The organism is Cutibacterium sp. KBN10P07758 (assembly GCF_050286205.1).
GTDB lineage: Bacteria > Actinomycetota > Actinomycetes > Propionibacteriales > Propionibacteriaceae > Cutibacterium > Cutibacterium acnes.
Genome location: NZ_JBNNQV010000001.1, coordinates 1666667 through 1722455, shown reverse-complemented (window position 1 = coordinate 1722455; position 55789 = coordinate 1666667). Strand labels below are relative to the sequence as shown.

The 55789-nt window shown below is 59.5% G+C and carries 59 protein-coding genes, 1 tRNA gene, 1 rRNA gene and 1 pseudogene (2 of these 62 cut by a window edge); 45 read left to right on the top strand and 17 right to left on the bottom strand.

Annotated features, from left to right (window positions below):
- Positions 1-991: the 3' portion of a beta-N-acetylhexosaminidase gene (locus ACOYO3_RS08555; RefSeq protein WP_002524763.1), read on the top strand. 620 nt of this gene lie to the left of the window's left edge; the window shows 991 of its 1611 coding nt (coding positions 621-1611); its start codon lies off the left edge, out of view; it ends in the stop codon at positions 989-991.
- Here ACOYO3_RS08555 and ACOYO3_RS08550 read toward each other — a convergent pair.
- Positions 951-2177: a glycoside hydrolase 5 family protein gene (locus tag ACOYO3_RS08550; RefSeq protein WP_002518408.1), complete on the bottom strand. Its 1227-nt coding sequence runs from the start codon at positions 2175-2177 to the stop codon at positions 951-953. The two genes, ACOYO3_RS08555 and ACOYO3_RS08550, sit on opposite strands and share 41 nt — an antisense overlap.
- Positions 2174-5257: an alpha-mannosidase gene (locus ACOYO3_RS08545; protein ID WP_002524762.1), complete on the bottom strand. Its 3084-nt coding sequence runs from the start codon at positions 5255-5257 to the stop codon at positions 2174-2176. Before ACOYO3_RS08545 ends, ACOYO3_RS08550 begins: the two co-directional genes overlap by 4 nt.
- 648 nt (positions 5258-5905) lie before the next feature.
- On the opposite strand from ACOYO3_RS08545, the gene ACOYO3_RS08540 reads away from it, so the two are divergent.
- Complete coding sequence (locus ACOYO3_RS08540) at positions 5906-6916, top strand: LacI family DNA-binding transcriptional regulator (RefSeq protein ID WP_002518407.1); 1011 nt, start codon at positions 5906-5908, stop codon at positions 6914-6916.
- A gap of 20 nt (positions 6917-6936) precedes the next feature.
- On the opposite strand, the gene ACOYO3_RS08535 is transcribed toward ACOYO3_RS08540, so the two are convergent.
- The 3 genes from ACOYO3_RS08535 to ACOYO3_RS08525 form a co-directional block, all read right to left on the bottom strand.
- The gene (locus tag ACOYO3_RS08535; RefSeq protein ID WP_002516892.1) at positions 6937-7833 is read right to left on the bottom strand and encodes a carbohydrate ABC transporter permease; all 897 of its coding nucleotides are present in this window, start codon (positions 7831-7833) and stop codon (positions 6937-6939) included.
- Positions 7830-8786 (bottom strand): carbohydrate ABC transporter permease, encoded by a 957-nt coding sequence (locus ACOYO3_RS08530; RefSeq protein WP_002518365.1) that lies wholly within the window; start codon positions 8784-8786, stop codon positions 7830-7832. Before ACOYO3_RS08530 ends, ACOYO3_RS08535 begins: the two co-directional genes overlap by 4 nt.
- Positions 8787-8865: 79 nt before the next feature.
- Positions 8866-10176 carry an ABC transporter substrate-binding protein gene (locus ACOYO3_RS08525; RefSeq protein WP_002525584.1) on the bottom strand — a complete coding sequence of 437 codons (1311 nt, stop codon included), beginning with the start codon at positions 10174-10176 and terminating at the stop codon, positions 8866-8868.
- A gap of 262 nt (positions 10177-10438) precedes the next feature.
- Here ACOYO3_RS08525 and ACOYO3_RS08520 point away from each other — a divergent pair, with 262 nt between their 5' ends.
- The 4 genes and pseudogenes from ACOYO3_RS08520 to mutM all read left to right on the top strand — a co-directional run bounded on the left by ACOYO3_RS08520 (position 10439) and on the right by mutM (position 12841).
- On the top strand, positions 10439-10999 hold the full coding sequence (locus ACOYO3_RS08520; protein ID WP_002518442.1) for a YceD family protein: 561 nt from the start codon (positions 10439-10441) through the stop codon (positions 10997-10999).
- Between the two features lie 63 nt (positions 11000-11062).
- Positions 11063-11254: a 50S ribosomal protein L32 gene (gene rpmF / locus ACOYO3_RS08515; protein ID WP_002514262.1), complete on the top strand. Its 192-nt coding sequence runs from the start codon at positions 11063-11065 to the stop codon at positions 11252-11254.
- Entirely contained in the window at positions 11208-12005 is a 798-nt protein-coding gene (gene rnc / locus ACOYO3_RS08510; protein WP_002520215.1) for a ribonuclease III, read from the top strand. The genes rpmF and rnc overlap by 47 nt, the downstream gene beginning before the upstream one ends.
- Positions 11998-12841, top strand: a pseudogene (gene mutM / locus ACOYO3_RS08505) (bifunctional DNA-formamidopyrimidine glycosylase/DNA-(apurinic or apyrimidinic site) lyase). The gene rnc and the pseudogene mutM overlap by 8 nt, the downstream one beginning before the upstream one ends.
- On the opposite strand, the gene ACOYO3_RS08500 reads toward mutM, so the two are convergent.
- From ACOYO3_RS08500 to ACOYO3_RS08490, 3 genes are all read right to left on the bottom strand, one after another.
- Entirely contained in the window at positions 12792-13043 is a 252-nt protein-coding gene (locus ACOYO3_RS08500) for a hypothetical protein (protein WP_002519322.1), read from the bottom strand. The pseudogene mutM and the gene ACOYO3_RS08500 overlap by 50 nt on opposite strands.
- A 121-nt stretch (positions 13044-13164) precedes the next feature.
- Positions 13165-13506 carry a type II toxin-antitoxin system HicB family antitoxin gene (locus ACOYO3_RS08495; RefSeq protein ID WP_002516987.1) on the bottom strand — a complete coding sequence of 114 codons (342 nt, stop codon included), beginning with the start codon at positions 13504-13506 and terminating at the stop codon, positions 13165-13167.
- Complete coding sequence (locus tag ACOYO3_RS08490; RefSeq protein ID WP_002519323.1) at positions 13506-13694, bottom strand: toxin; 189 nt, start codon at positions 13692-13694, stop codon at positions 13506-13508. Before ACOYO3_RS08490 ends, ACOYO3_RS08495 begins: the two co-directional genes overlap by 1 nt.
- A gap of 417 nt (positions 13695-14111) precedes the next feature.
- Here ACOYO3_RS08490 and ACOYO3_RS08485 point away from each other — a divergent pair, with 417 nt between their 5' ends.
- The 13 genes from ACOYO3_RS08485 (at position 14112) to ACOYO3_RS08425 (ending at position 26275) form a co-directional block, all read left to right on the top strand.
- Complete coding sequence (locus tag ACOYO3_RS08485; protein ID WP_002519324.1) at positions 14112-14771, top strand: GtrA family protein; 660 nt, start codon at positions 14112-14114, stop codon at positions 14769-14771.
- Positions 14772-14830: 59 nt separating this feature from the next.
- Positions 14831-14998, top strand: coding sequence for a hypothetical protein (locus ACOYO3_RS08480; RefSeq protein WP_002524760.1), 168 nt, complete (start codon positions 14831-14833; stop codon positions 14996-14998).
- A gap of 50 nt (positions 14999-15048) precedes the next feature.
- Positions 15049-16239, top strand: coding sequence for a signal recognition particle-docking protein FtsY (ftsY, locus tag ACOYO3_RS08475; RefSeq protein ID WP_002516124.1), 1191 nt, complete (start codon positions 15049-15051; stop codon positions 16237-16239).
- A gap of 49 nt (positions 16240-16288) precedes the next feature.
- Positions 16289-17431: an alpha/beta hydrolase-fold protein gene (locus ACOYO3_RS08470; protein ID WP_002519325.1), complete on the top strand. Its 1143-nt coding sequence runs from the start codon at positions 16289-16291 to the stop codon at positions 17429-17431.
- A 75-nt stretch (positions 17432-17506) separates the two neighbouring features.
- On the top strand, positions 17507-19093 hold the full coding sequence (gene ffh, locus ACOYO3_RS08465) for a signal recognition particle protein (RefSeq protein ID WP_002518430.1): 1587 nt from the start codon (positions 17507-17509) through the stop codon (positions 19091-19093).
- Between the two features lie 76 nt (positions 19094-19169).
- Positions 19170-20333 carry an amidohydrolase family protein gene (locus ACOYO3_RS08460; protein WP_002516093.1) on the top strand — a complete coding sequence of 388 codons (1164 nt, stop codon included), beginning with the start codon at positions 19170-19172 and terminating at the stop codon, positions 20331-20333.
- Positions 20334-20523: 190 nt separating this feature from the next.
- Complete coding sequence (rpsP, locus tag ACOYO3_RS08455) at positions 20524-20967, top strand: 30S ribosomal protein S16 (RefSeq protein WP_002516115.1); 444 nt, start codon at positions 20524-20526, stop codon at positions 20965-20967.
- Between the two features lie 2 nt (positions 20968-20969).
- Positions 20970-21248: an RNA-binding protein gene (locus ACOYO3_RS08450; RefSeq protein ID WP_002514249.1), complete on the top strand. Its 279-nt coding sequence runs from the start codon at positions 20970-20972 to the stop codon at positions 21246-21248.
- A 107-nt stretch (positions 21249-21355) separates the two neighbouring features.
- Positions 21356-21895, top strand: a complete 540-nt coding sequence (gene rimM / locus ACOYO3_RS08445) for a ribosome maturation factor RimM (protein ID WP_002524759.1) — start codon at positions 21356-21358, stop codon at positions 21893-21895.
- 2 nt (positions 21896-21897) lie between these two features.
- Entirely contained in the window at positions 21898-22617 is a 720-nt protein-coding gene (gene trmD / locus ACOYO3_RS08440) for a tRNA (guanosine(37)-N1)-methyltransferase TrmD (protein ID WP_002519327.1), read from the top strand.
- 180 nt (positions 22618-22797) lie between these two features.
- On the top strand, positions 22798-23478 hold the full coding sequence (locus ACOYO3_RS08435; protein ID WP_002516098.1) for a succinate dehydrogenase cytochrome b subunit: 681 nt from the start codon (positions 22798-22800) through the stop codon (positions 23476-23478).
- Complete coding sequence (locus ACOYO3_RS08430) at positions 23478-25505, top strand: fumarate reductase/succinate dehydrogenase flavoprotein subunit (RefSeq protein WP_002524758.1); 2028 nt, start codon at positions 23478-23480, stop codon at positions 25503-25505. Before ACOYO3_RS08435 ends, ACOYO3_RS08430 begins: the two co-directional genes overlap by 1 nt.
- Entirely contained in the window at positions 25502-26275 is a 774-nt protein-coding gene (locus tag ACOYO3_RS08425) for a succinate dehydrogenase/fumarate reductase iron-sulfur subunit (RefSeq protein WP_002518371.1), read from the top strand. The genes ACOYO3_RS08430 and ACOYO3_RS08425 overlap by 4 nt, the downstream gene beginning before the upstream one ends.
- 20 nt (positions 26276-26295) lie before the next feature.
- On the opposite strand, the gene ACOYO3_RS08420 is transcribed toward ACOYO3_RS08425, so the two are convergent.
- The gene (locus ACOYO3_RS08420; RefSeq protein ID WP_002514243.1) at positions 26296-26493 is read right to left on the bottom strand and encodes a hypothetical protein; all 198 of its coding nucleotides are present in this window, start codon (positions 26491-26493) and stop codon (positions 26296-26298) included.
- A 32-nt stretch (positions 26494-26525) separates the two neighbouring features.
- Between ACOYO3_RS08420 and rplS the strand changes: the two genes are divergently transcribed.
- The 7 genes from rplS to dprA all read left to right on the top strand — a co-directional run bounded on the left by rplS (position 26526) and on the right by dprA (position 32169).
- Positions 26526-26879 carry a 50S ribosomal protein L19 gene (gene rplS, locus ACOYO3_RS08415; RefSeq protein WP_002514242.1) on the top strand — a complete coding sequence of 118 codons (354 nt, stop codon included), beginning with the start codon at positions 26526-26528 and terminating at the stop codon, positions 26877-26879.
- A gap of 170 nt (positions 26880-27049) precedes the next feature.
- Entirely contained in the window at positions 27050-27874 is an 825-nt protein-coding gene (gene lepB / locus ACOYO3_RS08410; protein ID WP_002524757.1) for a signal peptidase I, read from the top strand.
- A gap of 8 nt (positions 27875-27882) precedes the next feature.
- A complete protein-coding gene (locus ACOYO3_RS08405) occupies positions 27883-28524 on the top strand; it encodes a ribonuclease HII (RefSeq protein WP_002550847.1) in 642 nt (213 codons plus the stop codon).
- A complete protein-coding gene (locus ACOYO3_RS08400; protein WP_002516103.1) occupies positions 28521-28832 on the top strand; it encodes a DUF2469 domain-containing protein in 312 nt (103 codons plus the stop codon). The genes ACOYO3_RS08405 and ACOYO3_RS08400 overlap by 4 nt, the downstream gene beginning before the upstream one ends.
- A gap of 264 nt (positions 28833-29096) precedes the next feature.
- Entirely contained in the window at positions 29097-29519 is a 423-nt protein-coding gene (locus tag ACOYO3_RS08395) for a YraN family protein (RefSeq protein WP_002518423.1), read from the top strand.
- A 35-nt stretch (positions 29520-29554) separates the two neighbouring features.
- Positions 29555-31039 carry a YifB family Mg chelatase-like AAA ATPase gene (locus ACOYO3_RS08390; protein WP_002524756.1) on the top strand — a complete coding sequence of 495 codons (1485 nt, stop codon included), beginning with the start codon at positions 29555-29557 and terminating at the stop codon, positions 31037-31039.
- Positions 31036-32169: a DNA-processing protein DprA gene (dprA, locus tag ACOYO3_RS08385; RefSeq protein ID WP_002516129.1), complete on the top strand. Its 1134-nt coding sequence runs from the start codon at positions 31036-31038 to the stop codon at positions 32167-32169. The genes ACOYO3_RS08390 and dprA overlap by 4 nt, the downstream gene beginning before the upstream one ends.
- On the opposite strand, the gene ACOYO3_RS08380 is transcribed toward dprA, so the two are convergent.
- The 5 genes from ACOYO3_RS08380 to ACOYO3_RS08360 form a co-directional block, all read right to left on the bottom strand.
- Entirely contained in the window at positions 32144-32671 is a 528-nt protein-coding gene (locus tag ACOYO3_RS08380; RefSeq protein WP_002526413.1) for a methylated-DNA--[protein]-cysteine S-methyltransferase, read from the bottom strand. The genes dprA and ACOYO3_RS08380 overlap by 26 nt on opposite strands.
- Before the next feature lie 21 nt (positions 32672-32692).
- Positions 32693-32896, bottom strand: coding sequence for a CsbD family protein (locus ACOYO3_RS08375; protein WP_427305848.1), 204 nt, complete (start codon positions 32894-32896; stop codon positions 32693-32695).
- A gap of 216 nt (positions 32897-33112) precedes the next feature.
- Positions 33113-33727 (bottom strand): serine aminopeptidase domain-containing protein, encoded by a 615-nt coding sequence (locus ACOYO3_RS08370; protein ID WP_002519332.1) that lies wholly within the window; start codon positions 33725-33727, stop codon positions 33113-33115.
- Positions 33708-34250 (bottom strand): alpha/beta hydrolase, encoded by a 543-nt coding sequence (locus ACOYO3_RS08365; protein WP_002518388.1) that lies wholly within the window; start codon positions 34248-34250, stop codon positions 33708-33710. Before ACOYO3_RS08365 ends, ACOYO3_RS08370 begins: the two co-directional genes overlap by 20 nt.
- Positions 34251-34826: 576 nt before the next feature.
- Positions 34827-34912 (bottom strand) — tRNA-Leu (locus ACOYO3_RS08360).
- Between the two features lie 139 nt (positions 34913-35051).
- Between ACOYO3_RS08360 and ACOYO3_RS08355 the strand changes: the two genes are divergently transcribed.
- Together ACOYO3_RS08355 and ACOYO3_RS08350 are read left to right on the top strand one after the other, a co-directional pair.
- Positions 35052-36416 (top strand): M20/M25/M40 family metallo-hydrolase, encoded by a 1365-nt coding sequence (locus ACOYO3_RS08355; RefSeq protein WP_002520206.1) that lies wholly within the window; start codon positions 35052-35054, stop codon positions 36414-36416.
- Positions 36416-37726, top strand: coding sequence for a citrate synthase (locus ACOYO3_RS08350; protein ID WP_002516118.1), 1311 nt, complete (start codon positions 36416-36418; stop codon positions 37724-37726). Before ACOYO3_RS08355 ends, ACOYO3_RS08350 begins: the two co-directional genes overlap by 1 nt.
- Before the next feature lie 11 nt (positions 37727-37737).
- Here ACOYO3_RS08350 and ACOYO3_RS08345 read toward each other — a convergent pair whose 3' ends face one another.
- Positions 37738-38712, bottom strand: coding sequence for an aldo/keto reductase (locus ACOYO3_RS08345; protein WP_002519334.1), 975 nt, complete (start codon positions 38710-38712; stop codon positions 37738-37740).
- Between the two features lie 202 nt (positions 38713-38914).
- Here ACOYO3_RS08345 and ACOYO3_RS08340 point away from each other — a divergent pair, with 202 nt between their 5' ends.
- The 5 genes from ACOYO3_RS08340 (at position 38915) to hisG (ending at position 42278) form a co-directional block, all read left to right on the top strand.
- A complete protein-coding gene (locus ACOYO3_RS08340; RefSeq protein WP_002516128.1) occupies positions 38915-39496 on the top strand; it encodes a DUF3090 domain-containing protein in 582 nt (193 codons plus the stop codon).
- Positions 39497-39498: 2 nt separating this feature from the next.
- Positions 39499-40293: an SCO1664 family protein gene (locus ACOYO3_RS08335; protein ID WP_002516094.1), complete on the top strand. Its 795-nt coding sequence runs from the start codon at positions 39499-39501 to the stop codon at positions 40291-40293.
- A gap of 68 nt (positions 40294-40361) precedes the next feature.
- Positions 40362-41033 (top strand): nicotinamide riboside transporter PnuC, encoded by a 672-nt coding sequence (gene pnuC, locus ACOYO3_RS08330; RefSeq protein ID WP_002514228.1) that lies wholly within the window; start codon positions 40362-40364, stop codon positions 41031-41033.
- Between the two features lie 66 nt (positions 41034-41099).
- Positions 41100-41366 (top strand): phosphoribosyl-ATP diphosphatase, encoded by a 267-nt coding sequence (locus ACOYO3_RS08325; protein ID WP_002516119.1) that lies wholly within the window; start codon positions 41100-41102, stop codon positions 41364-41366.
- 57 nt (positions 41367-41423) lie between these two features.
- On the top strand, positions 41424-42278 hold the full coding sequence (hisG, locus tag ACOYO3_RS08320; RefSeq protein ID WP_002518420.1) for an ATP phosphoribosyltransferase: 855 nt from the start codon (positions 41424-41426) through the stop codon (positions 42276-42278).
- A 61-nt stretch (positions 42279-42339) separates the two neighbouring features.
- Here the strand turns inward: hisG and ACOYO3_RS08315 are convergent, their stop codons facing one another.
- The gene (locus ACOYO3_RS08315; protein ID WP_002518443.1) at positions 42340-42939 is read right to left on the bottom strand and encodes a hypothetical protein; all 600 of its coding nucleotides are present in this window, start codon (positions 42937-42939) and stop codon (positions 42340-42342) included.
- Between the two features lie 117 nt (positions 42940-43056).
- Between ACOYO3_RS08315 and ACOYO3_RS08310 the strand changes: the two genes are divergently transcribed.
- The 7 genes from ACOYO3_RS08310 to pheT all read left to right on the top strand — a co-directional run bounded on the left by ACOYO3_RS08310 (position 43057) and on the right by pheT (position 49845).
- Positions 43057-43497, top strand: coding sequence for an SseB family protein (locus ACOYO3_RS08310; protein WP_002520205.1), 441 nt, complete (start codon positions 43057-43059; stop codon positions 43495-43497).
- Between the two features lie 353 nt (positions 43498-43850).
- Entirely contained in the window at positions 43851-44492 is a 642-nt protein-coding gene (gene infC / locus ACOYO3_RS08305; protein WP_002514223.1) for a translation initiation factor IF-3, read from the top strand.
- A gap of 100 nt (positions 44493-44592) precedes the next feature.
- Positions 44593-44799 carry a 50S ribosomal protein L35 gene (gene rpmI, locus ACOYO3_RS08300; protein ID WP_002514222.1) on the top strand — a complete coding sequence of 69 codons (207 nt, stop codon included), beginning with the start codon at positions 44593-44595 and terminating at the stop codon, positions 44797-44799.
- Between the two features lie 103 nt (positions 44800-44902).
- Complete coding sequence (rplT, locus tag ACOYO3_RS08295; RefSeq protein ID WP_002518468.1) at positions 44903-45274, top strand: 50S ribosomal protein L20; 372 nt, start codon at positions 44903-44905, stop codon at positions 45272-45274.
- Position 45275: 1 nt separating this feature from the next.
- Positions 45276-46097: a TrmH family RNA methyltransferase gene (locus tag ACOYO3_RS08290; protein ID WP_002518404.1), complete on the top strand. Its 822-nt coding sequence runs from the start codon at positions 45276-45278 to the stop codon at positions 46095-46097.
- A gap of 122 nt (positions 46098-46219) precedes the next feature.
- On the top strand, positions 46220-47329 hold the full coding sequence (gene pheS, locus ACOYO3_RS08285; protein ID WP_002514219.1) for a phenylalanine--tRNA ligase subunit alpha: 1110 nt from the start codon (positions 46220-46222) through the stop codon (positions 47327-47329).
- Positions 47326-49845 (top strand): phenylalanine--tRNA ligase subunit beta, encoded by a 2520-nt coding sequence (pheT, locus tag ACOYO3_RS08280; protein WP_002520204.1) that lies wholly within the window; start codon positions 47326-47328, stop codon positions 49843-49845. Before pheS ends, pheT begins: the two co-directional genes overlap by 4 nt.
- A gap of 241 nt (positions 49846-50086) precedes the next feature.
- On the opposite strand, the gene bioB is transcribed toward pheT, so the two are convergent.
- Positions 50087-51253, bottom strand: a complete 1167-nt coding sequence (gene bioB, locus ACOYO3_RS08275) for a biotin synthase BioB (protein ID WP_002519341.1) — start codon at positions 51251-51253, stop codon at positions 50087-50089.
- Between the two features lie 12 nt (positions 51254-51265).
- On the opposite strand from bioB, the gene ACOYO3_RS08270 reads away from it, so the two are divergent.
- The 5 genes from ACOYO3_RS08270 to ACOYO3_RS08250 form a co-directional block, all read left to right on the top strand.
- Positions 51266-51877: a TetR family transcriptional regulator gene (locus ACOYO3_RS08270; protein ID WP_002516110.1), complete on the top strand. Its 612-nt coding sequence runs from the start codon at positions 51266-51268 to the stop codon at positions 51875-51877.
- Between the two features lie 95 nt (positions 51878-51972).
- A complete protein-coding gene (locus ACOYO3_RS08265; RefSeq protein WP_002516127.1) occupies positions 51973-52521 on the top strand; it encodes an arginine repressor in 549 nt (182 codons plus the stop codon).
- Positions 52522-52604: 83 nt separating this feature from the next.
- On the top strand, positions 52605-53861 hold the full coding sequence (gene tyrS / locus ACOYO3_RS08260; protein ID WP_032500059.1) for a tyrosine--tRNA ligase: 1257 nt from the start codon (positions 52605-52607) through the stop codon (positions 53859-53861).
- A gap of 198 nt (positions 53862-54059) precedes the next feature.
- On the top strand, positions 54060-54191 hold the full coding sequence (locus ACOYO3_RS08255; protein WP_002530598.1) for a hypothetical protein: 132 nt from the start codon (positions 54060-54062) through the stop codon (positions 54189-54191).
- A 281-nt stretch (positions 54192-54472) separates the two neighbouring features.
- Positions 54473-55789: ribosomal RNA gene (locus ACOYO3_RS08250) — 16S ribosomal RNA — on the top strand; it runs 208 nt beyond the window's last position.

Here is a 55789-nt window from a genome sequence, read left to right as displayed (position 1 = left end):
CGCGAAATGGGCGCGCGACGTCGTCACCCCATGGCTCGACAGGGGCTGGCGGGTTGCCATGTGGGCTGACATCGTCAATTCCCATCCTGAAGCACTCGACATCATTCCCGATGAGGTCCTGCTCATCCCGTGGACTTATGAGTCCCCCGCGATGGAAGCCAAGTTCGCTGGCACGGAAGGTTACGAGATTCGTTCTGATGCCGGATTCGCGTCCACCGCCCGTCTCGTTGCCAATGCTGGTCGGCCGTTCGTGAATGCTCCCGGAACTGGAGCGTGGAACACTTTCACCGGACGTCTGAGCAACGCCGTCGGCAATATCGTCGACGCCGTCATCACCGATCACTCCCTGGGTGGCAAGGGGGTCTTGCTCACGGGTTGGGGAGACAGCGGACATCATGCGGGACTCGTCTTCTCTCTCGTTCCTCTTGTCGTCACTGGCGTCGCGATAGCGGATCCGGACCATGCCGAAGGACTGAACTCGGCTAAATCCCTTGTCAACGCGGTGTCGCAGGCGCTGTTCGACGTCGATGATCACCCTGGTGCGCACCTGCTCGTCGGAGCAGGTCTGCTGGAGGACAAGCTCGGTGTCATACGACGTAACCATTCACTGCCGGCTCGGTGCCTGCTGGAAGGGGACCCAGGCGATGACCTGGGAGCTGACGGGATCGCTGCCACCCGTGCAGAAATTGCTCGACTCCACGACCGCGCGAACGAGACTGAGGCTGCCCTCGGTGGCGGCCCGATCGGGTGGGTGGAAGACGTGCGTATCGGTCTGGACCTTGTCTGCCACAGCCTCGACGTCCTGACCGGGGGAGAACTGACGGTGTCCCCGGCTCTCCTGGATCGTTTTGCCACTGCGTGGTTACGAACCAGCCGACCCAGAGGCCTGGCACGATCCATGGCCAGGCTCCCGGGAGGGGCTGATTATGAGGAGGTTGCAGCCAAGCCGGTCAGTGGGCTCGAGCACTGGCGAGGGCTTCTCGGTCTGTGAGCCCAGGGGTGGGACGAAGCGCGAGCCTGGGCGCTCGGCCGGTTTGTTCCGCCTGGTCAACCCATTGAGCGAAGAGATCACCCATCGGGGAGCACACTGAGCGCCCCGCTCCGGTATCCCAGTTGGCGCTGAACTCGAGTGGTTCGTCGAGTTGGTGCTGGGGTTGGGCGTTGTGCAGATCGGGCAGCATGTCCGACAGGGCCAGAGCTTCCGGCTTTGGCTTGCCGTCGTTGGTAAAGAGGCCTAACGAATACTCCAGTTCTGGAAAATCGAGTAAGTCACGGGAGACGTCGTGGGAGCACCACCAGGTGATGGCTTCCAAGCCTGGCGTTGAGGTTAGTGACGCCATCGTTGTCGTCATAAAGGCGGCCGAGCTGGAGTCGGGCACATGGGTTCGAGGTGCTCCTACCTCCTGCAGCCAGAGTGGACGCTCGGGATCATGGCTCCAGGCCCGCGCTAGTTCGAGCAGATAGCGCGGGAACCACGTCAGGGCGGGATGTCCCTCTCCGAACCGCGGCCCGACCTGCGCGAACACCCAAGAATGGACGGTCGTAGCAGATCCCTGAGTCACGGCGTGACGCGGGGTGAACGGATGGTCGTCGACGAACCAGAGGTCGTCGTCGAATCCGAACCAGAACCGTCCGTCTGGCCACTGGTCCCGCATGGTCCCGAGCATCGTTTCCAACCACGTCTGGGCGTCATCGACGGTGCACTCGCTGCGCGTCGGATGATGATGGCCCGGGGCCAGAGCTGCGTACTGCGGGAACTCGTTGCCCACCGTCATGCCGGTGGCGTTCGGCTCCTCCCGCAGGCGAGTTGCCAGTTGGCTGATGAGGTCGGTCTGGCCAGCCTTGACGAGCGGATCGGTGAAGAGATTTGACGTGTGCCATGTGATCACCCAGGAGGGCAGAAAGTCGTAACTCGACAGATGTCCATTGAGGGCATCGACGGTAACCTCAAGGTCGAATTCGCCGGCCGCGCGTACGACGGAGACGACGTCATCGAGGGCCCGTGGGCGGACCAGACCGCGGTTAGGCTGTAACAACGGCCAGAGCGGAAATAGGCGCACATGATCGAGGCCGAGCTGGGCGATGCCTTCAAAGTCACGGCGGGTGGCGTCGATATCGAGGTCAAGCCAGCTGTGAAACCACCCTTGGGACGGGGTGTAATTGGCGCCAATCTTCATCGGTTGCGTCCCAACCTGAGGGTCGCGACCTGGAAGGGGCGCATGGACAAACCGATGGTGCCGTCAGCAAGGTCAGCGGTGACGACCGACGGCGCTACCTGGGCGTGCGGGTTGCCGTCGAGGGGGTCCTCGAGCAGGTCGACTTCGACGGCCGAGGTGGCCTCAAACCCCAGAGTCATTGTGGTGTGAACGTGACGTCCGTAGGGCTCGTACAGCCGGACGATGACGTCACCAGAGCCGTCTTCGGCCAGTTTGACGGCTTCGACTGCAACCCCCTCAACACTCACCAACGGCTCGACCGGAGAACCCTGACGACGACGTACACACAGGTTGGCGGCGTACCCGTCGCGAATAGCGTCGGCCAGATCTGCGCCGACATGCAGAGTGTGGAAGAAATCGTGCTCACCCTCGTCAGCACGAGGATCGGGGAAGCGGGCCCCTTTAAGGAGAGATGCGCGAGCAACCGACCAGGTGCCGCCGTTGTCTTTGGGGTGACGAGACACATTCCATCCGTAGGTGCCAGAGTTGGCGATGGCAACACCGAAACCGGGTTCGGACACGTAAACCCACCGATGAGCATTGACTTCGAGCCGGAAAGCATCCCACGACGTATTGGTGTGGGTGGGGCGAGTAATGTGGCCCATCTCGATCTCATAATCGGCATGATCCGTGTGGACGTCCACCGGCCAGGCCAGTTTCAAGAGGCTGTCCTGCTCATGCCAGTCGACATGGGTGTGCACCTTGACACGCGGATCTCCCGGATTGACAGTCAGAGACTGGGTTGCGCTGGAGTGGCCAAAAGTCCTCGTGACGCTGATGGTCACTGACCCGTCCTTGCGGCTCATGGTGGCTTGGCCGTCGTCGAGGTCGGTGACGGTGTTGGCGTAGAAGGGGTCGATGTCCCAGGCATCCCACATGTTCGGGAAGTCTGGGTGTATTTGGAGTAGGTTGCCGCGCTGACCCGCAGGAATGGCGTCTCGGCCACTGGCGGTGTCGACGAGGTACGTGATGAGTCCGTGCGCGTCAACAGTCATGCGTAGCAGACCGTTATCAACGATGAAGTCTTCCTCGTTTTCTTCGGCGTGGACGCCCTCCGTGATGGACGGAGCTTTGCTGCCGCCCATGGCGACCGTGGAGGCCCATGGGCGGGCCATGGGTGCGGAGTCAAAGACGATCTCTTCGTCCCCCTCCCCAGCCAGTAGCTCTTGGGCGTGGTGAATGAGTTCGGTTAATTCGTCGGAGATGCGACGGTGATCGGCGACGACCTCGCGGTACACCCACGCGATGGCTGACCCGGGCAAGATGTCGTGGAACTGATACAGGCAGATCGTCCGCCAGATCTCGGCCAGGCGCTCCCCGGGATAATCCATGAGCTCGCGTACGGCTGCAGTGGCGCACCACAGCTCGGCGTCACGCAACAGGTGTTCGTTGCGACGGTTCCCCTTTTTGACCTCGTATTGGCTGGTGAAGGTGCCACGGTGCAGCTCGAGGTAGAGCTCTCCGACCCATGTTCCGGGGTCTTCATGCTCGGACTCCGCCCGAGAGAAGAAGGTGGCCGGAGGCTCGATAGCTAGCTTGGGGGATCCGTCAAGATCAGCAACTCGGCGGGCTTGGGCGAGCATTTCGCGAGTGGGGCCGCCACCGCCGTCACCGTAGCCAAAGGGCACCAAGGAGGAATTGGAGCGACCTTTGTCCTGGAAATTGGCTCGGGCATGCTCGAGATCGTGAGCCGACAAGTCGGAGCCATAGGTATCGGCTGGCGGGAAGTGAGTGAAGATGCGGGTCCCGTCGATTCCTTCCCACCAGAACGAATGGTGAGGGAACTTATCGACCTGGTTCCAAGAAATCTTTTGGGTTAAAAACCAGTGGGCACCGGCCAATTTGGCGAGCTGGGGTAATGCGCCGGAGTAGCCAAAAGAGTCGGGCAACCACACTTCGGGACAATGGTGGCCGAATTTCGCCATGAAATAGCGCTGTCCGTACAACAGCTGCCGGCACATCGACTCACCCCCGGGAAGGTTGGCATCGGACTCCACCCACATACCGCCGACCGGGATGATGCGACCATCCTTGACAGCCTTCTGCAACCTGGCGAAGAGATCAGGATGATCCTCTTCGAGCCAGGCCGAATGCTGAGCGGCTGGGAAGGCAAAGATGTGGGCCGGGTCGGTGTCGATGAGGTTGAGCTGATTGGAGATTGTTCGAGCGACCTTGCGTCGGGTTTCGCGCAGTGGCCACAGCCAGGCGGAGTCAATGTGGGCGTGGCCGATGGCAGTCATCGTCTGGGCCGAGTCATGCGCGGGGCGGGTCAAGGCAGGGGCTAACTCGCTGCGAGCTGCTGATGCAGAAGAGACGACGTCGAATAGGTCAAGGCGATCCATAGCGCGGTCCAGGGCGCGACGAACGTCCCAGCGACGCTCGGAGTCCTCCGGCAACTGGGCGGCCAAACCAGACAAGGTGACAATGTCGGCAATGAGTTCGCGTACCTCGTCATTGACGACGACGAGGTCGGCTCGCTTGAGCGAGTAATAGGTGTCGGTAGAGGCGGTGAGCTTGTCACCGTCCTCGGTAGGTTGGAAGGGCGGCTGGGCTAGCAAGATGGGGTTCGAGGCGGCTTCGACGTAGACGTCAATGTGACCTTCAGTGTCAGTCTCGACAGGAATCCAGGTATTGCGCGGGTTGAGGGCCTTGATGATGGATCCGTCCGGACGCACGACTAGCCCCTCGGACTGGAATCCGGGGGAGTCCCAGACTCCACCGAGGTCGACGATCATCTCAAGGTGGTCGTCGCGGTGCTTTGGCGGTACAGTCGCGGTGAGGTGAAACCACGTTGTTCCCCATGGCGGTCCCCATGTGTCGCCTATCCGGAAGGGCTCATATGCCAGGGCTAGGCCCGCACTGATCGAGATGGGTTCACCCTGGCCGACGACCCCGGGCCGGCTGTTCAACCCCTCGACGGTGTCGGTGACGGGGGCCCACTCGACGTTTAGGTGGCACACCGTGGTGGTCTCGGCGGGGCGAATCTTCTCAGCGAGATGGCGATGCACCCTGTCGTCAAGAATGGGGGCGTGATCATGCATTGGAGTCCCTGGCGGTTGCGACATTGACAACGGATAGTTTCAGTGTGAAGTGTAGTGACTAATACGGTTTAGTCAACCTGTTGAGTTAGGAATTGACCACACGATCTCCAAGAGCGCATTTCGGAGCGACTCGGGGCCCCTCGTCGAGGAGGATCGTGGTGTGGTCTAGGGGCGATCGTCGTGGACCGGGCTAGCAAGCCAGTGGCGATCAGGGTAATAACCACCATCCGTGATGGGTCGTCGCCCCGCCATACTGCGTAGTAGTTACAGACGCTCGTGATCGAGGCATACCGACTTTCGGGTGATAATGAACCACCATCGTCATGAAGCTCATATGTATGGGTTGCGGATAATGACACGTCGGCTAGTCCGCTTGATAGTGCTCATGACCTGGTGTGCCATCCGGTCGGCAACGACCTGGCTTGGGCGAACCTCGAAGGCTCGTCTGGGGCATGACATCTCCCAGCATAGGGAACTAGTGACGGATATGGAATTGGCAAGACCAATTCGACAGGGTGCTGAAGCGTTTTACCTATCGCTGCAGATAGCCTTAAAATGATGCCGCGCGGGGTCGAGGCAATGAGCCTCGGGCGATGACGCCCCTAGGCCCCGACAGGGCATTCATGCTTCGAGAAGGACCGTGACTTCATGGACAGGACGACGATCAAGGACATCGCCAGGGTTGCCGGTGTGTCCCCCGGCGCAGTCTCCTTCGCCCTTAATGACAAGCCGGGCGTCTCCGATTCCACGAGAGCCCGGGTTAAGGCAGTGGCCAAGGACCTGGGGTGGCGTCCCAATGTGGCTGCGAGAGCGCTATCGGCCAATCGGGCTGGAGCCGTCGGGCTCGTCATCGCGCGCGACGATCGCAGTTTTGCTGGTGAAGGCTTCTTCCTCCACCTTATTGCCGGCATGGAGGAGATCCTCACTCCCGCACGTACTGCCTTGGTGTTGCAGTTGGTCGCATCACGTGAGGAGGAATGCGAGGTCCATCGTCAATGGTGGGCGCAGCGACGGGTTGACGGTGTGGTCCTAGTCGATCCGGCCCGCAATGATCCACGGTGGCCGCTCATGGCAGACATCAAGATGCCGTGCACGGTTGTTGGCGCTATGAGTGACACACCGTTGCCTGGTGTCCATATCGATGACGCAGCTGCTGCCGGAAACATCGTTACTCACTTGATTAATCAAGGTCATCGTCGTATTGCCCACATCGGTGGCGACCCCACTCTCGAACACAGCATGGTGCGGCGACGAGCCTTTGCTCAGGAAGCCGAGAGGTTAGGAGCTGTTGTTATCGAGGCAGCAGCAACGGATTATTCGGAACAGTCCGGGCTGCGAGAGACCAGCGCGTTGCTGAAGATCGGGGATCGTCCTACCGCGATCGTCTATGACAATGAGGTGCTGACGCTGGGCGGTTTGGCTGCCGTTGCCGAGCACCGGTTACAGGTTCCCACTGACATTTCGGTGGTGTCGTTTGAGGACTCACCAGCATGTCGGGTGATGTCGCCAGGGATTACCGCTTTGCGACGAGATCCGTCGGTTCTGGGCCGGGATGCTATCACCATGCTGATGGGAATCCTTGGCGGTGACGACGTCGAGGATGTCACCGAGCAACCTCCTGAACTCATCGTGAGAGGATCCACTGGTCAGGCCCAGTAAGGGGCGACGCGGCGGTGGTGTCAACCCTTGACCCCGCCACTCTCAACACCGCGGAAGAACACCTTCTGCATCGACGCGAAGATGATAATGATCGGGATAAGGGCGATCACCGTACCGGCTGCGACCTCACGTGGATCGGTGGACATCGTCGAGCTGAGGTACTGCATGCCAACTGTCAGCGTGTACTTGTCTGGATCGTTGAGGACAACCAGTGGCCACAGAAAGTCGTCCCAGGCCCCGATGAACGAGAACACCGCGACCACGGAGGCCATGCCCTTGATGTTGGGCCATACGATGTGGCGAATCTTCGACCACGTGTTCGCGCCGTCAACGGTTGCCGCATCTAAAACCGATGGAGGGACGGCTCGACAGGCGGTCGCCATGAGCAGAACGTTGATGGCACCGACGACGCCCGGAATGGCCACGCCGGTTAGCGTATTCGCAAGGCCCATACCCTTGATGACGAGGTACTGGCTGGTCAGTGTCACTTCACCCGGCAGCAGGAGAACCGACAGCAGGATACCCATCACGACCTTCTTACCGCGGAACTTCATGCAGGTCAGTGCATAACCGGCCAGCGACGCTAGCACGACATTACCGACGACGCAGACTGCGGCGACGATCACGGAATGCCAGGCGTACCGGAGAATTGGCACCACATGGGCAACGCGTCGGTATGCGTCAATAGTGAATTCCTGGGGGATGAGGTGGGGCGGAAAGGAGTAGATGTTCTCATTGACACTCTTGAGGGAGGTCGAGAGCTGCCACAGGAATGGTCCGATCGAGATGATGACGACGAAGATCAGGAGAAGGTAACGCCCGATGAGCCCGGCGAGGGTGGGACGGGTTGGGTCGAAGGCGTGTCGGCTACGCCACGGCTTCTGCTTGGCTGGACGGGTTGCCTGTGCAGTGCTCATGCCATCGTCTCCTTGGTGGCGCTTTGGATAGCGGCGGCGCGGCGAGCGCGACCTTCTCCTCGTCTGGTCTGACGTCCTGATCGGAGGTCCTTGTTGTTGGCCCAACCAATGACCGTCAATGGAATGAGGGTGAGGAAGAACAACACGACTGATAGGGCTGAGGCGTATCCGAGCTGTCCGGACAGTCCGGTTCCGACTTGCTTAATGACCATGACCAGACTGGAGTCCTCACCGCCTGGGCCACCCGTGCCGTTGGTGAGGACGTACAGCTCGGAGAAAATCCTCATGCCGGACACCGCGATGAGGGCAATGATGAGGACCATTGCGGGGCGGATACCGGGAATGGTGACGTTGCGGAATCTCTGGAAGGTGCCCGCACCGTCGAGGGCAGCTGCTTCGTGGAGATCATGGTCAACGTTTCCCAGCGCCGCGAGGTAGACGATCATGTAGTAACCGAGGCCTTTCCAAACCGTCAGGAGGATCGCGCAGCCGAGCAGCTTCCAGCGATCGACGAGGAAAGGGATGGGGCTGCTGGTAGCGCCCATCCATTGCAGGGACTGGTTAATAAGGCCGCGAGAATCGAACATCCAGCTCCAGATGAGGGCGACTACGACGACCGATGCGATGACGGGGAAATACGCCACCGTGCGGAAGAACGAGATGCCCGGAATCTTCTTCTCGACCAGGAGGGCCAGCAGCAATGGCAGGATCGTCAACAGCGGGATGCAGATGATGACATAGATGAATGTCGTCACCATGGCATTCCAGAACATGTCGTCGTGCCACAGTTCGGCGTAGTTCGCGAAACCGATGAACTCCCCGCCGACGAGGGGTCGGGTGTTCGTGAAGGACAGGATGATCGTGTTGATGAAGGGGTAGAGGGCGAACACGACGGTCCACACGACTGCCGGGGCCACCAACAACCACGGTGTGTACCAGCGGTGGGAGTTCATGGAGCGCAATCCTTGGGCGAGGTAGGTGAGCGGACGACTATTCTGCTGGTCCCGCAGCAGGGCGGAGCCAGCAGGAAGATCACTTGGTGACGTGGTCGTTGCAGTACTTGACGGCCCTGTCGAGTGCGTCCTTAGCGGAGATATCACCTCGCATTGCCGAGGAGATCTGCTGACCGACGTACGCCTTCATGGCGTCGGTATAGGCCATAGGCTCACCGATCTTGGCGGACTTCATCTCGCCGGCAAGGGCCTCGGCGGCCTTCTTCATCTGCGGATCGGAGATGACGGAGGTAAAGGAGTCTGTGTTCTCGTTGGCTTCCTTAGTTCCCGGCAGGAAGCCCTGGGCAAGGTTGACGAAGTCAACCTGGTTGGCGTTATTGGTGACATATTGGGCGAATGCTAGGGCCAGATTAGGGTTCTTCGAGTCTGCGGAGACGCAGATGCCCTGCACAAACAGGGGAGGAACGCCGATGCGTGTGGTCATGGCGACGTGGGGGAAGAGCTTCGGTGCGCTCTTCTTGAGGTCGACAGGGAAGGAGGCCGAGCCAGTGGTCCACGCAACCTTGCCCTGGAGGAACAGCTTCGAGTTACCGAGGTAATTGTTCTGCAACACCTCCGGCGGCATAGCCTTCTTGGCGTAAAGCTCGACATACTTCTGAATGATCTCGACGGCCTGGTCGGTGTTGAAAGTGAATTTTCCGTCCTTGTAGACCTTGACGCCCTGGGCGGCAAGATCACCGAGAGCTGGTGCGATGGAGATGAGGGGCATTGTGCCGTGGGATTTCTCGGCCATCGTAATTGCTTGGGCATAAAGCTCATCAAGTGTGGTCGGCAACTTCTTGGGATCGAGACCGTACTTCTCGAAGGCTTCGGTGTTCCACCAGTTCAGGTCGGTGCCGAGGTACCACGGGTACCCGTAGACGCCGTCGTAACCGTCGTAGGTGTAGGCGTCAATGCCGCCCTTGATATATGTGTTGATGGCTGCCGCGTCAGCCTTCTTGAGGTCCATGACCTTGTTGGCTTTGAGGAGCTGCCACGCGAAGTTCGGCGGTATGTTAATGACATCGGGCAGCTGTCCAGCGGTGGCTTGCTGCTGGACTTTCTCCTCATAGCCCTCGCCTGGCTGGTCAACCCACTTGATCGTTGTTCCGGGATGTTCCTTCTCAAAGGACTTGACGAGCTTCTTGAAGTAGGGCGTGAACTTTTCGTTCTTGAGCGACCAGGTTTGGAACTGGATGCTGCCTTCGAGCTTGGCGGACGGGTTAACAGATGCCTGACTCGACGGTTTGTCGCCTGAACCACTCATGCCACATGCGCTCGCAGCGAGCACTGTCGCGAGTGCGGCGGTGCCGCCAAGCAGTTGACGTCGACCGATGGTGAAGTTTCCCATGATCTTGCTTCTTCCTTGAGAGGTGAGGCCTGAGCAGGTTCTGGGCCACCATTGACGCCGGTTCCTGCTGAACTAATACGATTTAGTACAGCATCGCCCGAACAGGAGTCGATAGTCAAGATGTCGATTGGTCTCGTTGCCCCATGGCTTGGAAGCCAAAGCGTGGGAGAATCCCAGGTTTTGGTTCCGGTGGCAGTGGCCGTGTAGAATTACTGGCCGGTCATGACCTCGTCGTGTTCCACTGGTCGAAGGGATCTTTGCGATGAACACCACCCATCGCCACTCCGACGCGCTTTCGGGTCTCGTTCTCGAGACCCATTCGCTGCGTCGGCAAGTGGGTCAGATGATCCGGGTTCAACGGACGGTACCCGCTCCAGCGGATCTCGATGTCGACATGATTGGCGTTCCCGAGGACTCTCCACTCGAACTTGATCTCCGCTTGGAGTCGGTTGGAGAGGGGGTCCTCGCGACCGGGACCGTCGAGGCCACCCTGGAGGGGGAGTGCTCTCGCTGCCTGGACCCCATCAAGGAGGAACTTCTCCTTGACGTCCAAGAGCTGTACTTCTACCCCGACAAGGAGGCCGACGAGGATGCCAGTCGGGTTAGTGCCGAGGAGACTATCGACCTTGACCCCGTGGTGCGTGCCGCGGTCGTGCTGAACCTTCCGTTCAGCCCGCTGTGTCGCGATGACTGCGGTGGGCTGTGCCCAGACTGTGGTGCCAACCTCAATGACGACCCGGATCATGACCATCCGGATCGGATCGACCCACGCTGGTCGGCCCTCGAGGGCCTCGTCGGCGGGGATGACTCGGATCGGTCCTGAACGTCGCCATGGGCAACCGTCGCGTGCGGATGCCGACCCTTCAAGCACACCAAGGAGAAAATCGTGGCCGTCCCGAAGCGGAAGATGTCCCGCAGCAATACCCGGCACCGTCGTTCGCAGTGGAAGACGGTTGCTACCAAGCTCGTCACCTGCGCCAACCCGGCCTGCGGTGAGAAGCACCTGCCCCACACCGCCTGCCCGTCTTGCGGTGGGTACGGGCCGCGCGGCGACCGTCGTCAGGTTGTCGAGGCCTGAGATCGACACTGTGCACGCAAGCAGGGATCAGAATATCGGTCGCCCCGACGTCGAGGATTGGCCTTTTCTCGCCCTTCTCGAGGAGTTGGGAATCCGGTGTGATCCTCAGCTCCTCGATCTTGCGCTGACGCACCGCTCGTATGCGTTCGAAAACGGTGGTATTCCCACCAACGAGAGGCTGGAGTTTTTAGGTGACGCCATCCTTGAAGTTGGTGTCACCGACTATTTGTACCGGGCGTTTCCGGATAAGCCTGAAGGCCAGCTAGCCAAGTTACGGTCGGCTGTTGTGAGTACCGTCTCGCTAGGACAGCTGGCACGTCAACTCGGCATTGGTCCTCGGATCAAATTGGGCAAGGGAGAGGAACGTACTGGCGGCCACGACAAGACGTCGATCCTGGCCGACACTACCGAGGCACTGCTGGGCGCGGTCGAGCTGTCAGCTGGGCTTCCGGACGTACTGCGTCTAGTCCACCACCTTTTCGATCCTCTCGTTGATGAGGCAGACCGCTCTGGGGCGGGCACAGACTGGAAGACTGTCCTGCAAGAGTACTGCGCTGAGCATGGCTTCGATGCCCCCCGATACGAAATCGTCGGGTCTGGCCCAGACCACAATCGTCGATACTGTGCCAGAGCGAATGTGGACGGCAGGCTGCATGCCGCCTACACCGGCCACAACAAGAAAGAAGCGGAGCAAGGTGCGGCCCGCCGTGCTGTCTCCGCGCTGATGCCAAGCTCTCACACAGGTGCCTGAGCTCCCCGAGGTCGAGACCGTTCGAGCCGGACTCGAACAGTTCGTTGTTCCGGTTGTCGTCGACAGCGTCGACGTTGTCGATACTCGCGGGCTTCGCCCCAGCGGTGGACTCGAGGACGCTGCGCTTTTCGAGACGACCTTGTCGGGTCGTCAATTTACTGCCGTAAATCGCCGGGGTAAGTACCTGTGGTTCATCCTTGACGATGGCACCGCGATGTTGGCTCATCTAGGTATGAGCGGACAATTCCGTGTTAGCACCCAACATGCCCCGCAGCATCGCCATACCCGTATAGTCATCACCCTCGACGATGGTCGTGACCTGCGCTTCCTCGACCAGCGCACCTTCGGCGGATTGACCCTAGCCCCGCTCGTTGATGGTATTCCCGGTCCGGTGACCCACATCGCCCCTGATCCGTTCGAGGAGTGTTTCGACGTTGACGAGGTAGTGCGACGGTTGTGCGCACGCAGGTCCGCCATTAAGAGGAGTTTGCTCGATCAAACCCTTGTTTCCGGGATTGGCAATATCTATGCCGACGAAACTCTTTGGCGGGTCCGTTGTCACCCCGAGACACCATGCTCTCGCCTGAGTCAATCCGAAGCGGTGGAATTGTTGCAGACGGCCTGCGATGTTATGGCAGAGGCCATGTCTCAGGGCGGTACCTCTTTCGACTCTCTTTATGTCAACGTCAACGGGGAATCGGGGTGGTTTTCCCGTGTTTTGGATGCCTACGGCCGTGAGGATGAGCCCCTGCCACCGATGTGAGACGCCGATCATACGCGAGTCTTTCATGAACCGGAGCTCGTTCCGATGCCCGAAGTGTCAGAGACCACGGTGATCCTGCCGTCATCTGGCATGGCTAGCGCAGCTGTGGCCCCGTTGCCTTGGGTCGGTGGGTTAATGCTGCGTCGGTCAACATCGGTGGGTGAAAACGCGAAGAGCGAGCTCTCGATCAGGCGTTCGCTGGCACTTTCAAGGCTGCCGAGTTGTAGTTCCATGCCCATGAAGGCGGGAAAGTTGTCGCCCCCTGTCGTGGTCACCGATCTGTGAAGTTGAATCGTGGATAGTAGGTGGGGTCTCCGTCCTGCCTGCGGAGCCAGCGGCTGAAGTGACTGCGACTTGCCCGGGAATTGCGCTCGGGGCGAGTGACACTTCTGATGTTCAGGAGACGGCCAGTTTGCGCGTGACGTACTGGTTCAAGCTGAGGTGCTGCTCCGCAGCCTCGATCACGAGTCGTCGATGCAGGTCCTCGCCAAGTCGGAGTTGGAACTTCCCGGAGTAGTGCCGGGTGGACAGGGGCTCGGGTACAGGTTCGTCATTGGCGCGCATGTCATCAACGACCTCATCGACGACGATCCGGAGCCCAGTGAGCGCTTTCTCGGGAGTACCGGCCAGCCACGACAGCGAAGGAAACTCGACGCACGTGGCGATGAACTCGGCGTCCTCGGGGGACCAGGTCACGTGGAAGCTGTAGCGTGCGGTGTCGGTGATCGTCTGGCTCATCACTGTTCCTTCAACTTCTCGATTGCTTGGAGCACCTGTCGGACTTGGTATGTCTTGGCCTTGCCGTGGTCGTTCTGGATGTTGACCCGCAGGTCGCCGAGCCATGGGGTCTTGAAGACGGCGTGCGAGCCGCCAGTAGTTCCTGGCTGCTCCGAAGAACTCCTCGCACACGCGGAACAAGTCTGCATAGTCGTGCGTGGATTGGCTCGCATGGAAGCGAGGATCTTGGCAACGCTCAGTATGGCTTAGTGGTACTACATGTGGTACCGGGGAGAAGTGACTGGCGTCCTAGAGGCGGGGCTGCTGGGGATGGTTGCTGGCCCGATCTGATGTTCACGTCGCCGAAGAGGAGAAGGTAAGACTCGTGTGGCTGTATCAACGTGCATTGCTGATGTAGCTGGGTTACCTCGATCGGTCGCTTGATGCCTATAGGTGAGAGGATAAGCCTTGCAAGCGTTGTGGCACCGTCATGAGCCGTATCCAGTTCATGAACCGGAGCTCGACGCGGTGCCTGAGGTGGCCCGCTATCCCGGTCCGAGGCCATATCTCACCATTGGCTGCTTTCGCAGCGTGACGACTCGTCCCGGCGCGCCATATTAATCTTGATGGGCGGTTTCAGATCTCTTGGCATTAGGCCTATTATATCGCGAGTGATCACTGAACCGACTGCACCTACGAGGAGACGCATCAAGAAGCGTCACTTGATTGAATTCATCAAGTTCGGGGTCGTCGGTGGATCAGGGTTTCTGGTCAACATCATCGTCGCCATCATCATGAATAAGGCGAATGGCGGTACTGAGCATGCCCAGGACATCTTGTTCAATCTTGCGGGTACCCGGTGGAATTTCCGCTTCACGAGCCTGGTGTGGCTCGTCGGTTTCGTGGTAGCCAACATTACAAACTTCCAGCTCAATCGTTCGTGGACGTTCAAGCGCGAATACCGTCGGGGATGGTGGCGTGAATTCTGGCCTTTTTTTGCCGTAGGGTCGATAGCCGCCATCATCGGTATGTTTATTAAGATCTTCTTTACCAACCCAACGTCCCCGATTTACTTACCCGAGCCGTGGTTTAACGAGGGAAGGGGGATTCAGTCACGCGAGTACTGGTCCCAGATCTTCGCCATCATCGTGACGATGCCTATCAACTTCGTCGTCAATAAGTTGTGGACCTTCCGAGCAGTGAAGCACTCAGGAGAGCTTCCTATGGTTGCCTCTGCAGTTGTTCCCGAAAGTTATGATGACGGCGATGCAGCCGAATCGCGTTAGGGAGCCTGGCGTCTCGGGTAATCTGCATGTGCGTACCCTGACGGAAAGGTCGGTCTCGGATGGTCGTTTTCATCATCGCGATGGTCCTGATTCTCGCGGTCGCCTTGGGCGTTTGCGCCGTGGTGATGCTGGGTCTACGTCATCCTGGTGCCGATCCCGATGCTAGTTTTTGGCGTTACACCGCCACCCGTGTGGGTGAAGATCTCAGCGGTGTTCGACATCGCTGAGGCGGTCTGCCCTCGTGGTTTTGTGAATTGACCGACTAATATCGGCCGACGTGAACCCCATAACCCTGATCTGGATTATCCTCGGCATACTCGTCCTGGTGACGGTGGTTGCTGCCGTCACTGCTGGAGTTTCGCGGCGTAAGGCTCTGCGTGAGGGGTCTAAGCCTGCCCAGGTGTCCCCGGCTCCCACGGAAAGTGGGAAAACAGTTCCCGAAGCGGAGACTCCAGCGGGCGGCGAGTCTGCTGTCGGGCGCCCCGAGTCAGAAGCGTCACAGGTCGCTGAACCAGCGGTCGAGGCGCCCGAGGCGCCAGGCTCGCGGATGGCCCGATTGCGGCGTCGTCTGGCTAACAGCAACAATGCGCTTGCTCGTGGTTTGGCTGAGTTGCTGAGCGCTGACAAGCTCGACGATGACGCCTGGGATGACTTCGAGACCACCCTTATCACCTCCGATCTGGGTGTTGGTCCGACGACGGAGCTCGTCGAGAAGCTGCGCTCGGAACTGGCTATTGATGGGATCTCTGACCCGGCCCATGCTCGCGAGGTTCTGCACCATGAGCTTGTCGAACTCGTCGGATCGGATATGGATCGTTCCATCAACCTAGACCGCCTGGAAGGCAAGCCGGCTGTCGTCCTCATGGTGGGCGTCAATGGCACGGGTAAGACGACGACCTGCGGCAAGCTGGCGCGCGTTCTCGTCGCCGAGGGAAAGACGGTCCTCCTCGGTGCAGCAGACACCTTCCGCGCCGCCGCTGGCGAGCAGCTGGAGACGTGGGGAGAACGCGTCGGTGTGCGTACCGTCCGCAAGGACGCGGGCGCCGATCCTGCCTCCGTCGCTTACGAGGCCGTTCAGACTGGCATTGATGAAGGTGTTGATGTCGTGCTCGTTGACACTGCTGGGCGACTTCACACCAAGGCCGGTCTCATGGATGAACTGGGTAAGGTCAAGCGTGTCATCGAGAAGCTTGCACCGGTGAGCGAGGTGTTGCTTGTTTTGGACGCCACCACCGGGCAGAATGGCCTAGCTCAAGCCCGCGTCTTCTCGGAGGTCGTCGACGTGACTGGCATCGTGTTGTCAAAGCTTGACGGTTCCGCGAAGGGCGGCATCGTTGTCCAAGTGCAGCGTGAGCTAGGTGTGCCCGTCAAGCTCATCGGTCTCGGCGAGGGAGCCGACGATCTGGCCCCCTTTGATGCTGATAACTTTGTCACCGGTCTCATGGGTGACGATTCTGCCGAGTGCTGAGGTCCGATAAGTGACAGATATCGCGTGGTTTGCCCCGACTGGTGGGGTCATGATGGTCAGTATCCTCAGCCATAAGCTGTGCGTAGCGGTGCTTATTGCGGCCTTCGCTTTGCCTCTAGCTTTCGTCGTGTGGCGGGCTATAGCGGGTACGGGAAGCTGGTGGCGCAAGATCCTGCGCGGTCTCGGCCATCTCGTGGTGATTTTGCTCGCGCAGGCCTTACTGATTACCGGCGTCTTTCTCTATATCAACCGTGAGTATGGGTTTTTCACGTCATGGTCTGACCTGTTGGGAGAGGTCCAACCAGAGGCTCCGACCCATGATCTAGTCCCGATCCGACGCACCAAGGTCAAAGATATTCCGATCAGTAAGTCCAACCCCCATCCCAACGGTCAGGTGAGCGCAATAACGGTGCCTGGCGCGGATGCCCAATATGCGCGCGTTCCAGTCTGGCTGCCACCCCAGTACTTTGAAAAGTCGGAGCGTCGCACTCGATTTCCGGTGTTGTTCTACATCGGGGGCGTCAATGACACTGGTCAGCGTGACAACAAGTCGATCGACTTCATCGGTCCAGCAACCGAACTCATCAAGGGCAGGAAGGTCAATCCCTTCGTCATCGTGTTCTTGCCGGGCAAGATTCGTGACGGTGTCGACAGCGAGTGCGTTGACGTTGGTCCCTACCGGCATGAGACATGGATCATGAAGATTGTTATCCCGCGGCTTGAGTCGCACTACCGGGTCGGTCACGAGCGCGGGTCACGTTTCATCGGTGGATGGAGCACCGGTGGCTACTGCGCTGCCAATTTGTCGACTAAATATCCCAGGGCTTTCAATGCCGGGTTCTCTTTGGGTGGGTACTACCATCCCATGTTCGAGAATCCGCGCATCGCCAACATGGCCCGACCCCTTATGGCCAACAGCTCGGTGGTGCGTAGGGTCCAGGAACGCAAGATTGAGCGCAGCGTGCGGTTTCTGTCCGTGCTCAACCCCAATGATTTGCAGAGCTGGGGGCCCGGTCGTGTACCGGTGGTTTCGAACGGGCAAGTCGGCCCGGACGGAGGCCAGTTTTACCATGTCGCCAAAGGCATGAAGCAGTTCACCTTTATCTTGCTCACGGGTGGCGGACACCGCGTCAGTGTGTACACACCGTATATCGAGCAGTCATTACAGTGGCTTGGCCAGTTCGGGCTGTAATTGCCGCCGGGAGTCATGATCGAGTCTGGGACGGTAGTCTGTCCTGGTAAGGAACTAGCGCGCTGAAGGACAACCGTGTTCGACACTCTCCAAGACCGCCTCGCATCAACCTTCAAGGGATTGCGTGGTAAGGGGCGTCTCACTGATGCCGATATCGATGCCACGACTCGCCAGATTCGCATCGCCCTGCTTGAGGCTGACGTCAACTTGTCGGTCGTCAAGGAATTCGTGGCGGCCATTAAAGAGCGTTGCCACGGCGAGGAGCTTTCTAAAGCGCTCAATCCGACCCAACAGATCGTCAAGATTGTCAACGAGGAACTCGTCGAGATCCTCGGAGGGCAGACCCGTACGGTTCGGTTTGCGAAGACTCCCCCGACGATCGTCATGCTTGCCGGCTTGCAAGGTGCTGGCAAGACGACCCTGGCTGGGAAGTTGGCTCGGTGGTTCAAGGAAGAGGGCCACTCCCCGTTGTTGGCCGCCTGCGACCTCCAGCGGCCCAATGCCGTCACTCAGTTGCAGGTGGTCGGAGAACGTGCCGGGGTGCACGTCTTCGCTCCTGAACCTGGCAACGGAGTTGGGGATCCCGTCCAGGTAGCCCGTGATGCCGTCGCAGAGGCCGAGCACAAGCTGTACGACGTCGTCATCATCGACACCGCTGGTCGTCTGGGCGTCGACGCCGAGATGATGGCTCAAGCGGCTGACATCAAGACTGCTACCGACCCTGACGAGACCCTCTTCGTCGTTGACGCCATGATTGGTCAGGACGCGGTCAACACTGCGGTGGCCTTCCAGGAGGGAGTCGGATTCGACGGCGTTGTCCTGACCAAACTTGACGGCGACGCTCGCGGCGGCGCAGCTCTGTCCATTGCTCGTGTGGTCGGCAAGCCGATCATGTTTGCTTCCTCGGGTGAGGGTCTCAAGGACTTCGACGTTTTCCATCCCGACCGGATGGCCTCGCGCATCCTCGATATGGGTGACATGCTCACCCTTATCGAGCAAGCCGAGAAAGCTTTCGATCAGGAGCAATCTCAGGCGGCTGCGGCCAAGCTCATGGCAGGCAAGGGGGAGTTCGGTCTCGATGACTTCCTCGGTCTCATGCGTCAAATGCGTCGCATGGGCCCGATGTCCAAGATCATGGGCATGCTCCCCGGCGTCGGCCAGATGAAAGGCCAGATTGAGAACATCGACGAGCGGGAGATTGACCGCATTGAGGCCATCATCTGCGCGATGACTCCGGCCGAGCGTGCTGACGTGTCGATCCTCAACGGGTCACGTCGTGCCCGTATTGCTAACGGGTCTGGCGTGGAAGTTCGTGACGTCAACAACCTGGTCAATCGATTTGTTGACGCTCGGAAGATGATGAGCCAGATGGGCCAGATGATGGGTCCTGGTGCTGGCCGCATGATGGGGTCCATGGCTAAGCGCGGTTCCAAACAGTCGAAGAAGAAGCAGAAGAACCGTAAGGGCTCTGGTAATCCCGCCAAGCGTGCTGCTCAGGCTCGTCAAGCTGCAAAGAAACCGCAGCGGAGCAGCGGTGAGGCGTTCGGGTTGCAGGGCCAGCAGCAACCCAGTCAGGAAGATCTGCAGAAGGCAATGAGTGAATTCAAGATGCCGCCGTCAATGCAGCAGATGTTCAACCAAACGAACAAGAGACCGCGTTGAACCAGCGTCGGTGATGTGTGAAGAGATCGCGAGTTTGACATTACTTCTCCCCGCGACTTCGTGACACGATGGGGCCATGACCGAGGACACCCAGCCGTTGTTCCACACTCACACCCACGACGGATGGACTCATACCCATATGGCCCGTGAGGCCCAAACCGCTCCTGATGAAGACTTGCGTATCCGGGGCGTCGTGCTACCTGACGGGGAAGAACGTGAACTATGGGTTCACGACGGAGTCCTCGTGGAAGGGCCGCTCTCGGGGGCTCGAACTTTGGCTGACGGCTGTTGGATCATTCCCGGTCTAGTTGACGCCCATAACCACATTGGCCTCGATGCTCATGGTGCCGTTGGCACGGAGACTGCCGACGAGCAGGCCCGGACCGAGGCGAAGACGGGCACCCTTCTCATCCGCGATGCTGGATCGCCGAGTGATACCCATTGGATCGACGACCGCGACGACCTTCCGCGGGTCATTCGTGCCGGACGCCACATCGCCCGCCCTAAGCGTTACATCCGTAACTACGCAGCTGAGGTAGATCCGGAAAATCTCGTTGCCGAGGTCGATCGTCAGGCTCGATCCGGTGATGGTTGGGTCAAGCTTGTCGGTGACTGGATTGATCGCGACGAGGGGGATCTCGCTCCGTTGTGGCCCGCAGATATCGCCCAGGCCGCCATCGATCGTGCTCATGAGCTTGGTGCCCGTGTTACTGCGCACTGTTTTTCCGAGGAAGCTCCCGCACAGCTCGTTGATGCCGGTATTGACTGTATTGAGCACGGCACTGGGCTTACCGACGAGACAATCGCCACTATGGCTGAGCGCGAGGTCGGGCTTGTCCCGACTTTGATCAATATCGAGACCTTCCCGTCCATCGCCGCTCAGGCCGACGGCAAGTTCCCAAAATATGCCGCACATATGCGTCACCTCCATACTCACCGTCATGAAACGATCGCCAAGGCTTGGGATGCCGGAGTGCCGATTTATGCCGGTACCGACGCTGGCGGCACTATCAAGCACGGCCTCATTGCCTCCGAGGTTCGGTTGTTGGCTGCCGTAGGGGGAGCGGAGATGGCATTGGGAGCAGCGTCCTGGCGGGCTCGCGCGTGGTTGGGCGGTGAGCAGCTGGGTATTGGCGATTCCGCTGACCTCCTCGTCCTTGACCGTGACCCGAGGGTTGACGTTGGGGTGCTGGAGTCTCCCACCTACATCGTGCTGAGGGGACGAGTAGTCATCAGGTGAAGTCCGTCCCGGCTCGCGTCATCTGCCTATCTGTGGCACAATGTCGAGAGCTTCTGTCCGTTCGGTGCCCTCTCTTATCGGCGGATAGTTCCACCCGAGTTCGGGGGCGATGTCCCCACGTCGTGTCCGTGCTCACCCGTAACTTCCCGGGTTTCGTCCCGGGCGTCTCACTACAGGAGTTACCACACACGTGGCTACCAAAATTCGTCTGAAGCGTCTCGGCAAGATCCGTACCCCGCACTACCGTGTCGTCGTCATGGACTCGCGCGCTAAGCGTGACGGTCGTGCTATTGAGGAAATCGGCCAGTACCATCCCAAGGCCGATCCGTCGGTCATTGTGATCGACTCTGAGCGCGTGCAGTACTGGCTCGGCGTCGGTGCCCAGCCGACTGAAGCTGTTGTTGCTTTGCTGAAGCGCACCGGTGATTGGCAGAAGTTCACCGGCGATACTTCGCCGTCTGGTGTCAAACCGCAGCCCGAGCGTCCCAACAAGGATGATCTGTTCAACGCTGCCCTGGCTGAGGCCGACGAGGCCCCGCGTGAGGCCATCACCAAGAAGTCCGAAGGGGCAGCTGCTGACGAGGCTTCCGAGTCGGCGGCTGGAGACAACAGTGGCGAGAAGGCTGAGGCCTGATCGTGCTAGCCGACGCCCTGGAACACCTCGTCTCTGGCATCGTCGCCAATCCTGACGACGTCCGGGTCCGGGAGAAGGACCTGCGACGCGGCCGGATGCTTGAGGTGCGCGTCAATCCTTCCGACATTGGTAAGGTCATCGGTCGTCAGGGTCGTACGGCCTCTTCGTTGCGCACGGTTATTGGTGCGTTGGCCGGTGACGAGCAGATCAGGATCGACTTCGTTGATGTTGATCGACGCGGGTCGGGACGGCATTCCGACCACCGTGGCCATCGTCACTGAATCGCCAGTCCTTTGACAATATGGGCCGTGGTTCCGCTCTGGCGGGGCTGCGGCCCATGTGCTGTGTCTGGCATCTTGTCTAATCTCATCATTCCCCAGGAGTCACAGTGGAAGAGTCGGCAACGGTGGAGGTCGTCGTCGGACGAGTAGGTCGTGCCCATGGTCTGCGAGGTGACGTCGTCGTTGAGGTGCGTACGGACGAACCAGATGCGAGGTTTGGAGTAGGTGCCACGGTGCAGATTGAGGGGTCCAGACGTGATCTGACGGTTGTACGGTCCCGCTGGGCCAAGGGCTGCCTTATCGTCGCTTTTGACGAAGTGAAAGATCGTCAGGGGGCAGAGGAGCTACGCGGATCGGTTCTCGTCGTTGACGTTGAGCCCAACGATGACCCCGATGACCCCGATGAATTCTGGGATCGCCGGTTGCGTGGGCTGACAGTGGTTGATGAATCAGGTAAAAGCCGCGGGGCTGTCAAAGATGTGCTTCATATGCCAGCCCAAGATGTGCTCGTGATCGACGTAAGTGGGGAGGAACATCTGGTTCCTTTCGTCCACCAACTCGTCCCTACTGTCGATGTGGCGTCCGGGTGGATCGTCGTCAGTGGCATTCCTGGCTTGCTCGATTCGAACGCTGAAGAGGCGAGGTGACGATGAGGCTGGACTACCTGTCAATTTTTCCGGCGTACTTTGATGTCCTCGACATATCTTTGCTGGGTAAGGCGGCAGTCAACGGTCTGGTGGAGGTCCACGCCCACGACTTGCGCGACTGGACCCACGATCGCCATCGCACCGTGGACGACACCCCGTGTGGCGGAGGCGCGGGCATGGTCATGAAGCCTGACCCTTGGGGGGAAGCTTTCGACGAGATCATTGGCACTGAGCCGGACTCGTCGGTTCATGTGATTTTCCCTAGCCCGTCAGGTGCGCCATTTACCCAGTCTGCTGCTCAAGAGTTGTCGTCGGCGGTGCGGATCGTGTTCTGTTGCGGACGGTACGAGGGGATCGACCACCGCGTGATCGACTATGCGCGGTCGATGTGGACTGTTCATGAGGTGAGCCTGGGAGACTACGTGCTTAATGGGGGAGAAGTAGCGGCTCTGGCTATCACTGAGGCCGTGGTTCGGCTGGTGCCCGGGTTCATGGGTAACCCGGAGTCTCTAGCGGAGGAGTCGTTCTCGGCCGGGCAAGACGGCTTGCTGGAGTATCCGCTGTTCACCCGGCCGGTCTCTTGGCGTGGCCTCGATGTCCCCGAGGTTCTCATGAGTGGTCATCATGGTCGAATTGCGAAGTGGCGCCGTGATGAGTCAGTCCGCCTGACGTGTGAGCGGCGTCCTGATCTGACGGATTCCGACTTCGGTGTTCCCCATTGAAGCGTCTCTAATCGACAAAATTCGAACCGAAAATGTTGCGATAATCAAGAGTAAAACCCTTAGTGAACCAAGGGTCGAGGGAAGTTTTCGAAAACACAGGGGGTGGGGGCGCAAAAGGGCTGGTAATTGGCTAGTCTTTGGTCCGTGGCGACTACAACACTTACTACTCATCAGAGAGCGGTGCGATCAACTGTCGCGGCGAAGGCCCTCATGGCCGTCACCGGGCTGATCTTAATCCTCTTCCTGCTCATGCACATGTTTGGCAACTTGAAGCTGCTCGCTAGTAACGAGGAATTCAATCGTTACGCCGGTTTTCTTCGCACGATTCTCAACCCGATCCTGCCGGGTGAATCCTTCTTGTGGATTTTCCGGATCTTCATGTTGCTGGCGATCGTGCTGCACATTTGGTCGGCGATTCGCGTTAACAAGCAGCGCAACATTGGAACCGGTGGCGCTGGCCGTTACTCGGTTAAGAAGAACCTCTCGCCGGAGAATACCTATGCTGCCCGCACGATGTTCTGGGGTGGCTGGATCATCTTCCTATTCCTCATCCTCCACCTGCTGCAGTTCACCATTAGCCCTGACTTGCTCAATAACCCGCCCACCGATGCAGCTGGACGCGCAGGGATGGTACTTACGGCCTTCAGCCACTGGTGGTTCGTGCTCATTTACCTCATCGCCATGATCGCGGTGTGCATGCACGTCTCCCACGGTTTCTGGAGTGCCTTTGCGACCCTCGGCGTCAACGTCTCTGGTACCGCTCGCGCTGTGCTGCGCGTGTGTTCCTGGATCGTCGCCATCGTGATCTTCGTGGGCTTCATGACTCCTCCATTCCTGGTCCTGTTCGGGGTGATCTCCTGATGACTGCAACTGCTGCATCCAATAACAACGCCGCTCTCGCCGACCAGTACTGGACGACCGGCGACGAAATCCACGACACGAAGGCCAACCATGACCTTCCGATCGAGAAGATCTGGACTGATCGCCAGTTCACCTCGCGTCTGGTCAACCCGGCTAACCGTCGCAAGATGACGGTCATCATTGTTGGTACCGGTCTAGCTGGTGGCGCTGCCGCCGCAACTCTCGGTGAGGCCGGTTACCGCGTCGAGAACTTCTGCTACCAGGACTCTCCGCGTCGCGCTCACTCGATCGCGGCCCAGGGCGGAATTAACGCCGCGAAGAACTACAAGAATGACGGTGATTCGATCTACCGCCTGTTCTACGACACCGTCAAAGGTGGCGATTACCGCTCCCGCGAGACGAACGTTTACCGGCTCGCCGCGGTCAGCGCGAACATCATCGACCAGTGTGTCGCCCAGGGCGTTCCGTTCGCCCGTGAGTACGGTGGCCTGCTCGACAACCGTTCCTTCGGTGGCGTCCAGGTGCAGCGCACCTTCTACGCTCGCGGCCAGACGGGCCAGCAGCTGCTCATCGGCGCCTACCAAGCCCTCGAGCGGCAGGTTCACGCCGGCACCGTGCACATGCACACCCGTCACGAGATGGTCGAGCTCATCGTCGCCGACGGGCGAGCTCGCGGCATCGTGACTCGTGACATGGTTACCGGCAAGATCGAAGAGTGGTTTGGTGATGCCGTCGTCCTGGCTACCGGTGGTTACGGCAACGTCTTCTTCCTGTCGACGAACGCCATGGGCTGCAATGCCACCGCCTCGTGGCGTGCCCACCGTAAGGGCGCTTACTTCGGCAACCCCTGCTACACCCAGATCCACCCGACCTGCATCCCGGTGCATGGTGAAAACCAGTCGAAGCTGACTCTGATGTCGGAGTCGCTGCGTAACGACGGCCGTATCTGGGTGCCCAAGCGCGCGGAAGATTGTGAAAAGGATCCTCGCGACATCCCCGAGGAAGATCGCGACTACTACTTGGAGCGCATCTACCCGTCCTTCGGCAACCTGGTTCCTCGTGACATTGCATCCCGTCAAGCCAAGTACCGCTGTGACGAGGGTCGTGGTGTCGGTCCGAAGGTTCGTGAGGTCGATTCTGACGGCACCGAGCACATGCGTGCCCGTGGTGTGTACCTCGACTTCTCCGAGGCCATCCAGCGTATGGGTAAGGATGCCGTGGAAAAGAAGTACGGCAACCTCTTCGACATGTACCAGCGGATTACCGACGAGAACCCGTATGAGGTTCCCATGCGTATCTACCCTGCGGTGCACTACACGATGGGTGGCCTGTGGGTCGACTATGACCTGCAGTCGACCATTCCGGGTCTGTTTGTCTGTGGTGAGGCCAACTTCTCCGATCACGGCGCTAACCGGCTCGGTGCTTCGGCCCTGATGCAGGGTCTGGCTGATGGCTACTGGGTGCTGCCCAACACCATCACCGATTACCTGGCGGACTCTCCGAAGTTCGGCATGGTCGATGAGAAGCATCCGTCCGCGGTTGAAGCCCGTCAGGCTGTCGAGAGCCGTATCAACAAGCTGCTAACGATTAATGGAACCCGTACCGTCGACTCGATCCACAAGGAACTTGGCCACATCATGTGGGAGTACTGCGGTATGGAGCGCAGCGAGGCCGGCCTCATTAAGGCTATTGGTCTCATCCGCAATCTGCGCAACGAGTTCTGGACCAACGTTAAGGTCACCGGCGTCAACGAGGAGCTCAATCAGACCCTCGAGCGCGCTGGTCGGCTCGCCGACTTCTTGGAGCTCGGTGAACTGATGTGCATCGACGCTCTACACCGTCGCGAGTCTTGTGGTGGTCACTTCCGCGCTGAGTCTCAGACCGAAGAGGGCGAGGCCATGCGTCACGACGACGAGTATCAGTACGTCGCTGCCTGGGAGTGGACTGGCGAAGGCCACAAGCCGACCCTGCACAAGGAGCCGCTGGTCTACAAGTCCATCCAGGTCAAGCAGAGGAGCTACAAGTGAAGATCAACCTGCGAATCTGGCGTCAGCGCAATTCCAAGGATCAGGGCCGCCTCGTCGAGTACACCCTGGACGGTGTTTCCGGTGATATGTCCTTCCTTGAGATGTTGGACATGCTCAACGAGAACCTCACCGCTCAGGGTGAAGAGCCCGTCGCATTTGACTCGGACTGCCGCGAGGGTATTTGCGGTCAGTGCGGCGTCGTCATCAATGGTGTGCCGCACGGTGGTATGGGTGCTGCCCAGCCGGTGCGTACCACTACGTGTCAGCTCCACATGCGCTCCTTCGCCGATGGCTCGACCATCACGATCGAGCCATGGAAGTCGGGTGCCTTCCCGATTCTGCGTGACCTTATCGTGGATCGCTCGGCCCTTGACCGTGTCATCCAGGCTGGCGGCTATGTCTCGGTGAACACCGGTGCTGCCCCGGACGCTCACGCTGTTCAGGTCAACAAGAAGCGCTCTGACCGCTCCTTCGACGCCGCTACCTGCATCGGTTGTGGCGCCTGCGTGGCGGCCTGCCCGAACGGCTCCTCGATGCTGTTTACTTCTGCGAAGATCACTCACCTGGCCATGCTTCCGCAGGGTCAGCCGGAGCGGATGCGTCGTGTTAAGGCTATGGCTGCGCAGAACGACGCTGAAGGATTCGGTGGCTGCACCAACATTGGTGAGTGCGCCTCGGTGTGCCCGAAAGGTATTCCGCTGGAGTCCATCAGCCAGCTCAACCGCGACCTCATTGCGTCGCTGTTCAAGCACGACGGCAAGGACGACTGAGTCCTGACTCGTGTGGTCGATTACTCGGGCTCCGACACCTCGCGGTGTCGGAGCCCGGTTATGTTGTGGAGCACTGCCTGTTGGCGGGCACGAGTGATGGTGGATTTGATGCCAGAGCCATGGGTATGGAAAAATACCGCGGTGTTGTCCGTGTCCGGCTCCTGCCACAGGGGGACAGTCCGGCGCTCGGGGAACGAAATCTTTGTGAACACGAGCACCAGGTGACCTGTGGCACCGGCGAGGAAACACTATGAGCAACATCATCGACGAGATCGACAAGGCCTCGATGCGCGACGACATCCCCGAGTTCCGTCCTGGCGACTCGGTGAAGGTCCACGTCAAGGTTGTTGAGGGTAGCCGTACCCGTGTGCAGGTCTTCTCCGGGATCGTCATCTCGCGTACCGGTGGTGGCGTCCAGGAGTCCTTTACCGTCCGCAAGCTGAGCTTCGGGACCGGTGTTGAGCGTACCTTCCCGCTGCATTCCCCGATCATTGACAAGATCGAGGTTGATCGCCACGGTGCGGTCCGTCGCGCCAAGCTGTACTACCTGCGCGGCCGGCGTGGCAAGGCGGCCAAGATTAAGGAGAGGGGCTCAGCTCGCTGACGTCGTCTTAACAGCAACGGGGTTTCGTTACGGCGAAGCCCCGTTTTTGTATGGTTCCACTCACATCTGGGGTAGGCGCGTCATGATGCAGCTTTTTTCTGTGCGTTGGTTACACTGCAAGGTGGCACCCGACGGGAAGTTCCCACAGGGGATGAGGGAGAGGTTTTGCCGTGGCGGATGACTACCGGGCGAGGCGGGCTGCAAACGGCGACACCAGGGACTCTGACGATGCAACAGCACGTGGGGAACAGGCGTCTGGGTGGCAGCGCTTTCGGTCGGGGGCGATCGAAGTTGTTCTCATCGTCGTTGGTGCCCTCATCATCTCAGCTGTGCTGCGTGGTTTCGTCGCTCAGATGTTTGTCATCCCGTCGAAGTCTATGCAAAACACCTTGCAGGTGGGCGACCGCGTGATCGCGGTGAAAGCCGCCGATTTTCATCGGGGCGACGTCGTCGTGTTCAAAGACACCGAACATTGGCTACCTGCTGCCCAGGATCGCCGCTCTGTTCCAGGACAGATCCTCGAATTCGTCGGGTTGTTGCCTAACAAGAGCTCGAACTACCTCATTAAGCGAGTGATCGGCATGCCTGGGGACACCGTTGCCTGCTGCAACGTCAACGGCCAGGTGACCGTCAACGGTAAGGCGCTTGACGAGCGGTCATACCTGTACTCCGAAAATGGTGAAATGGTTAAACCCTCGGCGATGGAATTCCGGGTCACTGTTCCTCGGGGGCGGATGTTCGTCTTGGGGGACCATCGCAATGCCTCGGGTGACTCGCGCTATCACCTCCAAGACCTTGATCCGGGTGAGTATACGGGCGCTCCTGCGTTTGTGCCGCTCGATGACGTCGTTGGGCCGGCAAAGGCCATTCTCATGCCTCTCAATCGCATTGAGGGACTGGGGACTCCTGACATTTTCCGAGGAATCCTGGATAGGTCGTCGTCAGCTCCAGGCAAGGCGCGCATCTGCGTCGGTAACGCGTGCTGCCCTAAGTGACGGATTCCATGTCGGTGCGAGTCGGGTCGGGGCCGATGGGCCATGAACGGGCCCTAGCGAGGGCCGGACTCGGCCCCGTGGCCGGATGCGACGAGGCGGGGCGGGGCGCGTGTGCAGGGCCATTGGTAGCCGCAGCTGTCATTCTTGATGATCGCAGATCCGGCAGGATTGCGGGGCTAGCAGATTCCAAGACACTATCTGCGGCCAAGAGAGAGGCCCTGTTTAACGTCATCATGGATAAAGCTTTGGCAGTGTCGTGGGTACGTGTAGAAGCCGACGAATGCGATCGGTTGGGGATGCAGGAGGCAGATATCAGCGGCTTAAGGCGTGCCGTGGTGAGGCTGGGAGTTGAACCGGGATACGTGCTGTCGGACGGTTTCCCGGTCGACGGACTCACGGTTCCCGATCTGGGAATGTGGAAGGGCGATTCAGTGTGTGCGTGTGTGGCAGCTGCCTCCATCGTGGCCAAAGTGGCCAGGGATCGCATCATGATCGCTATGGACGCCGAGATTCCTGGTTACGATTTTGCGGTGCACAAGGGGTACGCGACAGCCTTACACCAGCGCCGTCTGAAGGAGTTAGGACCGTCTCGTCAACACCGGATGAGCTACGCCAATGTGCGACGAGCGGCTAGGCTTCATTCATCATGAGTGCCGAAGATCTGGAACAGTACGAGAATCGGATGGAGTTGGAGCTCTACCGCGAGTACAAGGACGTCGTCGGGATCTTCAAATATGCCGTAGAAACCGAGAGACGGTTCTATTTGTGTAACGTCGTCGATCTCAAGGTTCGCACCGAGGGGGGCGACGTCTACTACGAGGTGTCTATGGCGGATGCCTGGGTGTGGGACATGTACCGGCCATCTAGGTTCGTCAAGAGCGCCAAGATCCTTACCTTCCGCGATGTATCCATTGAGGAGATCGTGCATGCTGACTTTGACGAGGTGCCGTCTAAGTAACGCCAGGCTCGCATTCCTTGACGTTACGTGTCCATGTCCAATCCTGTGACGTGAGTGTGGGCATCGTGTGGTCTTGACCGGTTTCCACTCCGAGTCGGAATCGTCTGTAGACCTCGTAGGTCATCTACTTATCGGTGGCTGAGGTTTCGTTACCGGCGTGGGGCTTTGTGGATAACTTATGGTGCTTCTGATCCCGAAACATTGATCTGTGGATAACTGAATAATCAGGTGTTCTCCGACGATAACTGTTGTCGGAGGTGGTGAATGATGACACCTAAGCCATTGTCGGCAGAGCTGACGACCCCGCGTGGAGCTGCGTTGCGTGGGCGTCGTGGTTGCAGACCCGCGTTCGGTGCGTGGGGCGAGGATCTTGCCGCTCAGTATGTGGAGTCCCTGGGATGGACAATCATCGCGCGTAATTGGACGTGTGATGTGGGAGAGATTGACCTCATCGCGCGTGACGACCAGACCGTTGTCTTTATCGAGGTGAAGGCCAGGTCAGGCACTGGCTTCGGCGACCCGCTGGAATCTATTACGACGGCGAAGGTCCGTAAGCTTCACGAACTAGCACTGGCGTGGTTGGTTAACCAGGACGACGGGGTCCACTCGGTGCGGATTGACGCCATCGGTGTCATGGTGCGCCCGGGCGCCGAGCCAACTGTCACACATGTGCGAGGTATCCGGTGACCGGCGCAAGTGCGTGGTCGGTCGCGTTGGTAGGGATGGAAGGCTCCATGGTTGAGGTGGAAGCCGCAATTTCGTCCGGACTGCCGCGTACCGTGCTTGTCGGTCTGCCAGACGCGGCCCTCCACGAGGCCCGGGACCGATGTCGGGCCGCTGTCTGCGCGACGGGGTTGTCGTGGCCTAGCAATGTGTTGACGATCAATCTCACGCCAGCTGGCCTACCAAAGGCTGGGACGCATTTTGATCTGGCCATTGCTGCAGCGACGCTGGCTGCTGATGGAAAGGTCCCACAGGCTCTCTTTGGATCGACGGTTCTGATTGGAGAACTTGGGCTGGACGGCCGAGTACGGCCTGTGCGCGGCGTGCTGCCCGCGCTGCTAGCGGCGCGGGAGGCTGGGTTTGAGCGGGCGGTAGTACCGGCTAGTCAGAGTGATGAGGCCAGTCTCGTCGAGGGATTGACGATCTGGCCAGTCGGCCATCTGGGTGACGTTGTCGACGTGTTACATGGTCGTCCAGTGGTGCCTCCTGAGGGCCCCATTGTGGGGTCTCCCGACACCGATCCGGGGATAGGAGACCTAACGGAGGTTATCGGCCAGCACGAGGCGCGCCGAGCCCTTGAAGTAGCGGCAGCGGGGCGTCACCACATTCTGCTACGTGGCGCTCCTGGTTGTGGGAAATCTATGTTGGCACGACGGTTACCTGGGATTCTTCCCCGACTTGATCACCGTGACGCCCTCGAAGTCACCGCACTGCATTCCTTGGCCGGACGAGGGAGCGGGCGTCTCATGACGAGGCCCCCACTCGCTCAACCCCATCATTCGGTGTCGATGGCGGCCATGGTCGGTGGGGGAGTACGTATTGCCCAACCCGGCGCGATCTCGCTAGCGCATCGAGGGGTGTTGTTTCTCGACGAGGCTCCGGAGTTTGCGCCAAAGGTGTTGGACTCGCTGCGTGGACCGCTGGAGACGGGGGAAATCGTTATTGGACGTTCTCAGGCACACACGACGTTCCCGGCTCGGTTTCAGCTTGTTATGGCGCTCAATCCGTGCCCGTGTGGGCTGGCCGATGACCCATCGGGACGGTGCACGTGCACTCCGCAACAGGTTCGCCGGTATTCAGGTCGGCTTTCGGGCCCGATCCTAGACAGAGTGGACGTCACAGTCAGGATGCGACCGCTGACGTCGGCGCATCTGCTTGATGCGTCAGCTCTGCCCGCGGGGGAATCTAGTGCAGCGGTGCACGAGCGGGTCGCGCAAGCCCGTGAGCGTGCTGCCGCCCGGTGGCGGGGAGTTCCCTGGCGATGCAACGCCGAGGTTCCAGGAAAAGTCTTACGGCAGATGTTGCCGGCCAATGACGCCACTCGAATCATCGAAGATGCTCTGACAACCGGACGGCTCACGGCGCGAGGCGTCGACAAAGTGCTGCGAATCGCGTGGACGGTGGCCGACCTCGAGGGCAAGGACGAGGTTGACAAAGCGTGTGTGGCGGAGGCCATGGGAATGCGACGAGGGAGATTGCGATGACGTGGACGAGCGAGAGATTGGCGCGGGCCGCTCTGACAGCTGCTGCCGAGCCGGGGGTGATGGCGAAACGACTAGTTGAGATGACCGCTGAAGAGCTGTGGCAGCACATGCTTACCGATTCTGGCGAACGATGGCACAAACGAGCTAAATCGCTCGACGTCGATCAACTCGTGGAGCGGTCGGAAAAGGCTGCGATGAGGTTCCTCATTCCAGGGGATGAGGAATGGCCCACGGGTCTCGACAGCCTCGCGCGGGTGGGGAAATCTGGAATGGGTGGGGCACCTGTGGGGCTGTGGGTTACGGGGCCTGCTCACCTCGCTGATATCTCTCAGCGGGCGGTGGCCATTGTGGGATGCCGGTCTGCTAGCAGCTATGGTCAAGACGTTGCCGTAGAAATGGCCTACCGCTTAGTACGGGGACACTGTGACGGAACGGGAAGCCATACTGTTATATCTGGCGGCGCGTTCGGTATCGATGTGGCGGCTCACCGTGGGGCATTGTCCGCTCGCGGAAACACGGTTAGCGTCCTCGCATGTGGACTTGACACCCTTTATCCCCGTGGCAACAGCGCAGTGCTGGAACAGATCGCGGGAACAGGTGCCCTCGTTTCAGAGCTACCGCTGGGTCGTCACCCGACGCGACCTGGATTCCTCGCCCGAAACCGGCTCATCGCGGCACTGACGACTGGCACGGTCGTTGTGGAAGCTGGATGGCGGTCGGGAGCGATCAATACCGCGTCGTGGGCCAACGCATTAGGAAATGCCGTCATGGCAGTCCCCGGGCCAGTGACCTCGAGTCGGTCGACGGGGACGAACAAACTGATCCGTGATGGTGAGGCGATCTTGGTGCGCGATGCTGACGACGTCAGAGGGATTGTTGGGGAGCTCGCCCCAGAACCGGAGAGACCAGCAGGGCGCAGCTTGCCGACTGACATCCTGGATGCCATTGAGCTGGCTGTTCATGAGGCACTCCCCGCTCATGGATCGTGCGGGCTAGATGAGTTAGCGGTTTTGGCTGGAGTTCCCGTTGCTCAGTGTTCGGCTGCGCTAAGCGTCCTCGAACAACTCGGCATGGCGGCTTGTTGCCTCGACGGCACCTGGTCGGTCACGCTGGCAAGGGAGCGGAGGTGACACTCTCTAGATTGAGCAGGAAGCGCTTGAGGCGAGGACCACCGAGATAGCCTCCTAGCTGGCCGTTACTGCGTAGCACGCGGTGGCACGGAATGAGGATGGGCAGAGGGTTTGTTGCACAGGCGTGGCCGACGGCGCGTGACGCATTCGGCCGTCCAATGATGCTCGCAAGTTGGCGGTAGCTGACAGTTTGCCCATAAGGCACTGTTTGCAACCCGGTTAGTACAGTGCGTTGGAAGTCCGTCGTCGCAGAAAGATCCAGCGCTACGTCGAATGAGGTCCGCGATCCTGACAAGTACTCGGTGATCTGTGCAATGGCACAAGAGATGATGTCACCGCTGCGGCGAGCATGTGATGTCGAAAGTGGCGGCGGTGATGGATCTGTCTTGACGAAGACGAGCCGACTGAGCCCATGAGCGGTAGCTGTTACTTCTAACTCGCCAATGGCGGTGTCAAAGCGGTGCTGGGACTGTGCTGTCATAGCAGGAAGCGGGCCGGGCACCTGATGCCCGGCCCGACATTATCAACCCTTTAGCTTGTCAGCCGCAGCCTGGACATTGTGCTTGAGGTCATTCGCCTTGTCTTTGACGTCCTCGACCTTCTGAGCTACCTTGCCACTGGCCTTCTGATCGGCGCCCGCGCTCTTGAGATCGCTGTCATCGGTGAGGCCACCGATCTTCTCCTTAGCAGCGCCGACGGCTTCGTCGCTCTTATCACTCAGGCCCACAAGTCACTCCTTTCGTTGGTCCCAGGGCCGCAGGTCAGCCCAGGGACATACCCATATTTTACTCGGCTACCCAAGTTCGACTAGGGGTTTGTATCCAAAGGATTGTGGGATTGTCGGGGATTCAAAGAGCGAGGTCAAGCGATGAGGGACAGCAGAGGTTGCGTCCCCTCGACTCATCGCGGGACGCAACCTCAGGCGGAATCAGGACGGGTTAGCTCACTTGTTGTGGGCGTCGATCCAGTCGATGGCGGTCTTGATGACCTGATCCTTAGTGGGCTCATTGAAGATCTCATGCATGAGGCCATGCCACTGGATGATCTTCTTGTCCTTCGAGGTGATGGCGTTGTACCAGTTGACATCGAAGTAGCTGGGCACCAGGCCGTCGTTCTCGCCATGCATGATCAAGGTTGGAGCCTTGAAATCGTGGGCATTCATGACGTTGTAAGCCTCGGCGACACCCATCTGCTCGACGAGTCCGAGACGCATGTAATGGTTGTACAGCGGGTCGCGGTGCCAGTGGTCGAAGCGGACTGCCGGATCGGAACACAGGCCGTATGGCGGGTAGCCGGGCAGAATGATGTCAGCAGACAACGGACCCGAAGGCATCCGAATCGCCTTGGGATTTTTGACGAAGTCCTTCACTAAGCGCCCGTTGAAGCTGGTCAGCTGGGCCATCGGGAGAAGCTGGCTGATCTGGGGCAGGGCGTGACGGGCAAAGAAATTGAGATTGTCGGGGGTGATGGTGGTGGCTCCCTCGGTGTCGGGACCATCCACGTTGACGATGGTGCCGCCGCCGGAGGACACAATGCCGTCAACAGTTCCTGGATACATGATTCCGTAGGACTGTATGTACGGCGATTCCACCCATTGAGTGGCCCAGCAGGAACACCTTCTTACCGGTATTTTCCTTGTGCGCGGTACCGACTACCTGATGGATGTCGGACTCGATGTTCCACCAGTCGTCGAACTGGCCGCGCGGGATAGCGTTGTTGATGTACGGGGCTGCGCTACGCCCATGGCCACGATTGTCGAAGCGGTAGACGCTGTAGCCAGCGTTGGTAAGGCTCTTAGTTAGGTACTCGTAGTTGGAGGAGTTCTCCATAAGCCCGTGCACCAGGACGACAGCTCCCTTGGCGTTGGGGACGATGTCCTTGCGGTAGAAGAGCTGGGTTCCCAGCTTATCGGTCGTCTTGAAGTAGCCGGTCTCCTTGTGGACCTGGTTGATAGCGGGTGCCGCTGCAGCTGGCTGGGAACTGGTGCCGGTGTTGGCCAGGGCCGGAGTTGCCATGGTTACGCCGGTCACCGCCATGGTACTGGCAACCGCCAATGCGCTGAGTTTGCGTGGGAATGACATCAAGATGCTCCTTTGCGTCGATTGAGCCGCCTCATCCTCGAAGGCGATTGCTACGTACGATAGGAGCCCTGAGGTTCGTCATGGGCTGCCGGCGAGCTGGTCTGGACAACCGTGCATGAGGCGAATTTCAGCCTGGGAGGATGACCATCCTCGGTATCGTTAGCGCGATTATCCCATCTTGCCTTTGCAATGGTCGTTATTGAGCAGTAAGCCATGGTTGCACAGTGACGGCGGATAGGCCCACTTGTAGGTGCGGTGAGCGTAGCGTGCACCATGAGTCGCCCGCGTCAGGAGCGTGGCTGCTGGTCGCGGTCGCCAGCATACGTGTCGTCACTGGCAATGGTGTGACCGGGAAGCGAAAGCAGTTTTAACAGTCTGCCCCCCAACTCTTAGTGCCTGGGCTGGCCGTGATCGATGGCGGAGTGAGATCGCGGCCGCCTTGGTTGCTGTCTCGCATTGGCCAGGTCTAAGGGCTGGAATTCACTAACCCGACCTCTCCTACACACAACTTGACACAACACGACTAAAAACAAAGGTCCCCGGCCAAGAAAACTTGGCCGGGGAGCAATCCCGGGGTGTCCGAGAGAGGACTTGAACCTCCACAGCCTTAATCGGCCACTAGCACCTCAAGCTAGCGCGTCTACCAATTCCGCCACCCGGACTCGGGGCGCCGATTCCACGCTTTTGCGCGGTACCGGACAGTCACAGAACTGTAATGGACCTTCGGTCAGCAATGCAAATCAGTGTCCATTGAGCGCCCCGATTGGGGGCGTAGCCCCTTCCTGGTGACACAATCGCGACATGTCAGATCTGTTCAGTATGACCGTCGAGAACCTTGTCGACGGGCCAGATTGCCCGCAGGCCGAAGTTGTCGACATCTGCTCGCGAATGATTCAGATCGACTCGCAGAATTTTGGTCCACAGGACGCTCGGGGCGAGGTCGAGATGTGTCACTACGTGACCGGGCTCCTCGATGAAATCGGAGTCGGCGTGACCCTCCACGAATCCGAGCCCGGCCGTGTCACCTTGGTCGCCGAGTGGGCGCCGGAAGGTACCGATACGAGTCGTCCCGCCCTGCTGCTGCACGGCCATAGCGACACCGTCCCCTTCGAGGCTGCCGACTGGACTCATCACCCGCTGTCTGGCGAGATCCACGACAACTGCGTGTGGGGGAGGGGCGCCATCGACATGAAGGGGTTTCTGGCGATGGTCCTCTCGGCTATTCGAGCTCGTCAGCGTCGAGGTGAAGTGCCGTCCCGCCCCATTCGCTTCATCATGTTCGCCGATGAAGAATGCTCCGGAACCCTCGGTTCAACGTGGCTCGGGGCCACTCATCCGGAGGCCTTTGACGGCGTCACCGAAGCCATCAGCGAAGTCGGTGGTTTTTCCTTGACGACGCCGCAGGGCAAGCGAGTTTACGTCATCCAGTCCGCCGAGAAGGGGCTGTGGTGGTTCCGGATGAGCGCCACCGGCAGCGCAGGGCACGGGTCTATGCGCAACCCGGACAACGCCGTCACCCGTGTGCTTGATGCCCTGTCCCGTATCGACTCCTACCAATGGCCCGACCTACATCACCCGGTCCAGGAAGAGTTCCTTAACCAGGTCGCCGCCATGTGGGGTCTGACGATCGACCGCGATGATCTCGAATCCAGCCTGTCTCCCATCGGGTCCCTGTCGCGCATGGTGGCTGCGTGCTGCGCGCACAATGTCACCCCGACCGTGCTATCGGCGGGTTACAAGGTCAACGTCGTGCCGACGCGTGCCAGCGCCGAGGTCGACGCCCGATTCATCCCCGGGGCCGAGGAGGATATGATTTTGACGATTAAGTCTTTGGCTGGTCCTGGAATCGACTTCGAGACGATCTCCCGCAAGCCGGCAACAGCGGCGCCCTTTGAGGGAGCAGCCGTCGATGCGATTCGCCGGGCCGTTGACGCTGAGGACCCTGGGGCTGTTGTGCTGCCCTACCTCAATTCGGCAGGAACCGACGCTAAAGGGTTCGCAGTTTTGCCTGACGGTCGACGAATCAATTACTACGGCTGCACTCCGCTGAGATTGCCGGCCGACTTCGACTTCATCAATCTCTTCCACGGAGTCGACGAGCGAGTCCCCGTCGGATCCCTCGTTTTCGGTGCCAAGGTCGTCGATCACATACTGCAGGAGGCCTGATGATGAGTGTCCCACATAAGAAGCCGGAGGGCGGACCAACGGCAACCCTTATCCTGGACGGCCAGGAATACACTTTGCCCGTTATCGCAGGAACCACCGGCGATCGAGTCATCGACATTTCTAACCTTCGTCAACTAACCGGCGGGGTGACAACCTTCGACCCGGCATTCGCCAATACTGCGTCCTGCCGCTCGGCGATCTCGTGGATTGACGGCGAAGAAGGCGTGCTCACCTATCGTGGCCTACCCATCGAGACCTTAGCTAAGGAGCGCGTCTCCTTTGTGGAGACCGCCTGGCTGCTGATCTTCGGTCACCTGCCCACTGAGGCTCAACGCGACGACTTCCGGAATCGCTTGACCGAGTATTCGGCATTACACCGGTCGATGAACCTTCACTTCAATGCCTTCCCACCTAACGGCCACCCGATGGCGATCATGTCCTCGATGATCAACGCGATGAGCACCCACGACCGTCCGCGAATCACTGATGAGGAGTCCTTCACCGACGCGGCTGCCAAGCTCATGTCCAAGGTGAGGACGATCGCGGCTGCTTCTTATAAGGCGTCTATTGGGGAGCCAGCGATTTACCCGCGCTATGACCTCAAATATGTCGAAAATTTCATGCACATGATGTTTTCTCTGCCGTACCGCGCTTACGAGCCGGATCCGGTGGCGGCAAGGGCCCTCAACCTGTTCTTCGTGCTACACGCTGATCACGGCCAGAACTGTTCGACCTCGACAGTGCGGATGGTTGGGTCCTCGGGTGCCAACCTTTTCACGTCGTGTTCAGCCGGAGTGTGCGCTCTGTGGGGAGACCGCCACGGTGGCGCCAACGTCAACGCTGTGCTCGCCTTACAACGCATCCGCGATTCTGGACTCATCCCACGTCAATACCTGGCGAAGGCCAAAGATTCAGGGGAGAGGATTTCTGGCTTCGGGCACCGCGTCTACCGCAATTGGGACCCCCGAGCGAGAATCTTCCGCAGTGTCGTCGGTCCGCTGCTCGACACCATGCACAAACCGGATCCGCTGCTCGACGTTGCCATGGAGCTGGAGGAAGCTGTGCTGGCCGACGACTACTTCATCGAGCGCAGGCTGTACCCCAACGTGGACTTCTATTCCGGGATCGTTTTACGCGCGCTAGGCATTCCGCTGAACATGTTCACTGTCATGTTCGCTATCGGGCGGATGGCTGGTTGGATCGCCCACTGGAAGGAGGTTTTTGAGGATCCGACAACGAGGATTTCCCGTCCTCGCGAGCTTTACGATGGTCCGGTATCGACTCCGTGGGTGCCACGCGGCGAGCGCTGAGCTCTTCGACCCTAGGCTTCTTCGCGGGCGAGGTTTGGCCCGCCGGTGATGTCGTCGAGGGCTGAGGTGATCTCCTTAGGAAGACTGACCTCGTCAGCTCCGAGCAATTCTTCGAGCTGTGAGGTGGTCCTCGGTCCGACAAGGGCCGAGGCGACTACAGGGGCATCACGCACCCATGCCAGCGCGATTTGCGGGACCGTCGCTCCCAGCCCGTCGGCCGCCTTCACAATAGCCTCGACGACAGCGTTGGACTTGCGCGTCAGATAGGGCTGCACGAACCAAGACAGGCGATCAGAACCGCCCCGGGAATCCTTAGGAGTTCCGTGTCGGTACCGGCCTCCCAACACGCCGCGACCTAGCGCTGACCATGCCAGAAGTCCCATCCCGTGGTGCTGGGCCGAAGGAACGACCTCGATTTCAGCACGTCGAGCCAGCAAGGAGTATTCCACCTGGTTACTGACTAGAGGGGTCCGTGTTCCTGTTGCCCGCTGCCAGGTCGCTGCCGTGGCGGCTTGCCAACCCACGAAGTTGGAGACCCCGACGTACCGGGCCATTCCCGATGTCACGGCATGGTCGAGTGCCGCACAGGTTTCTTCGATGGGGGCATCTCCCCAGGCATGAACTTGCCAAAGATCGACGTGATCGGTGTGGAGACGGCGCAGGGACCCTTCGAGGTCGCGCAACAGCGCACTGCGTGACGTATCGACGATTCTCTTATGACCTTCAACAATGAATCCCGCCTTGGTCGCTATGACAAGGTCATCTCGACTGATATCGGTATGGGTGAGCTTTCCGATGAGTTGTTCGGCGAACCCGCCTCCATACGCTGGTGCGGTATCGACGAGATTGCCACCGGCGTCAACGAAGCGACGAACCAACGAGCGAACCTTACGAGCGTCGGTTTGCCCGCCCCATGTCAGGGACCCCAGCCCAATGGCAGATACCTTGAGGCCGCTGGCCCCGACGGTTCTCATGCGCATGTGCATCCTCCTCGTCCTCGATCACCCTAACGGAGCACCCTCAAGCCGACCTTGAGACAGAACAGCGAAGCCTGACGTCTCCAAGCTCGTCATTGGCACCCCGACGAGCCTGCAGGGGTGGCATCGAGTGCCGGCGGCACTTTGGTGGAGACACCCAGCGAAACGGTCGCCAACCCGCGTATCTCGATCGCGTAGCTAGGGTAGGAATATGACTCGTCGCACCTTCCGACTCGAACGACCCGACCGCGTGGTGGTCGGCACCGTGGGCCAGCCAGGAGCGCGTGTCTTCCATCTGCAAGTCCGTGAGGGTTCCCGAGTCGTGACAGTCCGTTGCGAAAAGGTCCAGATCGATCAGCTTGCCCTTCAAATGGACAGGATCTTGGACGGTCTGGCTGCGCATGTTGCGGATGTATTCGTCCCACCGTCAGTCGACAACCCAGACGATCTGGCCCCTCTCGATGCGCCACTCGAGGAAGAGTTCGCCGTTGGGACGATGGCGATGGCCTTTGACGATGAGACTAAGCGCATCGAGATCGAGATGTACGCTGCCAGCGATGACGAACTCATGATCAAAGACCCAGCAATGCTGCTGACAACCCTCCCTGAGGTGGCCCCAGATTCCCTGGAAATCCTCATGACGACGTCTCAAGCTCGCCAGTTCGTCGCGAGGTGCCGTGTCGTCGTCGCATCCGGGCGTCAATACTGCCCATATTGTTCGCAGCAGATCCTCTCGGCCGAGGGCCATCTGTGCCCGCGGTCGAATGGCTACCGTAAGCCCCTGGTGTGGTGAGCATGACGAATCCCTGGAATCTGCCATGTCCTCCCGGGCCGAGAGCTCCATGGCACGTTGAGGAGGCCTCGCCTGGTTCCAGTAACGGTGCGCTGCTGGTGCGTGATGCCGACCTTCGGCTGTGGGTGTATAAGCCGACAGCACGCAAACGTCGTCTCCACGATTTCCCATCGGGCACCCTCGCTAGGCGGGAGGTAGCGGCATGCCTCTTGTCCCAGGTGATGGGTATCGGTCTTGTGCCGGTGACGGTTCTCGTCGGCGATGGACCACAAGGACCTGGCTCGATGCAGCGTTGGATCGACGACGACGTTGAGAGCCCTCTGGTTCGTGTCGACGTGACCGAGCGTCTTCCACCGCATTGGCACGGGTTTCCGCTGGGGGTCGACGAAGATGATCGGGAGATTGGGCTTGCCCATTCTCCTCACCCGGCGTTGCGTGCCCTGGCCCTATTCGACGCCGTCGTGAATAGCGCTGATCGTAAGGGTGGACATGTCTTAGTCGGTCCTGATCCTGATCTCGGCGGTACTGCCCACGTCTGGGCGGTCGATAATGGCTTGACCTTTCACACAGATCCTAAGCTTCGAACGGTGCTGTGGGGATGGGCCGGTCAGCCGTTGGAGCCTGTCGAGGAGATGATGCTCGACGAGGTCCTCACCATTGCTGACACTGATTTTGAGGATCTCATTACCCCAGAGGAGATCGATGCGGTGAGACAACGTGCCCAGGGTCTTCTGGAGTTTGGTGCCTTCCCGGGACCGAGCGGGCTGAGGCCTGCCTTGCCGTGGCCTCCGATGTGATGCGACGGACTGCTGCCGATCTGCGAGAATAGGGCGGCCACCTGTGGGTGGTTGGAAAGGTGTGTGCTGTGTCCGACGTTCTCGCGTCCCTGCTTAATGCCCAGCTTGATGTGGGTCTAGGAAAGCCGATCCTGTGGCGTGAGGTCATTGGGAATCTATTCGGGCTTGCCTCGGCTCTCGGCGGTGCCCGACGTCGACTATGGGCTTGGCCAGTCGGCATTATCGGCAACGTCATCCTTTTCACGGTGTTTCTCGGTGGGGTATTTCACACTCCGCAGGACCTTAATCTGTGGGGACAGGCTGGGCGTCAGATCTTTTTCCTCGCGACAAGCGCCTATGGCTGGGTGGTCTGGGCAGCGACCCGGCACAATAATGGCGCGTCCCAAGTGGCCGTCCACCCGCGCTGGGCCACTCGTAGAGAACGCATTTTGGCGCTGACAGCTACTGTCATCATGCTTGTTGTTTTCACCTTCGCTCTCAAGGCATTGGGGTCCTGGGGTCCGCTGTCGGATTCGTGGATTCTTACTGGATCGATCCTTGCGACCTGGGGGATGGCGCGCGGCTGGAATGAGTTCTGGTTTGTGTGGATTGCGGTCGATGTCGTTGGCGTCCCGCTACTGGCCACGGCCCAGTACTACCCGAGCGCTCTCATGTACGTCTTCTATGGAGCTTTCTGCCTATACGGATTTGTGACGTGGTGGCGTGCCCAACGTGCGGTCACCGACGACCCCTGTCACTGACATAGCAACGGTCCGTCACGTGGGCGCATCTGTGGCGGTGCTAGGACAATCGGTAGCCTGGCAACTGTGAGCAAGACATTCGAGGAACTTTTCGCCGAGCTGGCAATAAAGTCACAGACCCGTCCTGCAGGTTCGGGAACCGTCGAGGAGCTTGACCGCGGAGTACATGCCATCGGTAAGAAAATCGTGGAGGAAGCCTCCGAAGTGTGGATGGCAGCTGAGCACGAGGGCAATGAACGGTTGGCTGAGGAGATCAGCCAGGAGATTTATCACCTGCAGGTCATGATGATTAAGCAGGGCTTGTCGCTCGACGACGTCTATAAGCATCTGTGAATTCCCGGACATTCCCGACCTGTCATCGTCATCCCTGATAATCCCTGAGGAGACTTCATGTCCGACTTGCTTCGCATTGCTGTGCCGAATAAGGGTGCTCTTTCAGAGGCAGCGTCCTCCCTGCTCGCCGAGGCTGGCTACCGCCAACGCACAGATCACAAGGATCTCACCCTGGTCGATGAGGAGAACGGGGTGGAGTTCTTCTATCTGAGGCCTCGCGATATCGCGGTGTATGTGGGGGAGGGGACCCTCGATATTGGTATTACCGGACGGGATCTCTTACTTGATTCCAATGCTGATGCCACCGAGATCAAAGGGCTGGGGTTTGGTCATTCCCGCTTTCGTTTTGCCGCTCCTAAGAGTCCCCAAAACACTATCGAAGGGCTGGCGGGAAAGCGGATCGCTACCTCTTACCCCGGCCTGTTGAGCGCTTTTCTGACGGAGCGGGGGATTGATGCTCACCTCATTCACTTAGACGGTGCAGTTGAGTCGTCGATCCGCCTCGGAGTTGCCGATGCAATTGCTGACGTCGTCGAGACTGGGACAACCCTGCGCAGGGCTGGCCTCGAGATTTTTGGTGACGTCATTTTGGAGTCTGAGGCTGTGCTGGTTCAACGTCGAGACTTCGCTGGTAGTACGACGTTTGATCACTTTATGCGTCGTATTGACGGCGTGCAGGTCGCTCGTACCTACGTCATGGTCGACTACGATGTTTCCGCTGAAGCTCTTGATGCCGCTACCGCCCTGACGCCGGGGCTCGAGGCTCCCACAGTGTCGCCGTTGTCCAAGGACGGCTGGTATGCCGTGCGAGCTATGGTGCCGCGTACAGTAGTGCAAGGCCTTATGGACCAATTGTGGGACGCTGGCGCTCGAGCGATTTTGTCAACCGAGTTATCTGCATGTCGCCTGTAGTCGGATATCAGGAAGTGATCGGGTTCTGAACTCCGGGACAGGAGTGTCTGTGAACGAGGGATTACTCAATCCCGCGCTTGCGCAAGATCTCCTCGAGTTCGGCGTCTTCGTCCTTATCGGCAGTCGAGATCGTGGGCTTCGGGCTGGAAGCAGGCCCTGACGTGGCCACCGGCGCGTCGGTTGGGGTCTGCTGAGCTTTTGAGGCACCTTGTGACGGGGCCGTACCGGTTGTCGGGGCATTATTACCTGTGGGATTGTGGTCCGGGGTCTTTGTAGAGCGAGGACCCTTGGTTTGCGAGTCGCCGCGCGCCTGCTTACGGGCAGCATGGTCTTGACGACGCTGACGTCCAGTCTCGCGATCGACCGGTGGCATGATCCCAGACACAAACCAGGTAACGAGGCCCACAGCGATGACGATGATGCCGATCCAAATGGTCGTCGTCATGACCGTACCGGCGAACCAATCCACGACGAGGCGGATCGCCCGGACGAGAAGGCGCATCAGGCCAGTTAGTACCAGACCAACAGGAATGAGAGCTAGACCCACTCCGCGAAGCATGGCGCGTGAGGAGCGGCGGGAAAACCACCCCGACAGGGCCCACAGCAGCGGTAGGACGATCAGCACAATGGTGACGACGGCAACGACGGTCGGTTCGCTCATACCTCCACTGTTCCACATCCAGGGGCGTACTTGCGTTCTGGGACTCGCTGATTCTGGCGTTGACTGTCAACTAGTGTTCTGCAGGTGTCTGTTCCACTATCTCCGACCGGCGGCGACATGGGAGACGCCGATCCCCGAGCTCGCGCCGTCCTGGCCACTTGTCTTACTGACGATCCGGAGGTTTACCGACAGTCCTACCTTGAAGCAGTGTCCACGTTGTGCGCAGGAGTACGCCTATTCATGCCGGTGATGGCAGATGAGGAGGGGGAAATCGGTGCTGTGAAGCTCACTAACAAGTTAGGAAACACCGCTCTGTTGGCATTCACCGGGATTGACTCCCTCACAGCGTGGGACTCGCGGGCTCGTCCGGTACCGGGCCGTCTCCCAGATCTTGCGGCCACAGTGACCGAGGTGGCGGCTGATGCCCTTCTTATTGACGTGGCTGGTCCAGCGCCCCTCGTCATCGGGACTGATGTCCTCAAGCCAATCGAGGATGGCGGGCGACTCGTGAAACTCGATGATGGTTGGGGATGGGCGCGCAGCGGGGGGTTGGGATGACCCTGTCAGTTTCGCCGGTGTCGTCCTCTCGCTACGTTTAGCCCCGATTTGTGGCGATGTCATCTCTTGCCGTACCATGAGCGAAGCGATCAGGGCAAAACTGGTCTTGCGTAAGCGGGGGCCTGACCTCCCACCTAGGCGGATTCCGTTCGCCGGGTTATGCTGATGAGTTTCATCGGCTTGGCGGGATGTGTGTACATCCCACGTGTCAGGTCTTCGCGCATTCGCGAGGGCCTTATTTTGTATCCGGATCGTGGAGGCGCAGTTATGCGCCACGATCTAAGAGAACAGACATCCGGGAGGACCCCATCAGTACTGAACCCCGCATCAACGAGCGGATTCGCGTTCCCGAGGTGCGCCTGGTCGGCCCTAATGGCGAACAGGTCGGCATCGTCAGGGTCGAGCAGGCATTGCAACTTGCCCGCGAGCAGGACCTCGACCTCGTCGAGGTGGCTCCGCAGGCCCGGCCCCCTGTCGTCAAGCTCATGGACTACGGCAAGTTCAAGTACGAGGCGGCCCAAAAGGCCCGGGAGTCACGACGCAACCAGGCGAACTCCATCATTAAGGAGATGAAGCTTCGTCCGAAGATTGATGACCACGACTATGAGACCAAGAAGGGCCACGTTCTGCGCTTCCTCAAGGCCGGGGACAAGGTCAAGATCACGATTATGTTCCGTGGTCGTGAGCAGTCTCGACCGGAGCTCGGGGTCAACCTGCTGCGTCGTCTTGCCGATGATCTGACTGAGTACGCGACCGTCGAGTCTCCTCCCAAACAGGAAGGCCGCAACATGCTCATGATCCTGGCTCCGACTCGTAAGAAGAACCAGGCCAAGGCGGATCAGAAGGCTGAGCGTGACCGTCGCGCCGCTGAGCGTGCCGAGGCTGCTGAGGCTGATAAGGCCTACGAGGCTGCGCAGCGGGCTGCTGCAGGCACTGCGAAGAAAAAGAAGAAGAAGGGTCCGGCCGACAATATGGATCCTGACATTGACCTCTGAGCGTTGCTCAGAACCTGGCGATCCGGTTTTCGCCGGTGAGCCAGCCCGGGACCTTCCCTCCGGTTCGCGGGACGCCATACATGAACGAATGGAGCTATCCATGCCCAAGATGAAGAGCCACTCCGGGACGAAGAAGCGTTTCAAGGTGACCGGCTCGGGCAAGGTCACCGCTCGCAAGGCCGGCAAACGCCACCTCAACGAGCACAAGTCCTCGCGCGTTACTCGCCGTCTGACCGGGGAGACCGTGCTGTCCAAGGGCGAGGCTGCCAAGGTTAAGAAGCTGCTCGCTGGTCATCCTGGCCGTTGATGACAGCCGACGTCGCGGCTGACGACGTCCCCCCAAATCCGTTGGGCGATACCCGCCTCGAACCAACCCGGGATTGACCCCGGGAGATCCAAGGAGAATCACTATGGCACGCGTGAAGCGTTCTGTGAATGCCAAGAAGAAGCGTCGTGAGGTCCTCGATCAGGCCTCCGGTTACCGTGGTCAGCGCTCGCGCCTGTACCGCAAGGCCAAGGAGCAGACCCTCCATTCGGCCACTTATTCGTTCCGTGACCGTCGTGCTAAGAAGGGCGACTTCCGCTCGCTGTGGATCCAGCGCATCAATGCTGCTTCCCGTGCCCAGGGCATGACCTACAACCGTTTCATCAACGGTCTGAAGAACGCTGGCGTCGAGGTCGACCGCAAGATGCTCGCTGAGCTTGCCGTCTCCGACATTAACGCCTTTAACAGCCTGGTCGAGGTCGCTAAGGCTAGCCAGCCGCAGAACGCTGCTGCCTGAGATGGCCATGACTGGCGGGCCGAACGACGACTATTTGGGATGGGATCGCATCTCGAAGGGGTCATTGCGTTCGGCCCGTCGTCTTTCATCTCGGCGCGGACGCGATGAGTCCGGGCTGTTCTTGGTAGAAGGTGCGCAGGCAGTTCGTGAAGCCCTAGCATGGCCGGGTAAAGTCAATTTGTTGGCAACCTCGGACCCAGCTCGCGATGCTGAGCATGTCGAGGTGGCTACATGTCGTGGCGTTCGGGTCGTGGTGCTCACTGACGAGGATGTCAATGCGCTTTCTGATACCGTCACCAGTCAGGGGATCTTCGCGGTATGTCGGCAGGTTACGCGTCGTGAGCTGCCTGACGAAGCTGTTCGTCTCGCCGTCATCTGCGCTCAAGTGCGCGATCCCGGAAATGCCGGAACGGTCATCCGCTGCGCCGACGCGTTTGGCGCCGATTGCGTCATCTTGACGCGGGGATCGGTTGATCCACATAACCCCAAGACGGTTCGCTCTTCGGTCGGGTCGATCTTTCACTTGCCCGTCGTTGTCGGTGTCGAGCTGGCCGATGCGGTTGAGTGGGCCCATCAACACCAGATGTCGGTATTGGCGGCTGACGGGGGAGGCCATAGCCTTGACGTCGTTGCTCGGTCAGGATGCCTCAAGCGGCCTATTGCATGGTTGATGGGTAATGAGGCGTGGGGCCTTCCTGAGGCCGATCGAGCTTTAGCTGATGAGATCGTGGGGGTCCCGATGTGGGGGGCCGCCGAGTCTCTCAACCTCTCAACCGCAGCCGCAGTAGTGCTGTACGCCACAGCAAGTGAACAGCGAGCCTGAAGAGTGTAGGGCGCCCGGCCATTGTTGACGGCGTCGACGCCACTAGACTTATGTCCATTAGTCGTACACGTGTGTCCGGAACACGCGCGTTGTCCAACGTCAACCCATCAGGGGGAAGGCCCATGAGTGGCCCCAACACGAATTATGACCCGGTCCAGGTAAGCGCCCTGGACGCCGATCAGGTCGAGGCCCGGGTGGCCGAGGCCTTGGAGGCGATTGCCCGGGCTTCTACTACTGCTGAGCTTAAGCAGGTGCGTATCACTCATACCGGTGACCGGTCTGCGCTGGCTCTGGCCAACCGCGAGATTGGTGCGCTGCCGCCTGCTGCCCGCAAGGATGCCGGTAAGCGCATTGGGCAGGCTCGAGGGCGGGTGAATCAGGCCTTAAAGGCTCGCCAACAGGAACTTGCCGAGGCTGAGCTTGAGGCTCGACTCGCAGCGGAAACCACCGACGTTACGTTACCGGTTGTTACTTCGCCTCAAGGTGCTCCGCACCCGATCACGGCTCTTATTGACAACGTCTGCGACGTGTTCACTGCTATGGGTTGGGAAGTTGCTGAGGGTCCCGAAGCTGAATCCGAGTGGTTCAACTTCGACGCTCTGAACCTTGGCACTGATCACCCGGCTCGTGCCTTGCAGGACACGCTGTGGCTCGACCCGGTTGATGACGGTAAGTGCATGCGCACAGCTACCAGTCCGGTGCAGATCCACACCTTGCTTAAGCAGCAACCTCCGGTGCGCATTATCAGCCCGGGCAAGGTTTTCCGTGCCGATGAGTACGATGCCACTCACCTTCCAGTCTTCCATCAAGTCGAGGGATTGTGCGTCGACAAGGGCATCACCATGGGTCACCTCAAGGGCACCGTCGACGCTTTTGCCCGCGCCATGTTCGGTGCCGTGCGCACCCGTTTCCGTCCACACTACTTCCCCTTCACCGAGCCCAGCGCTGAGGTCGACCTGGAATGTTTCGTCTGTCATGGGGCCTCGGTTGGCAACCCTGATCGTCCGTGCCGCACCTGCCGTTCCGAGGGGTGGATCGAGTGGGGCGGCTGCGGGGTCGTCAACCCACGGGTACTTATTGCCTGCGGTATCGACACGGACGTCTACTCCGGCTTCGCCTTTGGCATGGGCATCGATCGCACGGTGATGTTCCGCAACAATGCCCCCGACCTGCGCGACTTCGTCGAGGGTGACGTTCGATTCAGCCGCTCACTGAGGGGAGGAGCACGATGAAGGTTCCTATGTCATGGCTGCAGGCCATGGTTAATCTGCCAGACGGCACCACTACTGACAAGGTGGCCAAGGCGCTGACCAACCACACAGCGACCGTTGAGAAGGTCGAGGTCGTTGGTGGGGAGCTGACCGGCCCGATCGTGATCGGACACATTCTTTCTTCGGTTCCCGAACCGCAGAAGAACGGCAAGGTCATTAACTGGTGCCGGGTTGACGTTGGCCCCCGCTATAACGCAGAGGGACATCCTAAGAACATTGAGGAGGGGGTCGAGGGCCGCGGCATCATCTGTGGCGCTCCCAATGCCGTCGAGGGAGCCTGGGTTGTCGTCTCTCTGCCTGGCGCCGTGCTCCCCGGCGGATTCGCCATTAGTGCCCGAAAGACGTACGGCCACATGTCTGACGGCATGCTGTGTGCCTCCGACGAGTTGGGTATCGGTGTCGACGACGCCGGCATCATCACCCTGCCACCATCGGTGGAGGGTCACCAGCTCGTTCCCGGCGAGGACGCCTTGCCGATTCTCGGGGTCCCCGAAGAGGTCCTGGATGTTGACGTCACTCCAGATATCGGCTACTGCATGTCGATGCGCGGCATCGCCCGCGAGGTGGCGCACGCCATGTCGGTACACTTTCGCGATCCTTACGACGAGGAGCCCATCGGTCCGGTGCTGGGTCCCGTTGCTGTGGACGTCCAATCTGACGCCTGCAGCCAGTTCATCGCTCTGCCGGTCAGTGGTATGAACCTCGGCGCTCCAACGCCCCGGTTCATCACCGACCGTATCACCCGTGCCGGGATGCGTCCGATTAATCTGGTTGTCGACGTTACCAACTACGTCATGTTGGAGTCTGGTCAGCCGCTTCATGCCTATGATGCCGACAACGTCAGCGGGACGATTGTGGTCCGTAAGGCCCACGAGGGTGAGCATCTATTGACCCTCGACGACACCGATCGCACCCTCGATCCTGACGATCTAGTCATCGCCGACGACTCGGGAGCCATTGGCCTGGCTGGCGTCATGGGTGGTGCGGCCACCGAAGTGACTGCTGAGACGACGTCAATCATCCTCGAGGGCGCTCACTTCGACCCGATGACGGTCGCTCGTGCTTACCGACGCCACAAGCTCGGTTCGGAGGCCTCCCGCCGCTTTGAGCGGGGCGTTGATCCGATTTGCGCCCATACCGCAGCCGTTCGCGCAGCGGAATTGCTCGCCCAGTACGGCGGTGCCACCGTCGGTGAGCCCACCGTCGTTGGTGAGGTCCCCGAGATGCCACGTCAAACGATCAACGCTGATTTACCTAACCGGATTCTCGGCACGAAGGTGCCAACTGAAGAGGTCATCGAGATCTTGACGCGTTCTGGGGTTAAGGTGACCGCATTGGGGGACTCCCTTCACCTTGTTGCCCCGACTTGGCGTCCTGACCTTGTCGATGCCTACGACTATGTTGAGGAGATCGGCCGCAAGATTGGGTTTGATCGCATCAAGGCTGTTCTGCCCCCGAGCTTGGGTGCTAGCGGTCTGACGAAGGCTCAGCGGGGTCGTCGTCGGGTGCTGCGTTCAGTTGTCGAGGCTGGGTTCGTCGAGCTCATCACCTTGCCATTCATCGGGGATAAGGATCTCGACGTTCTCGGCATTAGCGGTGATGACACGCGTCACGCAACTGTCAAACTTGCCAATCCGCTTGACGATACTCGCCCCTACCTACGCACTACGTTGTTGCCTGGTCTATTCCATGCAGTAACGACGAATATGTCGCGATCTCAGGATGATCTTGCAGTGTTCGAAAGCGGAACTGTATTCCGCGCCGTCACTCCGGCTGCGGCACCGCGTCCCGGTGTCGACGAGCGCCCCTCCGATGAAGTCCTTGCCGAGATCGACGCCGCCTTGCCAGCCCAGCCGCGCATGCTCGCGGCCGTGATCTGTGGCAGCTGGCTGCCCGATCGCTGGGATGGAGAGTCGGTCAAGGCTGACTGGCGACACGCTGTGCTGGTCGCCCAGAAGGCTGCTGATGCTCTTGGCGTGAGGCTGGTGCGCAAGGCTGACCGTCAGGCTCCATGGCATCCCGGTCGTTGTGCGGCTCTCATCGTCGATGGGAAGGTCATTGGCCATGCTGGTGAGTTGCACCCCACAGTAGTGTCGAAGGCTGGTCTGCCTCAGCGCACCTGTGCGGTCGAGTTCAATCTAGATGCTTTGGTAGCTGCGGCTCCGCGCGGTGGTGAGGTCATGGCTATTTCAAGCTTCCCGGTCGCCAAGGAGGACGTTGCCCTGGTCGTTGATAAGTCTGTTGCTGCAGAGGATGTTCGGCAGGCTCTCATCGAGGGAGCGGGACCGTTGCTTGAGTCCGTCGAGCTTTTCGACGTCTACGAGGGCGAGCAGGTGGGTGATAACCGCAAGTCGTTGGCTTTCAACCTGCGGCTGAGGGGAGCTGACCGAACCTTGACCGACTCTGAGGCCCTCGAGACTCGTGACGCTGCGGTGGCGCGGGCTGAGGAAACCTGCGGTGCCCAGTTGAGGTCCTGACGCTGCCAATGTCGTCGAGGATCGTGCGAGGCCTTCGCGAGCCGAGGTGAGTTCGGGACACAGACCTCCGGTGAGTCGCGCAGCTTGATCGATTATGAGGCAGGGACGGGTTTTGGACGCTCAGGCGTCCTGGTTTCCGCCCGCCGCCGGAGTCTGTGACGACGGCGGACTCCCAGCACAACTGATGTATGTGGGGTGGAGACGACGCCATCGCTTCCACCCCACGATGTGACTCGAGTAGTTAGGCGTTCGCCGGAACTTCGGTTCCGATGCCGCGATGACGGATCGGGACCGCGTTGACGGGCAGGTTTGCTGAATGATGCGAATTGACGTCGGTGTGAACCATCGGTTGACCGTCGGCCCCCTCCGGAATGAATCCACCATCCTCGATCATCTGCAGGTCGGCGGCGCCGGCAGCCCCTTCACTGGTGAGGTAGTCCCCCAGGAAGATCGAGTTGACGACCTCAAGGGCTAGCGGCTGCATGGTACGGATGTGTTGCTCACGCCCGGCAGCGGCGCGCACCTCGGAGTCGGGGTGAGCAAAGCGCACCATGGCTAGACGCTTGAGGCACCACTGTGGGGTGATGTGCTGGGCTCCACCGGCCAGCGGAGTGCCCTCGAAGGGGAGCAAGAAATTCACCGGCACCGAATCGACCCCATGCTTGCGCAGGTCGAAGATAACATCGACGAATTCCTCGTCGGTCTCGCCCATGCCGGCAATAACTCCGGAGCAGGGCGACAGACCATTGCGCTTGAGGACTTCGACGGTATCCATCCTGTCCTCGTAGGAGTGGGTACTGCAGATCTTGCCGTAATGAGAGCGAGCGGTATTGGCATTGTGGTTGTAGGCGTCGGCGCCCGCCTCCTTGATGGAAGCGGCCTTCTCGTCGTCGACAAACCCCAAACAGACACAAACCTCAACGTCGGGGTGGTCGGCTTTGAGGGAACGTACCATGCCATTGACGCGCTCGACGTCTCGCCGAGATGGACCATGACCGGAGGCCACCATGCAGACGCGACGTGCACCACCGGCAATCCCAGCCTCGACGGCGTCGTGTACCTTCTGCGGATCGGCCCAGGAGTATTTCGTGATCTCGGCACGCGATCCCAGACGCTGCGAGCAATAGGAGCAGTCTTCGGGACACAGGCCGGACTTGAGGTTGACCAGGTAGTTGAGGCGAACCCGGTTATCGAAAAAGTGGCGACGCACTTTTCCGGCGGCGGCGATGATTGACATGAGCTCATCATCACTGCTGCGAAGAATCTCGAGGGCCTCCTCGCGGGTAATGGACTCCCCCCTCAGGCCGCGTTCGGTCATGTCGGCTAGATTCAGCAATACTCTGGTCCTTCCGAGACTGGAGACGTCCTGAACGCCGTTCAGGATTGAACGGGATTCAATGTAGTCCATGAGGCAGCACCAATGTGGACTACCCCCGGAAATGGTGTCGTCGTCAAGGGAGTCATCGTGAGCCTGACGAAGCCGGACGTTGTTCGGGCAGGAGTAGAGATTCTCGACGCGTACGGGCTCGGAGACCTGTCCATGCGACGTCTGGCTGAGCGTCTTGGAGTGAAGGCGGGAGCGCTGTACTGGCACGTTGCTAATAAGCAGAGCTTGCTTGCTGCGGTAAGCGACGAAATTCTTGCGGTTGACGGAGGCCCAACGACGGTGCCATCTCAGGACGCCGAACTTTCCGACGGAGTTGACGAATGGGCGCGATGTTTTAGGGCTACTCTCCTTGCTCACCGTGACGGTGCTGAACTCGTTGCGTCAACGATCTCGGTGGGACTAGGGAAAACCGACCCAACCGTTAAGTTGCGCCAATTTATGGAGTGTCAGGGGGTCTGCCGCGAGCGTGCGGATTCGGTCTGTCGGGCCTTGGTGCACTTGGTGCTTGGCCACACGATGGAGGAGCAGACCCGTACCCAGTTGCATGACCTCGGGGTGGTGGGCAAGATTGATCCGGCTAGACAAGATGACGATTTTGACCTGGCCCTGGCCATTTTTGTCGCCGGTCTTGTCTCTTTGCTTTGAACTAGCAACTGGATTCCATGGCTCACCATGGTACATATATGTAGCTAGGTGAATGTTTAGTAGGCGCTCCTGATGGGCGTAACCGAGGGGGTTCGATGAGTGAGGGGCAGTGTGCACCGACCTCACGTACGGCGCGGCATGCCCGGATTCGCGCCTTAATTGAGGAGGGACGAATCTCCTCCCAAGCTGAGCTAGGGGAGATCCTTGCTTCTGAGGGTTTTGTGGCCTCTCAAGGCACGTTGTCACGTGATTTGGTTGAGATTGGTGCTGTGCGTGGACGTGATCATGCTGGGAACCCGTGTTATTCGATTCCCGAGGGCGAGCATCCCTCCGATGTGACGACAGGATCGCCGGCGTGGGTCAAGTTAGCAAGGATGACCAAGGAACTGTGTACCGGGGTACGGAACAACGAGTACTTGGTCGTCCTGAAAACGCCACCAGGTGCGGCCCAGTATTACGGATCGGCCATTGATAAGGCAGGTCTGGACATCGTGTTGGGGACGATTGCTGGAGATGACACTATCGCGTTGATATGTGCTATTGGGGTGGATGCAGGAGAACTTGCGGATGCCTTTTCGCAAATGGCCGTGACGGGGGTGCCGGCTGAGATCCTGTCGCGCTCGGTGCGTGAGGAATTTGCGTGAACACACAGACTGTCTGGCCGGGCCCATCGCTAGACTTATAGTCAGTCGGCTTCGCACGAGGTCGTTGACGAGAGGAAAATGACGTGTCGGATCTGTTGGACGACCTGGAGTGGAGGGGCCTCGTCGCTGACTCCACCGACCGTGAGGCGTTGGAGGCTCACCTCGCCCAAGGACCCGTCACCTTCTATGTGGGCTTTGATCCGACCGCCAAAAGCCTCCATATTGGCCATCTTGTCCAGTTGATGCTGGTGCGAGCCCTCCAGGAACGCGGCCATAAGCCGTTGCTCCTCGTCGGTGGGGCGACCGGTCTTATTGGTGATCCTAAGATGACCGGCGAGCGACATATGAACGATCGGGAAGTCGTTGCTGAGTGGGTGGAGTCGATCAAGGACCAGGTGAGCAAGTATGTCGATACTGACGGCCGGAATACTGCTCAGATCGTCAATAATTACGACTGGACGGTTAAGTACACAGCCCTAGACTTGCTGCGCGACGTCGGCAAGCATTTCTCAGTCAACCGTATGCTCGCCCGCGACGTCGTTGCCCGACGACTAGAAAGCGGTATCTCATACACGGAGTTCAGCTACGTCCTGTTGCAGTCGCTGGACTTCTACGAACTTCATAAACGCTATGGCTGTACGTTACAAACGGGTGCTCAGGATCAGTGGGGAAACATCACTGCCGGTGCTGAGTTCATTCGCAAGACGACCGGTGACGTTGTCCATGGGTTGGTGACTCCGTTGATTACTAAGGCCGACGGTACCAAGTACGGCAAGACGGAGTCTGGGACGGTATGGGTGGATCCTGAGTTGACGAGCGCCTATGCCTTTCATCAATTCTTCCTCAACGCGGAGGACTCAAAGGTCATTGAGTACCTCAAAATCTTTAGCCCTCGTTCTCGGGAGGAGATTGAGGATCTTGCCCGTAAGACTGAGGAGGAACCGTGGCGTAGAGCGGCTCAGCATTGCCTTGCGGACGACCTGACCGATCTGGTGCATGGTGTGGAGCAGCGCAAGGCTGCCGAGGCTGCAGCCCAGGCCATCTTCGGACGTGGCGAGTTGCGCGACCTCGATGAGCGGACGGTGCTCTCTCTGTCTGACGAGCTCGGTGCCGCCCATCATGAAGGTGGCGAGTACCCGACAGTGGTTGGCGCGATGGTTGCCGCTGGTGTGGTTGACACCAAGTCTGCGGGCAGGCGTGCTGTCGCCGAGGGTGGGGCTTACCTCAACAATGTTAAAGTCGCCGATCCTGATCAGCGTCTGACTGACGACGACTTCCTATGTGGCCGTGTCGCCCTGGTCCGCCGTGGAAAGAAGACTGTGGGTGCTCTGACTCGCTGACCTGTCCTGATCATGATCCGTCCGGGGGCCGCTAGTTGGGCGGTCCCCGGACGATTTTGTGTACCCGCAGATGCGTGCCAGACAAGCGCCTCGGCTGTTTTGTGGGTTTGTGTTGGTGGTGGGGGTGTGTGTAGTGTGTGTCGGGCCGTTGGGGGCTGCGTGTGTGGTTCTTGGTGGTGGCTGTGTTTGGATGTTTTCTTGTCGGGTTTGACGGCGGGGGAGTGTTCGGGTATGGTTTTCCGGGCTGCTGCTTTGGTGGTGGTGTGGTTGGCTGGTTCTGCTGGCTGGTTCTGGGATCGTGGTTTTGTGGTTTCGGGGTTGGTGTGGTAGGGTTGGTCGGGTCGCCTTGTGATGGTTTCTGCATGGTTTGTGTGGGGATTGTTGTGGTGGGTGTGATGTTTGAGAACTCAACAGTGTGTCTTTGATAGTCAATAGTTTTGATGCATCTGTTTGTTGTGGATGTGTCGGATTTGTTTATGATTCCTTTGTGATTCTGGACATGTGACTGAATTTTTTTGGTCAGTGTTTGGGGTTAGTGTATTGGATTCTTCGTGGTGTCACTGTTGCCTGTGTGCGTGCTGTGTGCGCGTGTGTGGGTGGGTGATATTTTTTCATTGGAGAGTTTGATCCTGGCTCAGGACGAACGCTGGCGGCGTGCTTAACACATGCAAGTCGAACGGAAAGGCCCTGCTTTTGTGGGGTGCTCGAGTGGCGAACGGGTGAGTAACACGTGAGTAACCTGCCCTTGACTTTGGGATAACTTCAGGAAACTGGGGCTAATACCGGATAGGAGCTCCTGCTGCATGGTGGGGGTTGGAAAGTTTCGGCGGTTGGGGATGGACTCGCGGCTTATCAGCTTGTTGGTGGGGTAGTGGCTTACCAAGGCTTTGACGGGTAGCCGGCCTGAGAGGGTGACCGGCCACATTGGGACTGAGATACGGCCCAGACTCCTACGGGAGGCAGCAGTGGGGAATATTGCACAATGGGCGGAAGCCTGATGCAGCAACGCCGCGTGCGGGATGACGGCCTTCGGGTTGTAAACCGCTTTCGCCTGTGACGAAGCGTGAGTGACGGTAATGGGTAAAGAAGCACCGGCTAACTACGTGCCAGCAGCCGCGGTGATACGTAGGGTGCGAGCGTTGTCCGGATTTATTGGGCGTAAAGGGCTCGTAGGTGGTTGATCGCGTCGGAAGTGTAATCTTGGGGCTTAACCCTGAGCGTGCTTTCGATACGGGTTGACTTGAGGAAGGTAGGGGAGAATGGAATTCCTGGTGGAGCGGTGGAATGCGCAGATATCAGGAGGAACACCAGTGGCGAAGGCGGTTCTCTGGGCCTTTCCTGACGCTGAGGAGCGAAAGCGTGGGGAGCGAACAGGCTTAGATACCCTGGTAGTCCACGCTGTAAACGGTGGGTACTAGGTGTGGGGTCCATTCCACGGGTTCCGTGCCGTAGCTAACGCTTTAAGTACCCCGCCTGGGGAGTACGGCCGCAAGGCTAAAACTCAAAGGAATTGACGGGGCCCCGCACAAGCGGCGGAGCATGCGGATTAATTCGATGCAACGCGTAGAACCTTACCTGGGTTTGACATGGATCGGGAGCGCTCAGAGATGGGTGTGCCTCTTTTGGGGTCGGTTCACAGGTGGTGCATGGCTGTCGTCAGCTCGTGTCGTGAGATGTTGGGTTAAGTCCCGCAACGAGCGCAACCCTTGTTCACTGTTGCCAGCACGTTATGGTGGGGACTCAGTGGAGACCGCCGGGGTCAACTCGGAGGAAGGTGGGGATGACGTCAAGTCATCATGCCCCTTATGTCCAGGGCTTCACGCATGCTACAATGGCTGGTACAGAGAGTGGCGAGCCTGTGAGGGTGAGCGAATCTCGGAAAGCCGGTCTCAGTTCGGATTGGGGTCTGCAACTCGACCTCATGAAGT

Excerpts from the sequence above, each read along its gene's own strand:
- ACOYO3_RS08545 (WP_002524762.1), bottom strand. The coding sequence starts at position 5,257 with ATGCATGATCACGCCCCCATTCTTGACGACAGGGTGCATCGCCATCTC.
- ACOYO3_RS08550 (WP_002518408.1), bottom strand. The coding sequence starts at position 2,177 with ATGAAGATTGGCGCCAATTACACCCCGTCCCAAGGGTGGTTTCACAGC.
- ACOYO3_RS08405 (WP_002550847.1), top strand. The coding sequence starts at position 27,883 with ATGTCGGTGCGAGTCGGGTCGGGGCCGATGGGCCATGAACGGGCCCTA.
- ACOYO3_RS08490 (WP_002519323.1), bottom strand. The coding sequence starts at position 13,694 with ATGCAGACTTGTTCCGCGTGTGCGAGGAGTTCTTCGGAGCAGCCAGGA.
- ACOYO3_RS08310 (WP_002520205.1), top strand. The coding sequence starts at position 43,057 with ATGGGAGACGCCGATCCCCGAGCTCGCGCCGTCCTGGCCACTTGTCTT.
- ACOYO3_RS08430 (WP_002524758.1), top strand. The coding sequence starts at position 23,478 with ATGACTGCAACTGCTGCATCCAATAACAACGCCGCTCTCGCCGACCAG.
- ACOYO3_RS08290 (WP_002518404.1), top strand. The coding sequence starts at position 45,276 with ATGGCCATGACTGGCGGGCCGAACGACGACTATTTGGGATGGGATCGC.
- ACOYO3_RS08265 (WP_002516127.1), top strand. The coding sequence starts at position 51,973 with ATGAGTGAGGGGCAGTGTGCACCGACCTCACGTACGGCGCGGCATGCC.
- ACOYO3_RS08520 (WP_002518442.1), top strand. The coding sequence starts at position 10,439 with ATGAACACCACCCATCGCCACTCCGACGCGCTTTCGGGTCTCGTTCTC.
- pheT (WP_002520204.1), top strand. The coding sequence starts at position 47,326 with ATGAAGGTTCCTATGTCATGGCTGCAGGCCATGGTTAATCTGCCAGAC.
- ACOYO3_RS08530 (WP_002518365.1), bottom strand. The coding sequence starts at position 8,786 with ATGAACTCCCACCGCTGGTACACACCGTGGTTGTTGGTGGCCCCGGCA.
- hisG (WP_002518420.1), top strand. The coding sequence starts at position 41,424 with ATGTCCGACTTGCTTCGCATTGCTGTGCCGAATAAGGGTGCTCTTTCA.
- ACOYO3_RS08270 (WP_002516110.1), top strand. The coding sequence starts at position 51,266 with ATGTGGACTACCCCCGGAAATGGTGTCGTCGTCAAGGGAGTCATCGTG.
- ACOYO3_RS08355 (WP_002520206.1), top strand. The coding sequence starts at position 35,052 with ATGTCAGATCTGTTCAGTATGACCGTCGAGAACCTTGTCGACGGGCCA.
- ACOYO3_RS08340 (WP_002516128.1), top strand. The coding sequence starts at position 38,915 with ATGACTCGTCGCACCTTCCGACTCGAACGACCCGACCGCGTGGTGGTC.
- ACOYO3_RS08525 (WP_002525584.1), bottom strand. The coding sequence starts at position 10,176 with ATGGGAAACTTCACCATCGGTCGACGTCAACTGCTTGGCGGCACCGCC.
- pheS (WP_002514219.1), top strand. The coding sequence starts at position 46,220 with ATGAGTGGCCCCAACACGAATTATGACCCGGTCCAGGTAAGCGCCCTG.
- bioB (WP_002519341.1), bottom strand. The coding sequence starts at position 51,253 with ATGGACTACATTGAATCCCGTTCAATCCTGAACGGCGTTCAGGACGTC.
- ACOYO3_RS08535 (WP_002516892.1), bottom strand. The coding sequence starts at position 7,833 with ATGAGCACTGCACAGGCAACCCGTCCAGCCAAGCAGAAGCCGTGGCGT.
- ACOYO3_RS08350 (WP_002516118.1), top strand. The coding sequence starts at position 36,416 with ATGATGAGTGTCCCACATAAGAAGCCGGAGGGCGGACCAACGGCAACC.
- ACOYO3_RS08395 (WP_002518423.1), top strand. The coding sequence starts at position 29,097 with ATGATGACACCTAAGCCATTGTCGGCAGAGCTGACGACCCCGCGTGGA.
- ACOYO3_RS08400 (WP_002516103.1), top strand. The coding sequence starts at position 28,521 with ATGAGTGCCGAAGATCTGGAACAGTACGAGAATCGGATGGAGTTGGAG.
- ACOYO3_RS08345 (WP_002519334.1), bottom strand. The coding sequence starts at position 38,712 with ATGCACATGCGCATGAGAACCGTCGGGGCCAGCGGCCTCAAGGTATCT.
- ACOYO3_RS08315 (WP_002518443.1), bottom strand. The coding sequence starts at position 42,939 with ATGAGCGAACCGACCGTCGTTGCCGTCGTCACCATTGTGCTGATCGTC.
- ACOYO3_RS08370 (WP_002519332.1), bottom strand. The coding sequence starts at position 33,727 with ATGTATCCAGGAACTGTTGACGGCATTGTGTCCTCCGGCGGCGGCACC.
- rpmI (WP_002514222.1), top strand. The coding sequence starts at position 44,593 with ATGCCCAAGATGAAGAGCCACTCCGGGACGAAGAAGCGTTTCAAGGTG.
- rplT (WP_002518468.1), top strand. The coding sequence starts at position 44,903 with ATGGCACGCGTGAAGCGTTCTGTGAATGCCAAGAAGAAGCGTCGTGAG.
- ACOYO3_RS08495 (WP_002516987.1), bottom strand. The coding sequence starts at position 13,506 with ATGAGCCAGACGATCACCGACACCGCACGCTACAGCTTCCACGTGACC.
- ACOYO3_RS08485 (WP_002519324.1), top strand. The coding sequence starts at position 14,112 with ATGGGCGGTTTCAGATCTCTTGGCATTAGGCCTATTATATCGCGAGTG.
- ACOYO3_RS08365 (WP_002518388.1), bottom strand. The coding sequence starts at position 34,250 with ATGTCATTCCCACGCAAACTCAGCGCATTGGCGGTTGCCAGTACCATG.
- ACOYO3_RS08470 (WP_002519325.1), top strand. The coding sequence starts at position 16,289 with ATGATGGTCAGTATCCTCAGCCATAAGCTGTGCGTAGCGGTGCTTATT.
- rplS (WP_002514242.1), top strand. The coding sequence starts at position 26,526 with ATGAGCAACATCATCGACGAGATCGACAAGGCCTCGATGCGCGACGAC.
- ACOYO3_RS08390 (WP_002524756.1), top strand. The coding sequence starts at position 29,555 with ATGGAAGGCTCCATGGTTGAGGTGGAAGCCGCAATTTCGTCCGGACTG.
- trmD (WP_002519327.1), top strand. The coding sequence starts at position 21,898 with ATGAGGCTGGACTACCTGTCAATTTTTCCGGCGTACTTTGATGTCCTC.
- ACOYO3_RS08480 (WP_002524760.1), top strand. The coding sequence starts at position 14,831 with ATGGTCGTTTTCATCATCGCGATGGTCCTGATTCTCGCGGTCGCCTTG.
- ACOYO3_RS08460 (WP_002516093.1), top strand. The coding sequence starts at position 19,170 with ATGACCGAGGACACCCAGCCGTTGTTCCACACTCACACCCACGACGGA.
- ACOYO3_RS08335 (WP_002516094.1), top strand. The coding sequence starts at position 39,499 with ATGACGAATCCCTGGAATCTGCCATGTCCTCCCGGGCCGAGAGCTCCA.
- dprA (WP_002516129.1), top strand. The coding sequence starts at position 31,036 with ATGACGTGGACGAGCGAGAGATTGGCGCGGGCCGCTCTGACAGCTGCT.
- ACOYO3_RS08540 (WP_002518407.1), top strand. The coding sequence starts at position 5,906 with ATGGACAGGACGACGATCAAGGACATCGCCAGGGTTGCCGGTGTGTCC.